This window comes from Gimesia sp., assembly GCF_040219335.1.
Classification (GTDB): Bacteria; Planctomycetota; Planctomycetia; order Planctomycetales; family Planctomycetaceae; genus Gimesia.
Genome location: NZ_JAVJSQ010000004.1, coordinates 115,344 through 173,014 on the forward strand (window position 1 = coordinate 115,344; position 57,671 = coordinate 173,014).

Below are 57,671 nucleotides of genomic sequence, written 5' to 3' on the forward strand. Positions count from 1 at the left end.
CGGTCGAAGTTCTGGCCCAATCCGCAGGGAACGGGGCCGTGCCGCTGCTGTTTGCGTCCGATGTGGGAGGAGCCCGGGTGATGGCGTTTGCCGGCGATACGACCTTTCAGTGGTTTCTCTCCGGACACCGTAAGGAACACGAGCGTTTCTGGCGACAGATGATCCTCTGGCTGGCTCACAAAGAGAATGACTCGGATCAGAGTGTCTGGACCCGGGTTGAACCTCGAAACGTCGCTCCCGGCAGCCAGGTTCCCATCCTGTTTGGTGCCCGGGGCCCGGAAGGGAAACCGTTAAGCGATGTGAAGTTTACGGTCCAGGTTGCAGGTCCCTCTGGTAAGACGTCGCAAGTCGAAGTCGTAGGAACGGGAGAAACATCCCGCACCACCTTTTCTCAGACAACAGAACCCGGCGATTACTGGGTGACCGTGCATGCAGAACAGAACGGCGTTTCTCTGGGTTTTGATGCCACCACACGTTTCATCGTCGATCCCCGGGATCTGGAACTGGATAATCCCGCAGCCGACTACTCGCTGCTCGAAACGATCGCCTCACTCTCGGGGGGAATAGCAGTCCCGCCTGAAGAGCTGGGCAGCTTCCTCAACCGGATGAACAAGGACAAATCCTGGAACAACGACCTGACCCGATACAGGCGAATATCACTCTGGGACAACTGGTATTTTCTGCTCCTGTTCGTACTGCTGCTCTCCCTGGAATGGTTCCTGCGGAAGAAAAAAGGCCTGGTATAAGGATTGTCCGGGCTTTTGTCTGAAAATCTTATGAAAAACCGCCGAAAACGGAAACTCCCTGAAAAAACAGGAACATTATTTCCATCGCAGGCGTCGATCATTCTATAATAAGAACGTAAGGACAGTTCTTTTTACGGATTTCAGACTGACGCAGGTTTTCCATGTCTACAGCTTCCAACTCAACGCCATCGACAGAAAATCGGAACGGACAGTACGCCAAATTTGATGAGTATGTGGACTATCAGGTCTCCCGCACCGGTTCACACATCAAGGCGAACGATCTGCTCACGACGGCAGTGGGTATCTCCACAATTTTCCTGGGCTACCTGTTGCTTTTCATTCTCTGTGATCACTGGCTCATCAAGGGGGGCTTCGGTCATCTCTCGCGGCTGACCATGCTCGCCGGGGTGATTCTGGCCAGTATTGGCTGGGCTGTCTGGAAACTGGTTTTACCCTACTTCAAGAAAGTGACACGGCTCTATTCCGCCCGTGCGTTGGAACAGACCTCCGAAGACATGCATGGCGCGCTGTTGAGCCTGGTAGACCTCCAGCGATCCGACCGCAAAGTCAATCCGGACATCATCAGTTCACTCGAAAAGCGAGCAGCACTGACGCTTTCCCAGACCGATACCGAACAGGCGGTGGATCGACGCCCTTTGATGCGGCTTTCTTACTGCCTGTTGTTTGTCGTCGCCATACTCTGTTTCTATGCACTTTTTTCGCCTAAACAGATCTGGCCCTCACTCTCGGCTGCGATCTCATTTTCCTCCGAGCGCGAGTTTGCCACCCAGACTCAGATCAGCTCCGTCACCCCCGGCAACACAGAAGTACTGGCAGGCAGCCAGTTGGAAGTGATTGTCGATCTCCGGGGCGAAGTGCCGGAAGACGTCACACTGTTCTACACATCCAGTGACCAGGGGCGCGTCGATGAGCCAATCAAACTCCGAGCCATGGATGAAACCCTCAAACGCTTCCAGGGTCTGATTGTTGGCGTCAATGGCCGCGGAATTCGCCAGAATCTGAGCTACCATATCGAAGCCGGTGATGCGGTTTCCGAGGAATATCAGGTCAGTGTGATTCAGCCCCCCTCAGCGACCGTGCATTCCGTCCGCTACGACTATCCTTCGTACATGGAACTGGCAGCAGTAGAACAGCCCGGTGGCGCAATTGATGCCTATGAAGGCACCAAAGTAACCGTAGATGCTACGACCAACATGCCCATCACATCGTTTGAAGTTCTCTTTTCTGACGAAGAAGACTCGGCCTCTTTGCTGGAAGAGTTCCAGGTCGAAAAATCGATCGACAAGAATAGCATCTCCGCCTCCTGGAAACTGAAGCTGAGATCTGATGGAACCTTTCCAAAGTTCTATCAGATCAAATGCAGGAACGAAGCAGGACAGGTGACACTCTCGCCGACCGTTTACCCACTGATGATCCGTCGTGATCTACCCCCGGAAATCAGTCTGCTCTCTCCCAAACAGGATCTGAAACTCCCGTCCAACGGCACGGTCCCGATTTCAGTGATCGCGGAAGATCCGGATTTCAAACTCCGCTATCTCAATCTGCGTGTTGAAAAACAGCAGATTCGCATTCTTGATAAAACCCTGTTCGAAGGGGATCGCAAAAGCGTAGGCATCAATTACGATCTCGCCCTGGAACCTCTCCGATTGAATCCAGGCGACACAATTTACTTCTGGGTCGAAGCACGCGACAACAAACACCCGTCCGGGAACCGCAAGAACACACCTAAGATCAAAATCGAAATCCAGGAACCGGTCTCACCCGAAGAAGCCAAAAAACAACTGCAAGAACAAAAGCAAAAGGCCGCGGAAGAGAAGCAGCAACAGAATCCTGATCAGCAGAAACAGCCCGGCCAGCAGAAAGGTCAGGAAAAACAACCCGGTCAGCAGCCAGGTGACGGCGAGCAGCCTATGCCAGGTCAGAAAGAGCAGGGGGATTCCAAATCCGATTCTGGTAAACAACCCGGCGACCAGAAGCAGCCGGGCAACGAAGATCAAAAACAGTCTGAGCAGCATGGACAGAAGAAATCAGATTCCCCTGAATCAGGAGCAGAGCCAAACCCGGAACAGGGTGAAGGTCAGCCCCAGTCCAAGCCGGAGAAAAAAGAAGGCCTGGACAGCGACGGCAGTGACGACCAGGCAGCACTCAAGAAAATTCTGGAGAAGCTGAAAAAAGAGGGCCAGGAACCAGACTCCGATCAAAAACAGCCAGAAAACGAAAAACAGGGTTCTGAGAAACAGGACTCCGAACGCCCGGGCTCTGATAAGCAGATGCAGGAACCGGAATCGAATGGAGCCGATTCCAAGTCCAGCGAATCCTCTTCCAGTCAGGATAAAAACTCTCAAGGCACACCCGGTCAGGGTCAGAACCAGGACAAAAACCAGAAACCCCAGCCCTCTTCTAAGGCAAATGAAAATAATCCTGATCAGAAATCAGCAGACCAGAAATCCCCGCCTCAAAAAGGCCGGGTAGAGGATGGAAAGAAAGAGCCTTCCGATGCGAAAGAAGCGGATCGCAAAATGAAATCTGAAGGAGATCCGCAGGGGAACGCCAGACCGGACAATGATCCCGACGCTGATCCCAAGCGGAGCAACAGCGACGTGAAGCGGGATCCGAATGAGAAACCCGCGATGCGACCGGGAGACAAAAAATCTCCGAATGCCAATCCGCAGGAGAAACCGCAGCAGTCTTCTTCCAAGCCGGGACAGCAGAATGATCAGCCCGATCAGAAACCGGGTTCTGAAATGCGAAAACCACAACAGTCGAACGACAATCCCTCCTCTCCCAAACAGCAACAGGCTGCCGATGGGAAGAAGTCGCAGCAGAAACAGGATCAGCCCGACGGTTCTAACCAACCACCGGGAGGCAAACCTGAAGCCAATGATCAAAAATCCAAACGCCCCCAGGACGGAGAGAACGGCAACAGTTCCCAAAATGACCAGGGACAGAAAGGGAGTCAGCAGCCCGGCAAAGGCGATTCCACCGGACAAAAAGGGAACCAGGAGCAAGGCAACAAAGGAAACCCCTCCGGCTCCAATAAATTAATGGAAAAGAACCAGTCTTCTGAAAAACAGGGACAGGATCAAAACCAGCAGAACAAAGGTCAGTCAGGCAACAACCAGAACAAAAATCAGAATCAGAAAGGCAACCAGTCTGGCGGACAAAAAGGAGATCAATCTGGTGGTCAGAAGGGAGGCCAGGGGTCGTCCGAGGGCAAAGGGCAATCCCAGAAGAGTAACAGCCAGGCAGCAGGCTCCAGTAAAGGCTCCAACTCCAGCAATCCTCAAGGTTCCAGTGCGACAACCGGGGGCACCGCTCCTGGTGACAGTGAATCAGGGGGCGCCGGTTCCAGTCCCGCGCTGCCCGACGCAGATGAAGCCAACCTCGAATATGGAAAAGAAGCCGCCAACCTCGTTCTGAAACGCATCAAAGACGAACTCAAACGCGAGGAAGTCGATCCGGAACTATTGAAGGAACTGGGCTGGACGAAAGAGGAAATGAAACAGTTTTCCGAACGCCTGCAGAAACAACTGCAAATGCAGGATAATAACCAGCAGTCTCCTGAATCTCTGGCCCGTAAGCGGCAGTTTGAGGAAATGCTCAAATCACTCAAACCCGCTCCCCGGGCGGCACGCCGAAACCGGAACAGCACCAGAGAGCAAACCAGCGACAGTCTGGGGCCACGCCGATTGCCAGTTCCAGAAGAATACCGCGAAGCCTACGAAGCTTTCACTCGCGGTCTGGCCAATCAGAAACCGGCTGACAAATAGATCACTCAGATTAACTGCTGGCAGACATTATTCGCACTGCTGACTCCCTTGTTAAGAGAGCAGCAGTTCGAGATCTTCGCCGGACAGGTTCTTGAGGACGCTCTGGTTTTCTTCCAGGATCGCATCGGCCAGTTCGCGTTTCTGCTGCTGTAACTCGGTGATCTTCTCTTCCACCGTATTGCGACAGATCAGCTTGTAGGCAAATACCCGTTTGGTCTGCCCAACACGGTGTGCCCGGTCGATCGCCTGTGTCTCCACAGCCGGGTTCCACCAGGGATCCAGAATGAAAACGTAATCTGCAGCGGTCAGGTTCAGCCCCAGGCCACCGGCCTTGAGACTGATCAGGAACACGCCACAGTCTTTATCGGTCTGGAATCGGTCGACGCGTTCTTTACGATCGCGCGTCTGTCCATCCAGGTATTCGTAGACGATCTCTTTTTGATCCAAGTGTTCCTGCACAATCGACAGCATGCTGGTAAACTGTGAAAAGACAAGCGCCTTGTGACCTTCTTCGATCAGTTCTTCCAGGTGTGGAATCAACACATCCATCTTGGCCGAAGCATCCAGTGCACGTCCCCGTTCCAGCAGAGCAGGGTGGCAGGCTGCCTGTCGCAGCCGGAGCAGTGCTTCCAGCACATGGATTTTGGTTTTCCCCAAGCCCTTGGATTCGACCATTCCCAGGATTGAGTCCCGGTAATGCTGCCGAAGTTCGTCGTAGAGTCTTGACTGATCTTTGCCCATATCGCAGTAGAGCGTCTGCTCGACTTTGTCGGGCAGTTCGTTTGCGACCTGTTCCTTGGTTCGCCGCAGGATAAATGGCCGCAACGCGTTCCCCAGGAGGAGCCGGGCATTCTTATCTTCGATGTCGTTGGTGTAAGCTTTGAATACCGAACTGCGGCCCAGCATGCCGGGATTGAGAAATTCGAAGATCGACCACAGATCTCCCAGATGGTTCTCCACCGGGGTACCACTCAACGCGATTCGATGTTTCGCCTGCAGCAGTCGCGATGCTTTCGCAACCTGCGACCCTGAGTTCTTAATCATCTGGGCTTCATCCAGAACAGCATAATCGAACTGGATATCTTTGATCTGAGTAATATCGCGACGCATCGTACCATAGGTCGTTAAAACCAGATCGTACTCTTCCAGCGAATCGATCAGTTTGCCTCGATCCCCGCCTGCGTACTCGACAACTTTCAACTCAGGCGTAAATTTGGCAGCTTCCTGCATCCAGTTGAACATCAGCGACTTGGGAACGACAGCCAGCGAAGGCAGATGTCCTTCCCGTTCCTTCTTACGACGTAACAACAGGGCCAGCAGCTGTACTGTTTTACCAAGCCCCATGTCATCAGCCAGACACCCACCAAAGTGGAAGTCCTGCAGGAACTGCAGCCAGCCCAGACCTTCGAGTTGATACTTGCGCAAGCCTCCTTCGAATCCGGCGGGTTCTTTATCCAGGGCAATCCCTGAAAAGTTCCGGATCTTATCCCGCATTTCATCGAATTTGGCGTCTGTCTCAACAAATTCCTGTGAACTCAGTAAAGCGTCCAGCAGTGCCACCTGGTTGGGAGCGAAACGGAGATGCTCTTCATCAGTAACCGCCAATCCGGCCAGAATGCCGTACTGTTCGATCCACTCCTCCGGCAGAATCCCCAATGAACCATCATCGAGTCGAATCGATGAATCACCGCGGGCCAGTGCTGATAACAGCTCAGGAAACTTAACCGTCTGACCTTCAAAATCAATATCTGCGTGCAGTTCAAACCAGTCAATTCCGGACTGGACCTTGAACATCATGTTGGATGGCTGATGGACTTGTTTGCCATCGGCGCGAACCACCCAGCCGGCATTGATCATTTCGCGAACTGCTCGCCCCAGATCACGGGCTGCAATTTCCACATCGCGTCCCTGAATCCGACGATCCAACAGGCGACGAAAACCACTATCCTGCAGCAGTGTCCAGGCTTGAGATTCTTTTTCGCGGTTTCGCAGAATGCAGCGTTTTTCCTGACGATCCACAATCGCCCACTGGGTGCTGCTCCCCGAGACCAGATGGTCCAGATAATTAAAATGAATCTCACCGTACAGGCGATCCTGCTGCCAGCGTTTCTTCTGCGGAGAATGAATCAATAACTCCGGGCTCGGGTCGCACGTGATCTCTTCCAGATGAAGCTCTGCAGGCAGTTCCAGTCGGGGCAGGACAGGCATATCCAGCAGGCGGTCAACCAGTTCCTGTTGCTCGCCTTCATCGACTTCAATTGTCTCGTTCATCTGGATCATTTTGATCCAGGGAAACGCATCGTAATCTTCCAGAGGTGTAATTTTATCGCGGGTCAGTACCAGTCCCCCCGCGACAATCAGACGGGCATCTGAGATCTCCAGCGTATCGTTTTCTCGCTTCAGATGACCATTCAGCTTCCACGTCGATTCTTTGCGGTCATGCTCAACTCCCATCCGGAATTCCCAGGCATGCTCTCCATCCCAGACCAGGGAATCGACGTCATCAGGCTGTCGATCCAGGTAACGTACGTGTCCTGTACCGCACATCAGCGGAAGTATCAGCTCACAAAGTTCATATGGCACCCGATAGCGGAACGCAGCTATTTGGGTTTCGGTCTGCTGGGCTCGCCAGTTAGTCCGCTCTGGTGTCCCTCCGGAGAGGTATGCCAGAATCCGACGATCGTCTTCATGTTCGACTTCCTGTAGCTGACCGACCTTGAGCTTGAGCGGCTTCAGCTTGCCCCACTGGCCGTTAGCTCTTCGTTGACGCTGTGAAGTCTGCACAACCAGTTGTCCAGATTCCTGACTCTCTTCTACATCAATCTCGTAGAAGATCTCACGTTCCTGTTGCGTGGTTTTGGACAGAACCGGCGTGAGGGCGAAATCATTTTTCAGTTCAACCAGTTTCGTTTCCCACTCGCGCAGTCGCGGACGCGAAGTCACTGCCGTCGACTGCTCACTACCTGACTTTGATTTGCGGGACCGACCACTGCCCAGCTCAAAATCGGAGGGCATTGAGAAATCGTAGTCGTCATCGTCTTCATCGAAGGCAATCGGCGTATTTTCGATGATGAAGGGAGGGATATAACCAGGTTTGACCGAACCGGTCAGGTAACCCGCTACATCCACCGCCAGAATGGAAGCCCAGAGATGTTTACAGACGTTGAACTTCTGAAACTGATCGCAGGTGCAATACGTCTTCAGGTTGCCGTCATCGCGGGACAGCTGAGTCTGATACTCCACACCGTCTCTTACTACCGCAAACACATGGTCTGCGGTCACGCGCGTCAGCTCAACTCGTTCGGCTTCAATGTAAGCCGCTCCACGGAAACGAATGTCCGCACGAAATTGATTTTCCAGTAATTCTGCTAACGTCATGGACGGCCTCCTGCCTGATCCCAAAACGCAACTCGCATTATTGAGACACTCCCAGTTATCTGCATAAGTCAGTCCTGAATGGCTCCTGGACCAACGCTAGTATCGGTCGGAACTTATAATGTTAGGTTCGCTCAGCCAGATCGTTTCACACTGAATCAGCCTGGCGGGGTTATTGAAGTATTTCCCTCAACTCCCGCGCAGATCGCATCTTACGAGGTTACTAGATCCACGCCGCTTTTGGCCAGTCTATCTGGAGGGTTTTCTTATGAATTTTTGACTTCCATTTAAAAATTGATTCTGAGCATTCCATTATATTCAAGAGTCTCTGAAGTTCAGCCCCCTCAGACTGGTCGAACGGGAAAAAGTGTGATATACGACTCCCACAAGTCTTTCGCTCGATTTCCTTTTTTCGAAAATGGATTATATAATAAGTTTTTGCTGTCAGCCCCTGCAGTAAATCGAAACAGAGACCAGTGGGCTCCCCTGAAAGCTATTGCGACTAATGGAACAACCTCATCAGACCCTCACAGAACAGGAAGTCATTCAATGGTTCGAAGAGAACCTTCCCGTTGAAGACTATCGCAATAAAAGTATTCTGCTCATTATCCCGGATGCGACCCGCACCGCACCTCTGCCTCTCTTGTTTTCAACATTCCATCGCCTGTTAAGACCTGTTGCCGGACAAATCGATGTGCTGGTTGCCCTGGGCACGCATCCTCCCATGCCCGAGAAAGACATCTGTCGCCTGCTGGGAATCTCAGAATCGGCCCGCCAGACAGAATACAAAGACGTGGGACTGTATAACCACGAGTGGGACAACCCCGAACGTCTGACCGAGATTGGTACGCTCACCAAAGAAGATACCAAAGCCATCTCCGAAGGCCTGCTGGAAATGGAAGTCCCTGTGACGATCAATTCCCGCATCCGGGATTACGATCTGCTCCAGATTATGGGGCCCGTCTTCCCACATGAAGTCGTCGGTTTCTCCGGTGGCAGTAAATATTTCTTCCCGGGAATCTCCGGTCCGGACCTGTTGAACTTCTTCCACTGGCTGGGCGCCCTGATTACCAACGTGGGAATTATTGGCGTTAAACATACACCGGTACGCGAAGTCGTTAACCGTTCTGCAGCAATGATCCCTAACGAGAAACGCTGTATCACCTTCGTCGTCGCTCCGGACAGTTCGCTTTACGGCTTGTTTTATGGAACCCCGGAATCAGCCTGGGAATCGGCAGCCAACCTCTCCGGTCAGATTCACATCAAACGGAAGCCGAAACCATTCAAACAGGTACTCTCCTGTGCTCCCCTGATGTACGATGAACTCTGGGTTGCCGGCAAATGTATGTACAAGCTGGAACCAGTAGTCGCTGATGGGGGTGAACTGATCATTTACGCCCCGCACATGAAGGAAATTTCGGTCACTCATGGCAAGCTGATTTCCGAAGTTGGCTACCATGTCCGCGACTACTTCACCAAACAGTGGGACCAGTTTAAGGACTACCCCTGGGGCATCCTCGCCCATTCCACTCATGTGCGTGGTACAGGTACATTCAAAGATGGTATCGAACGACCCCGGGTCCAGGTAACTCTGGCTTCCCAGATTCCTCCGGAACTCTGTGAGAAAATCAATCTCGGATATCGTGATCCCGATACGATCGATGTCGAATCGTTCGCAGACCGGGAAGACGAAGGCATCCTCCTGGTAAGGAAAGCAGGGGAGCACCTTTATCGTCTGGAAAATGAATAATTCAACCAAAGTGTCAGCGACTCGCTGATCATTCAATATTGCTGATAACTTCTGACCAACCTCAGGAAACCATTTTCTTATCATGACTATTCACTCAGAACAATTTGAACTGAAAGCCCGCCTGGAACTTGCTTTGACCGCCTCTGAAAAGGCCAGCGAGCTCATTCTCAAACACTATCAGTCCCCCGAACTGAAGGTAGATCGCAAGTCAGACAACTCACCGGTCACTATCGCCGACCGCGGGGCAGAGGAATTGTTGCGGGAAGAAATCACTTTGGCGTTCCCTGACGACAGCATCATGGGTGAGGAATTACCGCCGGTCGAAGGTTCAAACGCATTCAAGTGGATTCTGGATCCGATTGACGGCACCAAACCGTTCACACAGGGCGTGCCCCTCTTCGGAACTCTGTTGGGCCTGGAAGAAAACGGTAAGCTCGTCATGGGTGTCTGCCGTTTCCCCGCCCTGGACGAAGTCGTCTATGCGATCAAAGGGGATGGGGCCTGGTGGAAAATCCGTGATCAGGAACCACGTCGTGCCCGGGTTTCAGATAAGGCCCAACTCTCTGATGCCGTATTCTGTACTACCACCATGACCCGTTGGGAAACCATCGGTAAGCAGAAGGCGTATGAGAACCTCTGTCGCAATTCCTACCTCGCTCGAGGCTGGGGCGACTGCTATGGCCACATGCTGGTGGCCACTGGTCGTGCGGAAGTGATGGTGGATCCCGTCTTAAGCCCCTGGGATGCTGCTGCATTGCTGCCCATCCTGGAAGAAGCCGGCGGTCACTGGATTGACTTTGACGGCAAGCCTTCAATTTATACAGGCAACGGAATGGCCGTCAACGACGGACTCAAAGACGAGGTCCTGCAGATTATTGCCCAGAATTAGCCGATTTCCAGCTATAAAACAGGGTTTTGAAGTCGCATTGATTCCCGCTGCAGTTCTTTGCTAGGATCTCCTCAGGAAGGACTGATTCGATCCATTCAGGAACAGAAGGCAACTTCAGGGAAGAATTGCATGGCCGGTTATACTGAGCACATCAGCGTCAGCGGGTTATTGGGAGTCGTTTACGGCTCCGTAGGTACCCTCTTATTGGGATTCACCCCGACTCAGGGTATTCTGGCAGGAGTACTGACCTGGGTGGGAGGTATGCTGCCAGACCTCGATTCTGAAACGGGACGGCCCATCAAGGAACTGTTCAGCCTGACTGCCGCCGTCGCTTCCTTTATGGCCATGCGCTGCATGATTCGCAAAGGGGCAGATCCCGATGATGCGATCCTGATGGCGGTCGTGACCTATGCGGGAGTTCGCTACGGCGGTTCCGCGATCCTCTCGAAATTCGCGGTACATCGGGGGATGTTTCACAGCATCCCCGCTCTGATCATCACCGGAGAAGCCGTCTTCCTCTCCTATATCAGTGATTCCTTCGCCGTAAAATTTCTGATGGCCGGTGGTATCTCACTGGGCTTCCTCTCCCACCTCGTTCTGGATGAGGTTTACAGTGTGGAACGCAAAGGGGTCACCATCCGCCTGAAAAAATCTGCAGGCAGTGCACTGAAATGGTTTGGTAATGGACTGTTTGGAAATGCGGTCGCCTATGCAATCCTGCTCACCATGACTTATATCACTCTGGTCGATTCAGGCGTGCTGATTCCCCCACCACAACATGCGAATCCGATCGAAAAATCAGAACCGCCAGTTCAGCAGGCATTGCCTTTTAAAACCACCGAGCGTCTTTAAATCCCTGTATCCTGACCGCTGGGATGGTATCCCCTTCTCGGGTCCTTTATAATCGCATGGGTAAAAAACTCAGCGAGACCAGGACTAGCTCAATCTAGAGCAGGGGAGCAGCAAAATGATTATAGCCGGCGTCCAGATGGATATCGCCCTGATGGAGAAAACGGATAATCTCCATCGAATTATCGCAAAGATGCACGAAACGGCTTCCGAGGGAGCGGAACTGGCTGTATTCCCCGAATGTGCACTGACTGGTTACTGCTTTGACAGCCTGCAGGAAGCAGTGCCACTGGCTGAAACGATTCCAGGGCCCACAACAAAAACAATACAGCAGGTCTGCCGTGAGTTGAAACTAACTGTTGTGATCGGAATGCTGGAACAGGCATCACATGGGGTCTATAACTCGGCAGTTATAATTACGCGAGAAGGCGTGCTGGGCAAATATCGAAAAATCCATTTGCCTTATCTCGGTGTCGACCGCTTCGCGACGCCTGGCGACCGGGGATTCGAGGTCTTCGAACACCCATCCGCACGCATTGGTGTGAATATCTGCTACGATAGTGCGTTTCCGGAGTCATCACGTGTCATGACACTCCAGCAGGCTGATCTGATCATCCTGCCGACAAACTGGCCCACCGGAGCAGACTGCGTGGCCGAGCATGCCATCAACACACGGGCCATGGAAAACGGGATCTTCTATTGCGCCATCAACCGGGTCGGTGAAGAGCGGGGCTTTCAGTTCATCGGCAAGAGCCGCATCTGCGGCCCCGCCGGAGAAACATTGGCCACTTCAAACGGTAGAGATGAAGAAATTCTATATGCCACTTTCGATCCGCAGCATGCCCGTAACAAACGCGTTGACCGGGTCCCGGATAAACACGTGATTGATCGCCTGGCGGATCGTCGTCCTGAAATGTACGGTCTGATCGTCGAGCCCCACGGATTAAAACCTCCCCATCGTGGTTGATCTGCCGACATAATGAGCCCATAGGCATACCAGACGACCGGTCAGTTTGGCATGCACAATGCTATATGTTCTCCAACTGGCAGCATTCCCGCTTCCTTTCCCTGGATACGTATCGGGAATAGCACAGGCTGACATTCACGCAACAGCATTTGTTCATATACACTTACAGAAACAAATGGAGCGTTTCAGTCTCTTTACAAACCAGCTCGTCATGTAAATGCGAGTCAACGAATCAGTGATGCTGAAAAGAAACACATGAAGTCCAGACTGTTTCAAAATGTGATCGCGGCGCTGATTCTGTTAATCGTTTCAGGAGTCTGTTTTCAGGTACTCGTGAGTCACCCGGCAGATGTTCTGGTTGGTATCCAGAACCAGGGATATAACGACACGACCAACGCGTTCATCGGCTTCAAGGACTATCAGCGCGAGTGCCTGGAGCAATACAATCAGTTTCCTTTCTGGAATCCTTGGTCGCTGCTGGGGATGCCCTGGCTGGGAAACCCACAGGCATCCCTGTTCTACCCGGTCAACTGGATTTTCTTTTTTTTCAATGCAGCTACGACCATCAGTTGGGTACTGGTTCTACATCACTGGTGGGCCGGTTGGGGTGCATATCTGCTCGGCAGAAAATACCGTCTGAATTTCTTCAGTGCGCTGCTTTCAGGAATTATTTTCCTGGCAGCTCCTTACTATGTTGCCAAAACGGGTGAAGGGCACTTCACGTCTGTCACACAAATCACCTGGTTCCCCTGGATCTTATACGCGTACGAACTCCTGCGCACAGGAAGTAAAAAAGCGGTTCCCTTCCTGGTCATTGTAATCTCACTCGCTTTTTTCTGCGGCCATGTCCAGGAGCTCTACTATCTGCTGCTGTTCCTCACAGCTGCGATTGTCTTTGAATCTATCCTCGAACTCTTTATCAAAAAGCGGCCAATTGAAAACGAGCAGGGGGCCGTAACCGAACTTGCAGAAACAGGGAGACCAGGTCTCTGGATTAAAGGCTGGCTGACAGCAGGTCTGTTAACAGCAGGGCTTGTCGCCATTGATCTGATTCCGGTGTTCATTTATACGAAACAGGCAGTCCGCTCCAGCGGAATTGACCTGGCCAGCCTCAGCGCAGGTAGCCTGAATGCAGCCAGCCTGCTGCAAATGATTGACCCGTTCGTCTGGGGAAAACCGGACCAGTATAGCGGCCCCGGAACATTTTATTGGGAAGCGATCTGCTCGTTTGGGTGCCTGCCTCTGCTGCTGGCTATTGCGGGAGTTTTTAGTTCCTTTCAACAACGAATTGTGATCCGGCTGACACTGATTGGACTGATCGCCTTTCTGCTGGCGTTCGGTCCCGAACTTCCATTTTATAAGTTGTTTTATCAACTGATTCCCGGGGCATCGATGTTTCGAATCCCTGGTCGTCAGCTATGGATCTGCACTCTGGTCGTCGCAATGCTGGCCGGGTTTGGATGTCAGTCGATTTCGCTGTTGTACCAGAATTCAAAACGTCGAGTGATGCGACTGCTCGCGGGAACTGTTGTAGTTGTAGTACTTCCCGCCCTGAGCTATCTGGTATATCAGTCCGCAGGGAGCCTCAAAGTCAGTCTGGCTCCAGACAAGATGTTCAACATCCAGGCAGGCTACCTGCTGACAGCCCTGCTAGGCATCTCTATTGCGGTTTTTCTCACCAGCCTCTCACGAAAAGCCGCTATCGGAGGACTCGTGATCCTCTGTCTGATCTGTACCGGAGAACTCTCAGTCTATTCAAACCAAATCCTGTGCACCATCCCCCAATCATCCATCCGGGGAGAGACAGAAATCGTCCAATTCCTGAAGAACAACCTGGGTGAACACCGTGTCCTGGCTGACCAGCACCTGCTGAGTGATCGTGAAGCCTGGAAAAATCAACTCTTAAAAGTTCAAGGTTACGAACCAGTGCCCCTCGTACGACTCGGGCTCCTGGCTGCCGCCACGTTCAATCAACCCAATGCAGCAACAGTGATGGCAGGATTCGACTCGCCGCAACTTGAAAAAGCGGAACCACAGCTACTTGACCTGATGAGTATCAAATATGCCGTATTGAGAACCAGCGATCCCATAAAGCTGGAAGGTTGGAAGACGGTTTTACAGGGTCAGGTGCCTGCGGAATACACACTCAGGGGATCAAAGCCTCGCCAGATTCCATTCCAGATTATCGAAAACCAAAACCCGCTTCCCCGCGCTTACCTGGTGGGACAAACCCGTGCTCTTCAGGACGAGGAGTCCAGTAAGAAAATTGTAGCAGCCATTTCGAAAGTAAAACCACGTGATGAAGTTTTACTGAGACAGGATGTCCTCCCCAAGGGAGAGAGACAGGCATTTCAACCGGCTACCATCCTGGAAAACAGCCCCAATTTTCTGAGTCTTCAAGCGGATCTTGACGCGCCAGGCTACCTGGTCCTGGCCGACATATATTACCCCGGTTGGACTGCCAGTCTGAGTCAGCAGGAACTACCAGTCCTGCCCGCAGATTTCTCTTTGAGAGCGATTCCCTTGCCACCTGGTCAGCATCAGGTTCAACTGAGCTTCGTTCCGCCCGGCTTTCAGATTGGGCGTGTTATTTCTCTAACCGCCCTGGCAATATTATGCATTCTGCTGGTGAAAGCATTCCGTTCAGACTCTAAACCACAAGCCGAATAATATTTGAGACAGACAAGTATCAATCAATCATTCTTTCGAGCATTGTTTTCTGAAGTATTCTCTTTTTGTCGCTGCAGGAATTTTTGTACGTCCGTTTCGGTCGGTACAAAACCCCCGCCGATGAATTTCCCCAGCGGACGTTCTACCCGATGTACCAGATAGCGTCCCGAACGAAATACGACCGGCTGAGACCAGGGATAGGCTCCCTTAAGACTGACGGGGTACTGAGGCGGCACGTTCTTTCCTGGACTTTCTGCAGGTGCGAGTGCTGTTTCTCTGTTAAACCCGCTCTCGATCAGATCAGTCACGATGAATTTCTGTGGGCTGTCTTGAATCGCCTGGTGAAGATCACCGCGGTGCTTGCGACAGAAGACCAGTACCGAATCGAAAAAGCCAAAGCGGGTCGCTGGCTGCAACTCTAATTCCGGATAGAGATAAATTAAAGTGCTGTTGTAACAATGCAGCTCGCGGTCTTTGAGCTGCTGCTCCGCCAGAAACTCACGGACGGCAGCGAGATCTTCCCAGTCGACCTGGACCAGTAATGCCAGCTTAGCCTTTAATTCTGCATCGCTGGATTGCAGCAGACAGGTCTTCCACAAGCGGGCGCGATCAGGCTTAAACGCAGGAAAAGTGAGTACCACCAGCAGCAGAAACAGGGCCATTCCTGATTTCCAGCCCCAACCTAAAGCATGTCGACTGTAACGACTGCCCAGATAGCCGCCGATCACTGTGATCGCCAGCAGATGAGCAGGGGGATGGACATAATCAAACAGATGCTGAAATGCCATCGACTGAAACAACCAACCCAGGTACATCAGGGCCAGTAGACTTTCATCTCTTGAAGCAGGACTGGAGACGTCTTCTGATTCAGACTTGCGACGTGCTTTCCAGCCGTCTTTCAACATGATCAGCGCCAGAGGAATTGCTATCAGGTTCAGCAGAAACCAGGGATAGAATCGATACAGAAACTGGGCAAACCGCATAAATATCCAGCCAGATTTTCGTGCGGCTACGTATTCCGGGTTCCACTCCAGAAACGTCTCCAGAAACCAGGGCCATGCCCCCGTCTGCCATAACCAGGCAATGCCGGCTGCTCCCATAAACAGTCCCCCTGACAATAATCCTGTCAGGTCAAGTAGAGAACGCCGCCACTGTCCCAGCAGCCAGACGGACCCCAGCCAGACGCATAACGCGGGAACTGCGACAAAAGGTTTGATCCAGAATGCAGTTGCCCAGAGCAAGCCTTCCAGAAATGCCCAGCCCCAGATCGAAGCAACCCTGATTTGCTTATCTGCGAACAGGCGATCGAGCTGTTTTCGCCTCATCCAGAGTGCTCCCAGTGATGGAAGCAGAATGATGGTATCTCGCTGGAAGTGACACCACTCTGAGAGAGAAAAATAAAAGGCATAGAGTGCGATGGCGATCCATAGCATACCAGTAATCGAGAGTTGACTTCTTCGACTCCAGAAGGCCAACAGGGCCACCGATCCGGTAAAAAACAGCAGATCGACACACCGCAGAGCATCAGAACTCATGCCGATGATCGGTCGAATCAGCATGTGCAACCAGACAATGCCCGGCAGATTGGTCTCGAACATGTCCTGATACAGAGTCCCCCCGTTCAGCACCGTCTCAGCCTGCACATCGTAAAGCACAACATCAGTTGCCAGCGGCATTCTGATAAACAGGGGCACACACAGAATGACCAGAAATAACAAAATTATACTGGCAAACCAGGCCCCCAGGGAAAACTGTCTGTCTGGCAGGTCAATCACCCAAAAACTCCACATATTTACAGTATTTTTATGCAATCACACTTCACCAACCAACACTATAGACATCATAAGCACTATAGTTAAAATATATATTTTGTATCCAATACAAAAAACAGACATTTCATATGGTAACTGTCTAGTTCTACTGATTACCCTGACTTGGCTCAGAGTCATCTGAACTCATGACATCAACGTAATTTCTTATTGAGGTCTGATCACGTGGACCCGGCACATCTGACTGAATTAATTGAACTTGAGGACAATTACTGGTGGCATGTTTCCAAACGGAAACTGGTTACCGAGATCCTGACCAGAGAGTTCCCCGCCCCCGGACTGCTGATAGAGGGGGGGATCGGTTCAGCACGAAATCTCCTTGAATTCAGTCGCATGGGATATGATGTCACAGGTTTCGACCTCATGGAAGCAGCAGTGGAATATGGTCGATCCCGTGGACTGGATCAGTTGCACGTCCATGAACTGAGCCAACCCTGGCCCGTTGATCCAGGATCAGCGAAAGCCGTTCTCTTACTGGATGTCATGGAGCATGTAGAAGACCCGGTGCAACTCCTCAACAATGCAGCCGAGACACTGGAACCAGGCGGAGGCATCATCATTACCGTTCCTGCATACCCCTGGCTCTACTCCGACTGGGATCGCAAATTAGGGCACTTCTGTCGCTATACAAAATCCCGGTTCCGCGAGAATGCAAAGCAGGCTGGATTAAAAGTGAAATGGGTGACTCACTGGAACTCCTTTACACTCGCTCCCGCGATTTTGGCTCGTGGCAAAGACCGACTGTTGAATAAAAGAGATGACTCGCCCCCCCGATTTAACCGTGTTTCCCGCTTTACGAATTCCTGTCTCATGTCCTGTGCGAGGCTTGAACGCACCCTGATTCATTCGACAGGTGTTCCCTTTGGGTTGTCCCTGGTAGGAGTTCTGATCAAATGAACGCAGCCAGTGAGATCCAGACCACGAAAGATACTGCCCGCAAGCCGGTCACTGACGTACTGATTTCAGTCGTACTTCCTGTGTTCAATGAAGAAAGCGTCCTTACGGAACTCCAGCAGGCAGTTGAGGATGCTCTGCAAACTGTAGGCAGCCAGTATGAAATCATCTTCGTCAATGATGGTTCCTCTGACAAAAGCGGGCAGATACTCGATGAGTTAGCTGAGCTCAATCCCCGGGTAAGGGTATTGCACTTTGCTAAAAATTTCGGTCATCAGGCCGCCGTGCAGGCGGGGCTGTTGCACGCGTCCGGCGATGCCATCGTGATCATGGACTCCGATCTGCAGGACAGCCCGACCGCGATCGTGGAATTCGTGGAAACCTGGCAGGCTGGTTATGACGTCGTTTACGCCATTCGAACCAAACGCAAAGAAAACCGTCTCAAACGCTGGGCATTCCAGACTTTTCATAAACTACTAAATAAAATCTCCCATACGCCTATCCCCCGTGATGCCGGTAATTTTGGTTTGATTGATCGCAAAGTTGCGATTCAAATCGCACAACTCAATGACCGTGACCGGTATTTTCCTGGTCTGCGCTCGTGGGTTGGATACCGACAGACCGGAATCCAGGTTGAGCGTATGGCACGGTATGATGACAACCCCCGTGTTTCTTTCGTACAACTCTGTCGACTGGCCAAGACGGCAATTTTCTCATTCTCATTCCTGCCTCTGACCATCTTCTACCTGATTGCTGCCCTTTCCACTCTGGTCTGTCTCGCTCTGATCTCATTTGTGCTCTACCACAAACTCTTTACCGGGCTGGCGATTCCAGGCTGGGCATCGACCACCATTACCGCCTCGTTCTTTGGTGCCCTGAATGCCCTGGGAATCGGTATTTTGGGCGAATATGTGACTCGTATCTATGACCAGGTCCGGGCGCGGCCCATGTATATCGTCGGTACCAAGACGAATTTTGCCAACCCGGAAATTGAGGCACCTTTATTGACCAGTCAGAATCAGCCGCAGCCAGAGACAGCACCTGTTTCCCGGCACTTGGATCCTGAATATTCCGGACAGCGCTGAGAGCGGATTACTGCGAAGTATGCTTCGCAATGCTGACTGAGTCCTGGAAGCGTGAGCTCGGCTTTTCGCCGGATTGCTGATTGCGATCTACCTCATAATTCTGGGTCGTATGCAGCAGACGCGGTCGGAAAACGACCATCAGCAGCATCGGCAGATACCAGAGCAGATAGACACTTCCTTGCTGCGGATACCAGAGCAGGGTGGCAATGATGATCGCCGTCGTGTGTGACATCAAATGTCCCAGGTTTTTACGGCGGGGCCAGATTGTCAGACAGGTGATCAAAAGCACAAAAATCACAAATACAGGGATGCGATATGCAGAATCATACGTGCTCCAGAAGCCCGGCATATGCTGGCCTCCTTCAAACTTCAGCACGGACCAGTTGATCGAACCAATCGTCTGCTGCGTGAAAGAGAAACGATCAACTGATGTCAGAATCAGGCTGCCCAGCAGGACCACAGCTACCAGAGTTCCGGAAAGTACAAATCGCTTGAGCCCGTTTTTCCAGTAGAAACTGGCCCAGAGAGGCAGCAGGAAGACAGGGAAGAACATCGCCCCACAGGCCAGACCCATGAAAATTCCAGACAAAATCGGCTTCTGATACGTCACAAATGCCCAGACCAGCAGCGCCGCTGGCAACACATGGTTGGCTTTACTGACGTCATAAGCGGTACAGGGTAGCAGTAGATAAAGCAGGGCCATCGCGAGCCCCACCTGTGTGTCTGCAAAATGGACCTTCCCCATGATAATCAGTCCCACAACCACAAATGCGTGTGCCAGAATCGCCATGATTCGGGCAGCCAGAGTCGCGTGATCCAGGGTCCCGGTAACGACTGCATTGGAGAAGGGAACCACTGGAGCAGCCAGCAGTCGCGCGGTAGGACCAGCTTCAGCAGGTTGCGTTTCCGCTGTATTACCGGCATCCTGCATACTCAACAGACTGTCAGCCTGTTTAACTGTCTGGATCGTATCTGGCGCCGGATTTTCCGTGAACACACGCACGACAAAAAACGCAAAGATTGAGACACAGAGAAATGCCATTCCAAAGCTGTTCAGGTTCTGTTCGCCGCGAGGACGCCTCTGAAAGAAACAGTCGATACTCATCCGGATTACGAACAGTCCCGTACCGACAAACAGCCAGAAATTACCCACTACCGGGTAGTCACCCAGGAATAAGAGACCAGGCGAAATCAAGAGCAACAGAATCAGGTCCAGATTGCGCAGCGAAAAAATCCGGTCAAATCGGAAAAAGACCGCCAGCGTCAGCAACAGGGAAAGATAAAACCATGTTGCTTCACTCACATAATAATCAGGTAAGATGTGATTCATACAAGAATACCGCCAGTGACCTGAAATAAAATCACCAGTCGTCAGGGCTTAAGTTTTGAACAGGTCCCCTTGTTCAGCTTAAACCAATGCACTCCGACTCAGCCAGATCACGATTGACCCAGACCTGACTGGGGAGCAGATTTGGCTTTATTGTTCACAGAATTTATATTTTAACCAGCCGATAATTCCATTTTTCTCAAGATCGCACCGATTTTACCCGGAAGCATATCCGCATGTTCACACAAACAGGGGATAGATCAGACGGAATTGAACTGAAAACACTGCTTTTCAATCGATTCAGTCTCCAAATCGAATGGAAGAACTCAGATAAAAACATCAGATTATTCAGGATTCTCTTTGAATATCTGTTTTTTACAGACATGATAAAGCCTTCAGACAGCCTCCCCGAAACTGATCTGAGACGACAACTTGTTTCCCCGGAAATCCATTCCTGATCAATGGAGATTTCAGATGAAGAAATACTGGACTTCAAGTTTCCTGTTCCTCTTTCTGACGTTGATCGGAGTACCGTCTCCCACCTTTTCGAATGAACCCGCAGTCAGCGGGCAGGGTAGTTCATCATTCCTGGAAACCTTTCTCCCCAGATTGAACACGAAACAGGGTATCTGCGTTGTACTGGGACCGCTCCCGAATCAACAGGAATCGGAGCTCAATCGACTGATTGAGCAAACTCAATTTCAGATCTATTTCCAGTCTTCTGATGCAGCGCAACTGGCTGAAGTCCGCAAGCTGGCAGATCAACGGGGTTGTCTGGGAAGTCGCCTGTTTGCAGATGCAGGAACAAATAATGCAATTGCCCTTGCCAGTAATCTGGCCGATGTCGTCCTGGTACCAGTCCCCCTTAAGAATGATCAGACTCGTGCAGAAATTCTCCGGGTCCTGCGTCCACAGGGAACCGCTTATCATTCTGAGGGAGAACTCACCAAACCGATTCCAACCGGCAACGATGACTGGACTCATCCCTATCATCGTCCCGACAACAATCCTCAATCAGAAGATCAGAATGCGCGGGCTCCCTACCGTACTCAGTTTCTGGCCGATCCTAAATTTTCCCCCATGCCCGAAGTTTCGGTCGCAGCAGGGGGGAAAGTATTCAAAGCGTTCGGACATATCGCACACAAACAGAATCAGAATGCCATTCTGAATACTTTAATGTGTATCAATGCCTTTAACGGCACGATCCTCTGGAAACGTCCACTCCCTGAGGGCTTTATGATTCACCGTAACACGATGATTGGCACCCCCGATGCACTTTACATAGCCGATGATAAGTCCTGCAAAATCATTGACAGTGAAACCGGCAAGATCAGAGACGAAATCGTGATCGATCAGAAGTTCTCTGATGGACCGGTCTGGAAATGGATGGGCATGCAGGATGGCGTGCTGTATGCACTGGTCGGAAATAAAGAAGTCAAAGTCGATACCCAGAAATCTGCACGGCGTGGACTGGGGCACTGGCCCTGGGACATGTGGAAGGGCCATGATTATTCCGATCCGAAAAATGCATTCGGCTTCGGCAGAACCTTCGTGGCGATCGATCTCAGCAACAAACAGATCCTCTGGCACTTCAAAGACCAGGACTATATCGACAGCCGGGGAGTCTGTATGAAAAACGGACGCATTTTCTACTACTGCCCAGATAAATTCCTGGCATGCCTGGAAACCAAAAAGGGCAAACAAATGTGGAAAAACAACGATCCCAAGCTTCTGGCTTCTATCGGATCCAACCAGCGCGCTCAACACTATGTAACTGGATACGCTACCACCACCTATCTGAAATGCAGCGATGATTACTTGTTTTTTGCTGGTCCACAACGGCTGCATCTGGTATCCGCCTCTGCAGCCGATGGTTACCTGATGTGGGAAAAAGAACATGGAAATCTGCAACTGGTGCTCAGAAAGGATGGTATCTATGCAGCCGGCCCTAAAGAGACAGGAATGAAGCTGGACTACGCAACGGGTGACGTCCTCGCGGCACTCCCCACCCGCCGGGCCTGTACCCGGGCGACCGGTAGCGTCGACAGTATCTTTTTCCGCACCAGAGGCGGCACTGTCCGACTGGAAACGGCGACCGATTCAGCGCAACATATCGCTCCAATGCGGCCTCCCTGTCAGGATGGCGTGATCGTCTCGAACGGACTACTCTACTGGGGCCCCTGGATGTGTGGTTGCGAACTTTCGCTGTATGGTCACATCTGTCTGGGCCCGGAACAGAATTCATCTACTCCCGCCGCAGATACTCCCCCGCGCCTTACCCGATACACGGATCAGTTGGAAACAGTTGAACCACTTTCAGCGAGTGAACAGGACTGGACCGCTTTTCGTGGTGATGCCCGGCAATCTTCCAGCACCGAGGTCGATATCCCACCTAAAACAAAACAGGCATGGACCACGAAAGTTGTCAGTAACGCTCTCCCTACAGCCCCGGTTGTAGCAGGGGACATGATTTTTGTTGGAGACCGCAATGGAGCGATCTCTGCTTTCGACCTGGAGGGGAAACCGGTCTGGAAACGCTATACCGGCGGAGCGATCTACTATCCTCCCACAATCGCGCAGGACCGCCTGTTTGTGGGCTCAGCTGACGGACGCGTCTATGCGTATGCGGCCAGAACAGGCGAACCACTCTGGTCATTTCGTGTGGCTCCTACTGTCCGCTGGATCCCGGTATACGGTAAGCTGATCTCGACGTGGCCCGTTTCCGGTGGAGTCGTCGTCCACGATAACACCGTGTACGCAGCAGCGGGTATCGCTCACTTTGACGGCACACACCTGGTTGCCCTGGATCCTGTCTCTGGAGAACTCAAGCGTGAAAACAATACCTCGGGAGTTCTGTCCCCCACGGTCAACAGTGGCATCAGCCTGCAGGGAAGTCTATATATAGCTGACGATGAACTCCGTTTCCTGGCCGGAGGCGTTTATGAGCTTGCACGTTATGACCTCAAAACCCTTAAGTGCCTCAACACGCCGCGTTCCGAGGTCACCTCTCAATACCGTACCGCCTTTTATCCCTACTATCCTGAATACGGCAAATATCTGTCGATTGAACATACCCTCGCCGACCGCAGGGAACTCGTGCATGATGCCAGTTACGAAGGCAGCGTGTTTACCAACCTGACGCTCAAGGAAGCGTTGCCTCCCGGAGCCCCGAAAGAGAAAAAAGAGGTCGCCCGCTGGTTGAGTATGCGGGCACGCAGAACGGGACAGGCAATCAAACGCAAAAACCTCTGGGAAGATCAGCAGCAGCGGCGTTTCACCAGTTTCATTGTGTCTCCCCAGACACTGCTGACAGCCGGACATCCCGATCAACAACCAGAGAAGCCGTTTCTCACCGCCATTGACATCGGAGAGGGAACCGATCTCTGGTCTCATCCGCTGCCAGCACTGGCTGTGAAAGGGGGGACCGCCATCGATTCCCAGGGCCGCATTTTCGTCACACTGGAGGACGGCCAGCTCTGTTGTTTCACTCCGGAATAAGCCTGCTCATAAAGTCTTCTACTGACTTTCGGTGCAGGAGAAAATCCGTTAGGGTAAGGTTGTCGAACGATCTGAATTAACCCGTAAAAGTGTATTCCCATGACAGCCACGTTCCAGCTTTTTCTACCGCAGCAATACTCAGAAACAATTCCAGTGCCCCCGGAAGGATCCGCACTGAAAGTTGGAGCCTTACCTCAGAATCAGACTTGTGATCTGTCAGCGGCAGACATCACCGGACTCTGTGAGCAGTCAGCAGCTGATTTTGTGGGATTTCTGGATTTTCCTATTTCAGACTCCGGCTTGCCGGATCCACTGGTATCGGGTCAACTGGAAACTCCGCAACACAGTCTGATCGTGTGCCCTTTGAACAGAGCGACGCTCTTTAGTCAGGCGTGGGACACACTGACACCCACTGCTGCAGCCCTGGCCTTGAATCCTCTGGAACATGCATTGGTCCTGTTCAGAAAAGCGGACTTACAGAACCTGCAGAATCTGACCGCCAACAGCCATCTGCTCTGGCAGGCATTCATTCAACTGATTCAGGCTGAAGCAGACTGCCAGATACTTGATGCCGTGATCGACGTCGACGACTATCATGGATTCCCCCGACATTTACCGGAGCTGGCTCCTCACGAACCCGGCTCGGAATGTGAGTGGCTTTATTCACTACTGCAGGCATATCAGCCAGAGAAGGATCTTCCCAAGATCAGCTCCCGCCCGGATGCTAAAGCCGTGAAAGCTGGCCTGCTTTGCATTCATGATTACCTCGAGGAAAGCCATCAATATTCGCAGTCGGTGCAGCATGATGGCAGACATCGTGCAGGTGACTACTGGCATCACATCATGCACCGCCGTGAGCCCGACTATTCAAACGCCAAATACTGGAGCAGGGCAGTCGGCCATCACCCGCTGCTCAATGCACTCCCGGACGTCATCGCCCCTTTATTTGCACAGTTTGAGGACGACCAGGTTTTAGACTGGCAAACCCCACTGGTGTCCAGTGGCAGATGGTCGCTGAACGCGTTCGTCGACTGCTGTGCAGAGTCAGCAGCCTCAGGGAATGCCTCCCTCGACACCTTTGCCAGGCAAAGTCAGTGGATCGAAATGCAGCTTTTACTCCAACGGACATCCCTTGATGCGACAACAGGTTAAGAACAGGGGATAATTTCCGCTACACGGAGGATCTCCGGAGTCGGTTACGACCCGCAGGATTCTCATTTTGAATACGGAATAGAAATTCAGCAGAAATGAGCCCTTAAATTCTGTTGACAGCCGCGTTTGGGCGGTTATGATTTAATTACTTACCGCTCAATCCTCCTGCGACTCTCCTGCGGGCAAACCGAGTGGATATCCATCACTGGGATTTCCTTCGAGATATCGTTTCGCAGGGCCATCATGCAGGAATTAGATTTCCTCCTGATCTCTCCCTGCTGTCAGCAGAGCATACCCGATTGGAACATCCCGACTATGCTGGTGTTCATTTTCGGTGAAGCTTCCATCTGTTACCATTTCACTGAAAGAACCGGATTACAGAGATTCACGGAATCGTCTACCTCGACCGATTCATAGAAGTTAACGGGACCGTTAGTATGTTTGGCTTTCCTGGCTGGATTGAAGTCGTCATTATTCTGGGAATTGTTCTCCTGCTGTTTGGCAAACGTCTGCCCGGCGTGATGAATTCCCTCGGTAGAAGCATTGTCGAATTCAAAAAAGGAGCGAAGGAAGGGGAGGAATCCGATGACGATTCCTCAAAGATCTCTTCGCAGGATTCCTCCAAAGACAGCTAATCAGGCTGACGAACCGCGACTGCGCGAATCAGAGGTTGAATTCAGTTTCCAATCGCCACAAGGTGCACAGTGCTTTCCAATTTGCGGAACACCTTCTTCACCTTCATGATAATTGAGAGGTTAAAACATGTTCCAGACCATCACACACATCAATGCCGTCCCCGCCTTTCTGGGTATGCCTGGCGGTTATGAAATGATTATTGTCGGCATTATTGCCCTGCTGCTGTTTGGTAAACGATTGCCAGAAGTCGCACGCAGCCTGGGCAAGGGGATTGTCGAATTTAAAAAGGGAGTGAGTGGTATCGAGGACGAAGTCAATCAGGCTTCTTACTCACATTCTCAGCCTGAAACGCCACGCCCCAAACCGGAAGAACGTTCGGAAGAATTCACTGCTCCGAAATTCGAAGTTCCCAGTTCCGAACCCAAAGAAGAAAAATCAGAGCAGGCTTAGTAAGAAGGCTTTCTGCTCAGAACTTCCACATCCACGATCCGACCTGACGGCTTCGTCAGGTCGACTACGATCGGCTGAGGTGTCACTTGTTGAGAGATGTTGCCGGCAGCATCTCTCGCAACAACCTGCAGATAAAATTTGGAAGGATTCCCGGGGCGAACCGACCAGGTAAACCGCCCCTGGTCTTCCTGCCACTCTACAATCGGCTCCCACGGACCACTTGGCTGGGTCGAGTAATTGATGGCGATTGGCTTTTCTGCAGGGTTAGGCTCGCTGATATTCCAGGAAATCGTGACTTTATTCGCTTCCCCTCCCACTCCCTGAACCACTGGGTCCAGTTGAATCACCGGAGCCTGACGATCTACCACAACAACCACATCAGGCTTTTCGCCTGACTTGGGCAGAGCATCGGCCAACCCGGCACCACTGCGAACCCGCAGGGTAAATCCGTAAATTCCATCGTTGGGAACTTCAACCTGGAAGGGACTCTTTTTATCGGGGTCTTCACCGTATTTATACCATTTCTGGCCATTGTCTTCTGTAATATAAAGCTCGACAGCTCCCACTCCCGAAGGTCCAACCTCATCGACCTGAAAACCGATCTGGAACTGAGTCCCGTTCAATACCTGTTTCCGATCAGCCGACCAGTTTTGAGCAGGCATCGGATACCGGTTTTTCGCATAGGCAGGCCGTTTTTCGGGATCGTCGGCAACATACTGTCCTTTGACCGAATCCTGGATGGGAGCTCCCGCTGGAGGAGCGGGATCAAATTGTCCCTCTCGGGGAAAGACCCCGGGCATCTGACGATTCGCCAGCGGAGTAGATGGTTCTAATGCACCAGGCTGTTCCGGCTGACCGGGTTGCTTCAGACTGGAATAGGGGGCCGGTGAACCCGGATCGTTCTGTGTTAAACTCTGTTCGGGACGAGCCCCCTGTGCGATCGGCTGATTGAAATCTGGCAGATCCTGCTTCGGCTTGGGTAATGTGCGGCTGGCTGCAGCCACGACGCGAATTTGTTTCTGGCTGCTCCCCACATTATTCGCCCGGTCTTTGATCATGCCTCGTACCGAGACAACGCCCCCCTGGGAAATTGACCAGGTCGTCTGACCTCGGCTGTTAGGGGCAACAATCACACGCTGCCAATCCTGGCTCCCATTCTGAGCATATTCCAGAACCAGTTTAGTGGGGTCCAGATATTTGTCCTCAGCGTTCCAGATCAGCTGAACTTTTCCCGGAGAAACCTGTTTCAGATCCAGATCGAGCTGGGGTGGGGTGGTATCGATGACCACACGCAGACCAGGTTCGAAAACGCGCCCCGAGGGGTGCAGTTGATTATTGGCATCAAGCGTCCGGACCGAGAACCAGTATTCCCCATCCTGGGTCGCCGTGAAAGGAAATTTCCGCGTCGAAGGAGATACCGATTGCTGATGATTCCAGCTGACTCCGCGATCGGTCGAGACATAGAGGCGAATCTCCCGGGCCCCCAGACGATCAATTTCTGCCTGATCGTAGTGGTAAGGAATCCGGAACTGTGTTTTACTGGTAAAGACAGGTGATGCCGTCGCTGCAGAAACAGAAGTTGCAGCGCCACTCCAGATACAGCAACTGATTACCAGTAGTGAAAATAGTCTCATGCCAATGCACCTCCATGGCTGGATGACAATAGAATCAGGCCATCCTGCCCTGGAGCCCCTCCTGCGATTATGGTAACTGACCCAACAGCCAAGACGTACGGGGATACTAGTGATGGATCAGATCCTGACATGACAAGCAGCCTGAAATGGGCCATACGCTCGCCTGGCGTCGCTTGAACCGTCAATTCAGGATTGACGGACCACTAGTAGACCGAATGCCGACTATCGGAAAATATCGTCCATTCGGATCTTACGACTTGAGACGATCTTTCGGGTTGAAACAGTCGTACCAGTACTGCTTCAACCCGTCAGACTTATATGACCAGACTGGCCAGTTATTTATAAAGCCTTGTTGAATCAGGCTTTGCGAAGCTCAGCAATTTTGGCCATGTATTCAGCGGTCAACTTCTGGATTCCCTCCAGATCGCCATCAGCGACCATCTGCTTCGTCACCAGCGAACTGCCCAGACCGACGGCACAGGCACCTGCTTTCATATAGGCAGGCAGCGTTTCCAGATCGACTCCGCCTGTTGGCATGAGCGGGATCTGGGGCAGGGGACCGTGCAGGGCTTTGAGATATTCGGGCCCCCCCACAAAAGCGGGGAAGACCTTAATGATGTCCGCCCCAGATTCCCAGGCAGTGAGCACCTCGGTGGGTGTAAACGCGCCCGTCATGATCAGTTTATCATAACGGTTACAGAGCTCGATCACGTCTGGATTCACAGTCGGAGTCACAATAAATTCCGCCCCGGCCAGAATCGCAGCCCGCGCTGATTCCGGGTCGAGAACAGTCCCGGCCCCCAACAGGATCTTGTCGCCGATCTCACGTTTCACCTGAGCCAGAATATCCAGAACATTAGGGACGGTAAATGTGACTTCAATCACATCCAGGCCCCCAGCATAGATGGCTTTGGAAACATCAACCAGTAATTCACTGGAGGGAGCGCGAATAATCGCCACCGCACCACGATCCATAACCTGTGAGAAATCCGCGTGACGACTCATCTGCTGTTACCCCTGTTTCTCTGATATTTTGATCAAGCTGATAAGAATAGAATTCAGTTATTACGACTGAAAAGAGAACTGTTCGGCAAATTCCAGGATCCACAAGTCCATGAGATCCTGAAAAGACTGAATGTCAGCCTCTGCAATAAACTGATAATGTGAGCGGTTAAAGGTCTCTTTATTGCGAATGGTTGCTTTAGCAACCAGTTCAATAATATGTGTTTCTGTAAACGGTCTGACAATCATTTCCAGCCGACTGTACAGTGTCTGTGCCTTGCCACGTGACAGATTGACATCATCGCGGGTAATGCGGGATCCCCAGCCCTCTTCTCCCATGACTGTATTGAACTGAAAACCGGGGAAGTGATCGGCCAGTTTCTTCAGACAGTTATCAATGTGGTCAGTCAGTTCGAGTCGGTACTTCAGATGAAGATTACGAAACTCCTCCTCGGACATCTTCTTACCGACTTCCTGCCGGGTTTCTTCATCTTTGGCCGCACGCCCCTTATTGATTGCGTGCTTAAGACGCTTTTCAAAGTCCATTCATAATCCCTGAAATTCAAAACCGGTCGTTATAAGTCATAAATCAACATTCGCTGCCGAGCAGGTTGACTTCTATTATACGTAGTTACTGGCAGAAGAGATCATAAAAGTGATGAGTCTGGTATGCAATGCAAGGCACACCAGTGAGCCGGAGATCTTTGACGATTCGTTACTTCCCAAATAATTATTCTCGTTCAACTTAAGGTAATTTCGACAATGTAAGTCTTACCAGAACCTCTGAAGCTCTGAGCGTCCTCTCTTTTCTATTGTACCCAGTCCTAAACGTGGCCCGTTTCCCTTTCAGGCGTCTAGAAAACCCGATCACCCCTGTATTTAAAGCGGTTTACTCCAAAACGCCACAATTATGCGATTCACCACAGAACACCTGTTTTGATTTACCACCGTATTTTGCTCGACTTTGGCGCATGATATGCAAGTTCATTTAAACTACAGCCAAGGCACTCAGACTCAACAGGGCTTGCCTGAATTATGGTTCTTTCCAATAATGAAGAAAAGCTCAGCAGCGTTCAGATGGACTTCACGTTAAAAAGAACGCGATTGAGGTGACTGTCGCAGGTTTAAACTAGGAAAGGCAGAACGAGATTTCCTTCTGCTGATTTTAAAGTGACTCAGAATTATTTATTACAGGGAAATCAGGCGGCTAAGCAGAAGCTGTTTAAGGAACTCTTTGACGGACACGCCGTTGAGTGGGGCCTGGCAGTTTTACTAATCATTTTTTTGATTTGGGTAATAGTATGGATCGTAGGACGTTTTAGGGAAAATGAAGATCGTCATGTCGATGCGCGTGAATTACTGCTCCAGTTCGCAGAAATGCAACGAGAAGGTGACCTTACCGACGACGAATTCCGATCCATCAAAAAACGGCTTGTTGATTCATCCGATAACAATCCGGAACAAGAGAAGAAAGACGAGTTGTCCGATTCTCCAGATGTGAGTGACCAGCAACTACCCGGTTGAAGGTCAACTGTGCTTCATCGAGTTCCTGTTTGGAAACGACTGTATCACCCGATTGATTGCCTCTAATAATAATTATTTCTGATTCTAGATGAGGAACTCATTTCACAAGTTATACCTATCGAGTGATTTGCAGGGAGGCAGAATCAAAACTCACTGGACGTTGAACGCCATAATTTAGTTGACACCGTTGAAGGGAAGCTATGCCCACCGGACGAGATATCACCTCTGGAAAACGTAATTCTTCTGGTAAGAAAAATGCGAACTGCTCTTTCTGTAGAAAAAGTTATCGCGAAGTCGGCCCTCTGGTAGAGGGGCCCGACAATGCCTATATCTGTGGAGAATGTATAGAAGTCTGCCAGTCGATTCTGGAACAGGAACATCGTCGTCGTGGAACGACCAAGAAACTGTTCAAGAATGTTCCTACTCCCCGGGAAATTGTCACACACCTGAATGACTACGTCATCGGTCAGGAACGTGCCAAGAAAGTTATGGCGGTTGCTGTCCACAATCACTACAAGCGACTGATGCACGCCGAGGAAGCCAGTTCAGATGTTGAACTTGATAAATCGAACATCCTGCTGATCGGACCCACCGGTTCCGGTAAGACGCTGCTCGCTAAGAGTCTGGCTCGCTACCTGCAGGTACCTTTCGCCATCGGTGATGCGACAACCCTCACTGAAGCCGGCTACGTCGGCGAAGACGTCGAAAACCTGCTCCTCAAACTGCTACATGCCGCTGATTTCGATGTAGAAGCTGCCCAGCGCGGGATTCTGTTCATCGACGAGATCGATAAAATTGGCAAGACCAGCCAGAACGTTTCGATCACACGCGACGTTTCCGGAGAAGGGGTTCAGCAGGCACTGCTCAAGATGCTGGAAGGTACCGTTGCCAATGTGCCTCCGCAGGGAGGCCGTAAGCATCCTGAGCAACAGTACATCCAGCTTGATACCAGTAATATTCTGTTTATCTGCGGTGGTACTTTTGTGGGACTCGAAGACATTGTCGGCAAGCGACTCGGTCGCAAGACGATCGGCTTCGGGCAGTCACATCAGAAGAAAGATCAGGAGAAATCCAAGAACGACCTGCTGGCCCAGGCCTCAGTCGACGATGTACTTGAATTTGGCCTGATCCCCGAGCTGCTCGGACGACTCCCCGTTCTCTCCACGCTCAGTCAGCTGGAAGAAAAAGATCTGGTCCGCGTCCTGCAGGAACCAAAGAATTCACTGGTTCGCCAGTTTCAGAAGTTCTTCGAAATGGAGAACGCCGAACTGGAATTCACAGATGCAGCCCTGCACGAAATTGCCTGTATCGCCCAGAAAAAGAATACTGGAGCACGTGGTTTACGTAGCGTGATCGAACAGGCCATGTTCGACATCATGTACGAACTGCCCGAGCAGGAAGCCGGCAAGAAGTACGTCGTTACTCCGGAAATCATCCGGGGCACTGAACATCTTTTCCCCAAAGATGACTCAGCAGCCGCATAGACTTGCCCCTGGGCAGAATCTATAATGAACTTGAAATGAACAATTTCCCGCCGGAGCAGCTCTCCGGCGGGTTTTCTTATGTGTGGTCAACCGTTATGAAAATTCGTCTGAGCCTTCAAAATGGGTCGAAGAAACTGAAGTCGATGACACTCACGAAAACGACTTTGGTGGGCCGATCAGCCGATTGTGACTTAAAGCTCAAGTCCGATCTGGTGAGCCGTCATCACTGCAGGATCGTCCTGACTGAGTCCGTGGCACTGGTACATGACCTGGGTAGCTCCAACGGCACCTTTATCGATGGAAACAGAGTAACCCCTAAACGGGATACCAAGCTATTGCCGGGTTGCGTACTTTCCATTGCAGACGTCAGCTTTCGTATTGACTACGACCCGCAGGCCTTCGTGGACGTTGGCTCCACAATCAATCTCAAAAGCGTGGGGGAACTACTGCCGGAGCTTCCTTTTACCTCCGCTTCAGACGATGTGATCCCCGTCGAAGTGAATCTGCCGGAAAACCAGGCTAAATCATCCAGGAAAAAATCCAGCGAAACGGTGACCATCGACGAATACAATCCAGATGCGGAAACTTCGGAAAATAAAAAGACGATTCAATTTCCTGAAATAGAATTAACAGATAAGATGAGGCAGAGTTAAATTTTCATTGTCACCAGAGCAGGATCCGCAGATGTCAGACAACGATGTACAAGACCTCTTGAAATTAAGCAAACAGCTTCTGGACGCCATTGATCACAAAGACTGGAACACGTATACCAGCCTCTGCGATGAAGAGCTGACCTGTTTCGAACCGGAAGCCCGAGGGCATCTCGTAACCGGAATGGACTTTCATCGCTTCTACTTCGACATGAACCCGACAGGTCGACCGCGGCAGTCCACCATCAGTTCCCCCATGGTTTCCATCATGGGAGAAGTCGCTCTGGTCACCTACATCCGCGTGGTACAGTCGATTGACGAACATGGCCACGATCACAGTGCTGCCTGCGAAGAATCCCGCATCTGGCAGAAACAGGACGGAGAATGGCAGCACGTCCATTTTCATCGTTCCACTATCTGAAATACCAACCGCGCCAGGCCTGCCAGTCGAATCATGTTCGCTCAGGCCTGAACAACCATGATTGAGTTAGTATGACCAGCGAAACAGAACCCCGATCCCAAATCGTGATTCTCTGCGCCGACCTGATGTTTCAAAGTCAGATCACCGGTGCCGCCCGTCTAAACGGCTTCTCTTTTACCTGCGTCTTGAGTCTGGCTCAGGCAATGGGAGAGCTGACAAACGAGCTTCCGCAACTGCTGATCATTGATTTAAATCAGCCGAAAATTGACTGGGAACTACTGACCCGGACGATGCAGCAATATCCGCAATTAACCAGCATCGCATATGGACCACACGTCGATACAGAAACACTTCAGCAGGCCAGAGATGCAGGCTGCGACCAGGTGCTGCCGCGGAGCCAGTTCTCTGCGAACCTCCCGCGATTACTGCAGACAGCACTCTCGACAGACGATTAGCTCAGACCAAACTTTTTCAGCAGGCCCTGGTAGGCTTTTTCGCCATCTTCCAGCGCAACAACGGCACTGATCCGGGTTTCACTGGTGTTAATCATCTGAATGTTGATCTCCGCTTCCGCCAGGGCGCTGAACATTGACTGCCCGACTCCCGTATGGCTGCGAAGTCCAATCCCAACCACTGACAATTTAGCAATCTCAGCCTCATGGCTCAGTTCGGCTTCCCCCCACTCCGAGAGCAGCGGCTCGACCAGTTTCAGGCTTTTCTCCAGCGAAGTGCGCGGCACGGTGAACGAAAGATGTGCCTGTTCTTCTTCGCCCATGTTTTGCACAATCATGTCCACGGAAACACCGCCTTCTGCGACGACGGAAAACAGACGTGAGCAAATGCCCGGATTGTCCGGCAGATTTCTGACAGTGACTCGGGACTGGGTCTGATCCAACAGAACTTCGCTGACCACGATGTCTTCCATATGGGAGAGTTGATCGACGATCTCCTGCTCCAGTTCTGCTGTTTTCTGCTGAGACTCGTCAGGCTGTCCCTCTCCGGCCTGAATCTGATTTGATGCAAAATCGTAGCTGGTCAAACGGTCCAACTCAAAACCATTGTGGATCACGCGGACTGCTTCATCGCATTGATCCCGGTCGACGAGTACCGTCACCTTGATTTCGCTGGTAGTAATCATACCCACATTGATATCAGCGTCTGCCAGGATCGAGAACATCCGACTGGCAACACCGTAATTGTTCCGCATGCCACTGCCGACGATGGAAACCTTGGACAGATTGGTTCCATGCTGAATCTTGCCGGCACCGATATCTTCAATTGCCTCGCCAGCTGCGGTCAACGTCTCGGCAAGATCAGACTGAGGTACGGTAAAGGATACCCGTGCCAGGCCCCCCGTTCCCACATCCTGAACGATCATATCCAGGGTAATTTTACGCTCTGCCATCCGGGCAAAAATACTGCTCATGATACCCGGCTCGTCCGGAATATCGGTCAGGCTCACCCGAACCTCATCCCTCACAAAGGCCACTCCGGTCACGACCGGAGCCGCATCCAACGCCTGTGCCGCGATCAGGGTGCCTTCACCATCCGAAAAAGAGGGACGTACCTTCAGGGGAACTCTGTATTTTTTGGCAAATTCAATAGAACGCGAATGCATCACACCCGCTCCCAGGCTGGCCAATTCCAGCATTTCATCGTAAGAGATGCTGGCCATCTGATGGGCCTCGGGAACCACACGGGGATCGGTGGTGAAGACCCCTTCCACGTCGGTATAAATCTCGCACATGTCGGCTTCGAGAACAGCTGCCAGCGCGGTCGCCGTTGTATCACTTCCCCCACGTCCCAGGGTGGTAATATTCCAGTCTTTGTCCCGCCCCTGAAAGCCGGCAGCAATGACGATCTTGCCTTCATTCAAAGCCGCTTTCATCCGCTCAGTCGAGATTGAGATGATACGAGCTTTCGTATGCGAGGAATCAGTCACTACACCGATCTGAGAACCAGTCAGACTGATCGCCTCGACGCCCAGTTTATGAATCGCCATCGCCATCAATGCCACTGATTCCTGCTCACCGGTAGAGAGCAACATGTCCATTTCGCGGGGAGTCGGATGATCGGTGATTTCAGCAGCCAGGCCGACCAGTTCATCCGTTTTTTTGCCGCGGGCGCTGACAACCATCACGACCTGGTGCCCCGCCTGATGCATGGCAGTCGCGCGACGGGCTGCAGCCTGAATCTTACTGGTATCAGCGACACTCGTTCCACCGAACTTCTGGACTATGAGCGACACGTCTCGTCTCCAATTTCTAAACTTCTGATGCAAAAGAACTTGAGTAGTGTAATCTCGACTGGCAGAACAATATGGCTCCATTCCTGCTGCCCAAGTGCTAGAAAGGTAACAAATCCCCTCTGATTCGTGAATCAACAGGCTGGGGGGATTCCGTAAAACCTGGAAAAGCCCTGAAAACTGACAGGTTCTGCCAGCACAGGTACCTCTGTAACCGGATATCAGTACCTGAACCCCCTGAAAATGGTATATTGTACACCACCTCAATGAGAAATCAGAGCCATGATTTCAACTGCCACCTTCCGGGAAGCCTCGGGTAGAGCCAGCTTCTTCATGGCCTCAGACAATGAATTCCGTTTCGTAGAATCATGCAATAGTTCGACTACTGCGGTCTGTAGGTTGCGCGCGGTCTCTTCGGCATGAGTCATCTGCTCTACCAGCACCGCAGCTCCTTCTGCTTCATAGAATTGAGCATTAATCAGTTGATGATCGCCGATCGAATTTGGATAGGGAATCAATACCGTCGGACACCCCGTGCAGGCCAGCTCTGCCAGAGTCGTGGCTCCCGCCCGCGAAATCACGAGATCGGCCTTTGAATACCATTCCGCCAGATCATCAATAAAGGGTTCAACGGTTACGCGCAATTCGGAATCGTGTTCCTGCAGCTTCTGATATTCCTGCACCGCGTGCTTCCAGTCCGTCTCTCCTGTCTGATGCACGACATGCAGTCTGTGAGGCAGGGCATCTCGCCCCTGTTCTAACAAAGCGAGTACCGCCTGATTCACCGCTCGTGCCCCCTGGCTGCCACCCAGAACCAGCAACAACATCTCTGATGGTTCGCTCTCTTGGGTGGTCTCAAGATGCATCATCTGCTCACGCACTGGATTACCAGTAAAGGCAATCATGGGTCTTCCTGAGCGGGGCTCAGGAAGACGGGTTTCAGCAAAAGAAGTACAGATTACGTTGGCGCGAGAGAATAGAAACCTGTTGGATCGACCGGGAATGATGTTCTGCTCTAACAATACAATCGGAATATTAAGCCAGCTGGCTGCCAGAATCACAGGCACACTGGCAAACCCGCCCAGTCCAATCACCGCAGCCGGTCGTTCCGCCCGCAAAATCCGCCGCGCCTGCAGACAGGCACGTCCGTTATTCCAGAAGAATCTCCAGGGAGCGCTTTTCAACTCGTTACTGGGAGAAGAAGCCAGTCCGAGATGCTGATATCCCGAACGTTCAATAATCTGTTGCTCGACTGGTCGATTGGAACCAATAAAAGTAATCGAAAAGTCGTCCATTGAGGCGAGTTGTTCTGCTACCGCAATTCCGGGAAGCAGATGACCGCCAGTGCCACCGCCGGCAAAAATAAGAGATCGTTTCTTAAGACGGGATTCGGTCATCATCGTGGACGCTACCGGACAAGGATTTCAAACTGAGATCAGACAGCTCAGCATAGAATATGTCATAGGAAAATCCCAGTCACTCTTTTTCCAGCTCTTCATCCTCACACTCTTCATCCTCGCACTCTTCATCTTCGCACTCTTCATCCTCGCACTCTTCATCTGCAAGGTCCTCATCGACCGGAAGAGAGCCTGCAGACTGATCAATGGTAGCCTCAGGATCATCTGACTGATCCAGGGCAGGGTCGATCTGCAGATCTTCGTCTGTTCCCGCGCGTGTTAAGCTGACAATAATCCCCAACGAGAGCAGACTGACCATCAGATTCGTCCCGCCATAACTAATCAGAGGGTGCGAAATCCCCTTGGGAGGAACCATAGCTGTCACGACGGCCACATTGATAATTGCCTGCAACACCAGCTGCAGCAAAAGTGTAAAACCAGCAACGTAGGCGAAGGACTTCTGATTCTGGGAACGCAGAATATTGAATCCGGCCAGGAACAACCCGATCCACAGGCCTGCAATTCCCAGTGTACCAATCAATCCCAGCTCTTCACCGGCAACAGAAAAGACAAAGTCAGTATTCGCCTCAGGAAGAAAGCTTAGCTTTTGCGCACCTTTCCCCAGACCGGAACCACTGATACCGCCCGCCCCCAAAGCCATGAGCGACTGTTTCAGCTGGTAAGGCGCCGATTGCCAGTTGGTCCAGGTATCTACAAAACCGGTGATACGCTTCAACTGATAAGGCCGCAATGCCACCAGCATTCCGACTGCAGGAATCGCGCATAACAGACCTATTATAAAATTACGAAGAGGCCAGCCACCGAGGAACAGAGCCAGCGACACACCTCCCACAAGAAACAGCGAGGTTCCCAGGTCAGGCTGCTTCAGCACTAGTGGTATCACCAGGAGCAGGGGAACAAGCAGTGGAATTGTCCCTTTCCACCAGTGGTTTAAAAACCTCCGACGCTGGACCATCAACCGTACAGTCAACAATGGCAAAGCGATCTTTGCCAGCTCGGAGGGCTGCAATGAAATAGGGCCTAATCTCAGCCAGCGCTGGGCACCATTGACCCGCGTCCCGATTCCCGGAATGAGTACCAGCACCAGCAATGCCACGGTTCCCCAGAAGAGCAGGGGGGCACGCTGGTACCAGAATCGGGCTGGCAGCATGGAGGCAATTGAGGAAACCACAACTGCCAGAGCCAGAAAGGTCAGGTGCCGGGACAGGTAAACCTGCTCAAACTCGGTTGGCCAGGACGTGATACTGGCACTATGTACCATCAACACCCCGATTCCCAACAGCGCGCAAGCCATCGAGATGAACAGACTGCGATCATGATCAGGCTGAGTTTGCGGCAGGAGTGAGGTAGGTTTCATATTCCGATCTCGAAAATGACACAGAGTGACATCTCTGAAATCGTCTCTTTTTAGGGCACCTCACCAAAGGTAACCCCATAACCAGACCATGATTTAGAAACATTGCCGCCCGACATGAATCAGCTGACAAAACCGTGATAACAGGCCAGGGAATCGCTGTCCCCACTTCGCGAACCGCTAAAATCGATAGATCAATCAGTGCTTTTCAGGTTTATCCGAATTGAACCAACTCGATAGTAGATCAGGTTGCAATTTTCAGACTGGCAACAGCAATAATCGCCAGCAGGGCGGAACAGATCCAGAAGCGAACCACAATCTTCATTTCATGTTCGCCCTTGAAAAGGAAATGATTATGCAGAGGACTACAGGCCAGAATGCGGTTCCCGGTTCGCTTATACCAGAACACCTGCAGCATCACACTCAGTGTCTCGACAACAAAAACGCCGCCGGCAATCACTAGTAAAGCTTCCTGTCGAATGACCAGCGCTGCAAATCCGAGCAACGCTCCCAGAGGCAGGGAACCAGTATCTCCCATGAAAACCTGGGCTGGATAACAGTTGAACCAGAGAAATCCTAGCACCGCCCCTACGGCTGCCCCCAGCAGAATACTTAATTCACCCGCCCCGGGAATGTAGGGAATCTGCAGATACTCTGCCATCACTTTGTGTCCCGCCAGGTACGTCAGGCCGGCGAAAGCAGATCCGGCAAACACCATACACCCACTGGCCAGTCCATCCAGCCCATCAGTCAGGTTGACAGCATTGGAACTGCCCGTCATGACCAGCATCGCCCAGGGAACGAACAGAATTCCAAGCGGAAACACCAGACGAGTGACCGGCATGATCAGATCCAGGCCCGCTGGAACCGTCGAATGACTATGATACAAGGCAGCCCCAATCAATGCAGAAAAGATTAATTGCACAATCAGTTTCTGCCGTGGCTTCAGACCATTCTGCTTGGTACTCAGCTTCACCCAGTCATCGTAAGCTCCCAGCAGCGCAAATCCCGACGCCGTCAACAGGCCAAGTTGCACATAGCCGCTGGAAAGATCCGCCCAGAGCAGACCGGAGATCAAAATTGCCCCCACGATAAAAATGCCCCCCATGGTCGGGGTTGCATTCTTGGAAGCATGAATTTCATTGAGTTTTTCCGAGGCGCTGTCGATTCGTTCCCGAAAACGTTTTTCCAGCCAGCGAATCGCAAACGGGCCGAGTAGAATCGCGATCAGAAATGAAGACAGGCTGGCCAGCGCAATGCGTGCAGTCAGAAACACACGCGAATCGCCCGTGGAGAGCACTTCCAGTTTTTCCAGCAGGGGAGAAAAATGATTCAACAACCAAATGATCATGCAGTGTTTTTCTCGCCCGGATTCAGGGTCTCATTCATTTTTTTACCAGGTCCTGTAAAGAGACCGGGCGCCGAGACCCCAATCTCGACGCCCGGAAATGATTTCACCATGATACAGCATTGGAGTGATCGACCCAATTAATCACAATTTCCGGTGCTGATTTGTCCGCCGAAGCGAACGCGCTCTGGATTCCCGCAAACCCTAAGCACATGGCAAAATCATTGAGTTAGACACATGAAATATTTTTTTCTCCCTGAGTGGACTGCACTGAAACCTGCTGCTTGAGATATTCCAACAGCCGCTCCATCCGCATACCACGGGAACCTTTGACTAATACAACATCTCCCGGCTCTAGACCGGAAAATACATCCGCTTGAATCTCTTCGACATCTGCCCCTTGCACGATACATCCAGCAGGGAACTGTTCTTCGAGTGCTCCTGCCGCAACGGATGCCGCCTGGGCACCACATACATACAATCGATCGATTGTGGAACAGGCGACCTTTTTTCCAATTTCGCGATGATAACCGGGCGAGTCTGGCCCCAACTCCAGCATATCGCCCATTACCAGAATCCGCTTTCCGGGAGTTGGCCACTCGCTCAACAGCTCACATGCCGCTCGCATCGAAACCGGACTGGAATTGTATGCGTCATCCACCACGGTCCAGTCTCCAACCAGTTCGACATGACAGCGACCGCGAACTGGTTCATACTCCCGCAGGCTGTCTGATAATTCCTGATTTGACAGTCCCAGCACTTTACCAACGGCAATCGCGATCAGAGCAGGGTAGACAAAATGACTGCCCATGACCGGGATAACAAAACTTGTTCCATCGACCTGGAAGGTCAGGCCATTTTCTTCCTGACGAACCGCCACGGCTCGCAAATCATTGCCTTCTCCCAAACCAATCCGGAATGAGGGAGCAGGGCTGCGAGAGACCAGAAAGTCCGCATAGGCATCGTCACCATTGACAATTGCCAGTCCCGAAACAGGAAGTTGCTCAAACAGTTCTGCCTTCGCTTCAGCCGTTCGCTGGAGTGTTCCAAAATGTTCCAGATGCGAAGGCCCAATTCCAGTTATGACACCGATCTCAGGACTCACCACTTCTGCCAGACTACGAATCTCACCCGCCTGTGAAGCCCCCAGTTCCAGTACCGCGAACTGATGCACAGACTCAAGCTGAGCAATACTCAGGGGGACACCAAACTCGTTGTTATAGTTAGCAGGACTCTGCACCCCCTTCAGATAAGGAGCCAGGGCTGTGTAAATCATATTGCGGGTGGTTGTCTTGCCAACACTTCCCGTAACTCCGATGACAGTTGCAGACTGCTGCCGGCGATACCAGTAAGCAAACCGTGTGAGTGCCTGATTCACATCATCCACGAACAAGAGTTGTGCCGAGTCGTTTTCAGAGACGAGCTGCTGTTTCACAACACAGGCACTTGCCCCTCGTTCTAATGCCTGCTTTACAAACTCGTGACCATCAAGGCGCTGCCCCTGAATTGCAAAGAACAGATCCCCCGGTTGGACCGTGCGTGAATCAATTGAAATCCCGCTGACACCAGTTGTACCGGCAGCGGAATCGAAGTTATTCGATCTGCTGAGAAGCACCTTGCTAAGTGTTGCGAGAGATAGATGATTCATAACTGTCTGGCCCGTGGTTCCTTTGAATTGTGAATAATAGAATCTGTTAAGCGGAAACTTTCTGAGAGTCCGAAATTTTCTGCTCCGCGAAATACTGCTCTACAACCAGTCGATCGCGGAAGGGAACTTTCCTGTCACGTAAGATCTGTTCGCATTCATGACCTTTACCGGCAATCAGCACCAGATCTCCTGCCCCGGCTTCTGACAAAGCATATTCGATCGCTGCTTTCCGATCTTCGATCAATTCCGGCGTCACTCCCTGAGACTGACAGCCGGCAGCAATCGCTTTCATGATCTGAAAGGGATCCTCGCTCCGCGGATTATCGCTGGTGATGATCACCCGGTCTGCTTCACTGCCCGCTATCCCCAGCAGGCCGCGTTTCGAACTGTCGCGATCCCCGCCAGCCCCAAATACACAGAATAAACGTCGATTACAGACCTGTCGGGCAGAGAGAATCGCATGTCGCAATGCATCATCAGTATGGGCATAATCAATCAGCACGGTACAGGACTGACCACAATTCACCTGTTCCATTCGACCGGGAACATTTTCCAGGGCCTGAATTCCGGTCACGATTTCCTGGAGGCTCAGACCAAGCCCCAGGCAGACAGCTGTTGCCGCCAGGCAATTCGAAACATTATGTCTGCCAATGAGTGTTGTACTGACTGACACCGTATCTGACCCGAATACAATTTCAAATTCTGTACCAGCCGCTGATTCCTGTATCTCAGTCACCTGCAGATCTGCTTCCGACTCAAGCCCGTAAGTCAGCAGCTTTTGAGCCGACTGCTTTCCGTCTGCCATCGAACGACAAACGGGATCATCGAAATTCAGCACCAGCGTCCCTTCAGGCTTGAGATGCTGAATGATTCGTGCTTTACAAGCTGCATAATTTTTCAAATTCTGATGATAGTCAAAATGATCCTGTGTGACATTCGTCACCGCTGCGACTGCCAGTTGTGTCCCCGCAAGCCGGCTCTGGTCCAGAGCGTGGCTGGAGACTTCCATTACTGAATGCGTGACTTCATTCTTGACCATTGCAGATAATAACTGCGACAACTCTAATGCATCGGGCGTCGTCAGCGAAGAAGGGCGAGACTCATTTCCGTCATGGTACTCGACCGTACCAGTGAGACCGGCCTTGTATCCGGCACTCTGTAAAATCGACCGAACCAGCCAACTGACCGTTGTCTTTCCATTGGTCCCGGTAATCCCTACCGCATCCAACTGCCTTGAAGGACGGTCTGCCAGTTCCGAACATAGAATCGCATATGCCTTGCGAACGTCAGCCACAATACACTGAGGTACTTCCAGTCCCGTCAACGGACGACCGGTCAGTACCGCCTTAGCACCGTTTTTGATCGCCTCAGGGATATACTTTTCGGCAGACTCTCTGGTCCCGGCAATCACCACAAACAGGTCTCCCGGCTGACAGCGTCGACTGTCGGACTGCAGGGACGTCACGCAAATGTCAGCACAATCCACAAAGCTCGCGGAAGGAAATTGCGATCTTAAACTGATGGCAATCGTTCCCGGTGACAAGCTTAACGATGAAGATGACATGGATGTGAGGTATGAACCATGCATTTCAATGAAACCAATGTCTGAAAGGGGGGTGGCTAGGGAATGCTTTGATCTAAAAGGCTGGTGGCAAACAATAACAGCCGGAACTGGCTGGGAGATGTGATTGGAAGTGATCAATTTCTGGTTGCGTCTTTGAAGTGGGAGCATTCTCCCGATTCTTCAAATCTGGTCAAGGCGGGTTATGCAAAAAAATGCCGTAGCTTAGACCGCTTGTAATTTTTACACAAGCAACTGCCACCTACCCCAAACGGCATCCCCTTCACACAATAAAGAGAAAGCGGACCGGGCTACTTTTAGCAGAATTTCCAGCCCCAAAATCAACCTTACCTGCAGGTTACACAGTCAAGCTCTTAACCTTCGCTACCCCAAAAATTAAAATTAGTATTTTTACCTATTTCATAGATAATGATATGGATTGTCGAGAAACGGGAAGGTATGCTGAGAAATTATCAGGCCCTATCCAATACATGTCCTAAATGCCTGATATCAAAAAACCTGAAGTTATAGGTCATTTTCAAACTGCAAATTCTTGCCAGCAATCCGAACCACACCCTGGTGCGTGATTTGCTGAATATAAAACAGAAGAAAGCTCTCTTTATGGAGAATGTATTCTTACTCTGATTTTCCCTGGATCCCATAATTCATTTCGCTGTGCCTAAGGAGAAAGAGGATGAAACTGAACTCGCGCCTCAAAAAAGGTTTTACTCTGATTGAGCTACTTGTCGTCATTGCGATTATTGCCATCTTAATAGCCCTGTTACTGCCGGCAGTCCAGCAGGCAAGAGAGGCAGCCCGTCGATCGACGTGCAAAAACAACCTCAAACAGATAGGCCTGGCGTTCCACAATTACCATGACGCACACAGCTGTTTCCCCTTTTCCTGGTTTGTAGATGCCGCCAACCCTGCAAATCCGAAAGCCAGTGTTTACAACATCATGCTTCTCCCCTACATGGATCAGGCACCACTCTACAACCAGTGGAATTCATCGTATCCTGCTTTCGATCAACTGGCCGCCATTCCTGCTGTGCAACAAAACCTGCAGGTCATCAAGAACCCACTTCCAGTCTTCATGTGTCCTTCCACACCAGAGGCCACAACCCACACCTACGACTTAACACCTGCCGGATTTCCACTTACTTACACCGCTGCCCGAACCGACTATTGCCCGGCTTTAGGAGTTCGCGGCACTTATTCCTCAATCGCCTACACCGGTCACCCGGCAGCTAACAGTCGATCCGGAATGCTGACCAATGTAGGAGTCGACCCCAGCAATCCTTCAGGGGGAAGCAACACAATCACCAGAATTCGTGATGTAATCGACGGAACATCCAATACAATCCTGCTCGGCGAACGGGTGGGAGGCACAAATATCTATACTGGCACAACCATTCATTCGGCGTTCACATCCGCCTATGGCTCAACTAATGGTGGCGGATGGGGAGACCTCCTGAATGGTGAGCACTGGTACACAGGCTCTCTCAGAGATGGTACACCCGATGGCCCCTGCGCCATCAACTGCACTAATATTAGAAGTGCAGGCTTTCTGAGCTTCCACGTTGGAGGGGCTCACTTTCTGCTGGGCGATGGCGCCGTCCGTTTCATCAGCCAGAATGTTGATGCCTACACTCTGGCATCTCTCACCACTCGTGCGGGGGGAGAAGTCCTCGGCGAATTCTAAACCTATCTTGCCAAGCAACAGCAGGCTCAGCGCCAGACGCTACGTCTGGCGCTGACAGGTTTAGCCATTCTACATCAGCCACAACCGAGAAAGCTCCATGAAACGAATCAATGCCATTCCCCTGGTTTTATTGTCGCTTGTATTCACAGGCTGCAACCATGTAGAGGAACCTTACACTAAAAAAACGTATCCCGTAAAAGGGAAAATCACCGTTGATGGCAAAGCCCCCGGATCCCCGATTCAAATCAACTGCGTCAATAAGGGTGAAGTTGATATGGAACACCCTACGCTATCAAGAGGCTCAAGCGATAACGATGGTATCTTTGAACTTTCAACTTATACAACCGGTGATGGCCTTCCTCCCGGCGAATATGCTCTGACTTTTGTCTGGAAGAAATTCGATTTAGTGAACCGTGGCTACAGCGGACCGGACAAGCTGAAAAAACGCTATGATTCACCACAGAAGTCAAAAATAGAATTTTCTGTTAAAGAAGGCGATGAAGTTGATCTGGGTGTCATCGAACTGACCACCAAATAAATCTTCCCGCAATCATCGACTTAACAGTCGCACCAGAATGACTCAACCAGGCGGCCCTAAATAGTTGCCCGCCACTCCTGCTCATAGACCGGACGTAAAACATGTTGTATAGAACCTGCATTCTCCTGTTAATTCTCAGCTTCAATTTGGTACTCCCTGCAGCGGAAAATGTAAACCTCCGCACCAGACCGGTAGAAGCGAAAGAGGTTCCCGAGGCTTTCTTTAACTATATCCAGAAAGAAGAGCCAGAATACAAATGGGAAATCCATGACTCACTGTCCCACGACGGCGTGACAGCCTACCCTGTAGAGCTGACTTCACAAACCTGGCAGGGACACACCTGGAAGCACTGGCTTTACATCTTTGAGCCCGATCAGGTTCGGATTAACAACAAGGTTCTGCTGTTCGTCACAGGGGGCAGCAATGGCTCGCGCCCCAACGAAAAACGACTCAAACCCGCCTTCCTGCTTGCCAAAACTACCGGAGCCCGCATCGCCTTACTGACACAGGTCCCCAACCAGCCCTTGTTTGATGGCAAAAAAGAGGATGACCTGATCACCGAAACCTGGCTGCAATACCTGAAAACGGGAGACGAAAACTGGCCGCTGCTGTTTCCCATGGCCAAAAGTGCCGTCAAGGCTATGGACGCCATTCAGGAAATTGCGCGCGAGCATCGAAATATTGAGATCGACGGCTTCGTCATTACCGGGGCATCCAAGCGCGGCTGGACCAGTTGGCTCACCCCCGTTGTAGACAAACGGATCATCGCCACAGCACCAATCGTGATCGATACCCTGAATTTCCGCAAACAGATGAAACATCAGATTGCCACCTGGGGAAAATACAGCGTTCAGATTATTGACTACACCAGCAAAGGCCTGATCGTTGAAGGGGTCGAATCCCCTCGGGAAAAACACCTGCGACTCATGATGGACCCTTATACCTACCGCCATCAGCTCACACTTCCCAAACTCCTCGTTAATGGCACCAATGACCCTTACTGGGTCGTCGACGCCATGAAGTTTTACTGGTCGGATCTGGTCGGTCCCAAGTACATTCTACAGGTCCCCAACGCAGGACATGACCTGGGGAATGGGGTCGAATACGCCCTGCAAACCATTGCAGCATTCTTCATCCATGCAGCAACGGGTCAGGAACTGCCGAACATAAGCTGGGACAACAGCAATGATTACGAACTAACGCTGACTTGTGACAGCAAACCGACTCGGGTCCGCATCTGGAGCGCTTACTCTGACGATAAGGATTTCCGTGACGCCCAATGGTCATCACAAGACGTTGCCCCGGAAGACAATGGCTATCTGGCTGAAATAAACAAACCAGATAAGGGGCATGTTGCCTACTACATGGAAGCCATCTACCACATCAATAATATCCCTTATTCACTCTGTACTATCACTACCGCGAAGTAATCCAGGCTGGATTCGAGAGGGGGAGGTCCTTTTTCAAAATCTTAAAAAGAAGGTTTACTTTTCATCTATCAGTTTCTTCAGTGAATGGTAAGATTAGGTCAAAGGATAGACCCAAATCCAGTATGCTGATGGAACGATTTTAACTGGTGGTGAAAGGAACAACCACATGAAAAGTAAACCCCTCCCCCGCACAGACCAACCGCATCCTGCAAACACAGCTTCCCGCATTGCTCCCCGTAACTTCGAAGCGCCACACGCACTCGAATGCGAGATCAAGCACGCGCTGGCCATCGATTCCGATGTCTGCCTGAACTCTCTGGTCGTACGACGCACCAAAAATGGTGTCTGCCTGGAAGGTGTGCTCGAGTTCGATGACGAATGCCCGGATCTCAGTAAGCGAATTCAGGCACTGACCGGGGTAGAAGAAGTCATCAACCACATGGTGATGAAACGCCGCATGCCTATCCCCCCCAAAGGCTGATAAACCCCTGCTGCACAGAGGCTTCAGAACGTCAGGTCAGAGAGCTGCCTGCGCACACGTTTCCTGCACGTCTCCGATTTCACGAAAAAATGCTGAAATTCCTCTGTGCGCCGTTTTCAAGTTCTGATAAGTTTCGCGAATCAACCTCGCTGTTTTCGGCGTCGTCAGCTTTGATTCACGTCTTCAATCATGACCATGATTATCGGCGCCCGGACAAGCCTTTTACCGTCATCATTTTCGATCCAGCTGCTGCCTGATTCAGGATGAAGCAGGGCACCAGTTGCAGGAACTTATTGAAGCACTTATCAGTAGCAGGAAGGCCACTATGAGTCTCAATCAACCCCCCAATCAGGACTTAATGGTTCAAATTCGCTGGCTTATCCGCAGAGATATGCCAGAGGTTCTCCGTATCGAAGAAGAAAGCTTTGAGTACACCTGGTCTGAAGAGTACTTTCTCAGCTGCCTCCGCCAGCGGAACTGCATCGGAATGGTAGCCGAACACAACCATCAGATCGTTGGATTCATGATTTACGAACTGCATAAATCTATGATCCAGGTACTGAATTTCGCTGTTGCCCCGGAATTTCGGCAGCAGGGAATCGGTCGCCAGATGGTACAACGGGTGATCGACAAGCTCTCGCAGCAACGACGCCGGGAAATTGTTCTGGAAGTCCGTGAAACCAATCTTTCGGCCCAGCTGTTCTTCCGAAAAATGGATTTCCGCGCCGTTTCAGTGCTGCGGAATTATTTCGAAGACGCCGGGGAGGATGCTTATGTCCTCCAGTATCGCCTGCAGCGGACCGAACAGGAGTTTGCTCCTGGCCTATCTCCCAAGAACCGGATCACGAACTACCTGGACGCCTCCGACGCTGCCTGAAACTGACAGCACATGATTGAACTCTCGCACGGCGAAGCAACACAGAGTCCTGAGACGCCTGCGATTCAGCTGCGCGGAGTTCGTGTTCATAATCTGAAAAACATCGACCTGGACCTGCCTCTGCAGCAACTGGTGACAGTTTGTGGCGTCAGTGGTTCAGGCAAAACCAGCCTCGCCTTTGACACCCTCTATGCGGAAGGGCAAAGACGCTACCTCGAAACCCTCTCCCCAGCAGCACGTCAGTTCATTCACCAGTTGCCCAAGCCGGACGCAGACCGGATTACCCGAATCCCACCCACGGTCGCTCTCAAACAGAATGCCGGACGACGCGCTGCTACAGGTAAAACACTGGAACCGAACGTCGGCATTGAATCCGGTATTCAGAATTACTTCCGCCTGCTGTTCAGCACCCTGGGAGAGGTCATCTGCTCAAACTGCCAGATCCCCGTCAAACCACAATCCCCGGAATCGGTCCTCGCTTTCATTTACAGCCTGCCTGAACAGACACGATTCCAGATCTGCTTTCCTTTGGGATCCATTTCTGATCGACCGACCGACAAACTGCTGGCCGAACTGATTCAGCAGGGCCTGACGCGCGCGATCATTAATCACCAGTCCTGTAAGCTCGACGCAATGGGAAACAACAGCTCGATCACGAATGACTGCCTGATCGTACTCGATCGCCTCAGCACACGTAAAGCAGATGATCAGCGTATCCTGGAAAGCCTGGAGCTGGCATTTGCCGAATCTGCAGGTACAGCAACATTACTGGCAGAGCAGCTACCAGCAAGCCAACCGAAGGACACACCATTCATTGTTGATGAGCAGGAATGGTACCGTTGTGATTTCTTCTCCAGCCTCACCTGCACGCGATGCCAGGAGACTTACCTGAAGCCTGAGCCACAGCTCTTTAATTTCTTCAGCCAGATGGGTGCCTGCCCAGTCTGCCGGGGTACAGGCACAGATCCTCAGTCAGGCGAACTCTCCTGTGGTTCATGCCAGGGAAGTCGCCTTAACTCCGCGGCCCGTGCCGTCCGGATAGCAGATTTGAACATTGACGAATTGGGGGCACAAACGATACCCCAGATCAATTCCTGGTTGAGTCACCTTGATTCAAGTTCCACGGCAACTTCGCTAGTCAGGGAGATCACAAATCGACTGCAGACACTGGAAGACCTGGGCATCGGCTACCTGTCCCTCAATCGCCGTCGCTCCACGCTTTCCAGCGGAGAGCAGCAACGAATCGCACTCACTGCCGTTCTCAGCTCGAACCTCGTCAACACACTTTATATTCTGGACGAACCCTCTTCGGGCCTGCATCCAGCTGACAGCCAGCGCGTGATTTCGATACTGCAGCAATTACGAGACCTCAACAACAGCCTGGTCATCGTAGAGCATGATCCGGAATTCATTCGTGCCTCAGACCACATCGTCGAACTCGGCCCCGGAGCCGGCAGAGCAGGGGGAGAACTCGTTTTCCAGGGTTCAATTGCCGAAATGCAACACGCGACTGACTCGCCGACCAGCCGTTTTCTCAACTCAACTCATTCCAATGACTTTGGATCCCAGCCCGGAAAACAACCGAGCGGATCGATCACCATTATGGGATGCACAAGAAACAATCTCCAGAAAATCTCAGTTACTTTTCCGCTGGGGCAACTCTGCATCGTTACCGGTATCAGCGGAAGCGGCAAAAGCAGTCTGGTCGAGCAGACCCTGTTCCCCAGCCTCACCAGCGCACTAACTGAAGAGCCCCTATCAGCCCCGGAAGCAGGTTATGAATCAACCTCTGGAACAGATCAGATCGACGAGGTTATCCTGCTGGATCAATCTCTGATCGGCCAGACTCCCCGCAGCATCCCCGCGACCTACCTGAATCTGTTTGATGAAATCCGCAGCATCTTTGCCCAGACCGCTGACGCGAGACTGCGAAACCTGACAGCCAAAGACTTCAGCTTCAACAGTAAAAGCGGGGGCCGTTGCCCTGAATGCAAAGGTACCGGCTTCATCGAAATCGACCTGCAGTTCCTGGCAGATCTGACTATGGAGTGCCAGTCCTGCCACGGACAACGCTATCAACGCGAACTTCTGGAGATAAAATATCGCAAACTGAGCATCGCAGATGTTCTGAAAATGACCGTCGATGAGGCATTCCCCTTTTTCCGGGGACAGGCGTCTTTGCAGAAAAAACTAAAGCAACTCAAAGATGTGGGACTGGGTTATATACCCCTGGGTCAGCCACTCCCATCCCTTTCCGGTGGAGAATGTCAGCGACTCAAACTGGCAGCTTACCTCACGACCAGCAGTCGTAAACGCACACTGTTCCTGATGAATGAGCCAAGTCGAGGCCTACATCCCCTTGATATACAATACCTGCTCAATTGCTTTGAATACCTGCTGACAGCGGGACACTCCCTGATTCTGATTGAACACAACCTGCAACTCATTCGAGTTGCCGATCATATCATTGACCTGGGACCAGCCGCCGGAGAGCAGGGGGGCCAGATCGTAGTCACCGGCACACCTGCCGAAGTGGCACAGCACCCCGACTCCCTCACGGGTGCAGCACTCCAGAAGCTGAACTCTGGTTTTTAGCAATCACACTGAATCAACGTCTGCGGCGTTGACCCTTCCCTTTTTTGCCGCCCCTGCTGGATGATTTTCCTGACGCTGACTTGGTTGCTTTGCCTCCCGACTTTTTCAGATCGTCAATTCGGTCTCGCAAGAGTGCCGCCCGCTCGAACTCCAGTTTCTCCGCTGCTTCAAGCATTTCGCTTTCCAGTTCATTGAGAAACTCCTGGGTAATGTATTCCGACTCGTCCGAAAAGCCGACTGACTCCCGCACAAACTGGCGTGCCTCAATTTCGTCTTCAATTCCCCGCTTAATTGCTTTGCGAATCGTTTCCGGAGTGATGTTGTGCTCGCGGTTGTACTCTTCCTGAATCGCACGGCGACGGTCCGTTTCCTGAATCGCACTCTGCATACTGGGAGTCACTCGATCTGCATAGAGAATCACCTCAGCATTCACGTGTCGTGCCGAACGTCCGATTGTCTGAATCAGACTCGTTTCACTTCGTAGAAAGCCTTCCTTATCAGCATCCAGAATGGCGACCAGTGACACTTCCGGAATATCCAGTCCTTCGCGCAACAGGTTGATCCCCACAACCACATCATACTTCTGCTCGCGGAGCCCCCGCAGAATTTCAACCCGCTCAAAGGCATCAAGTTCAGAATGCAGCCATGCGCAGCGAATGCCTTCTTCCTGAAAATAAGACGACAGATCCTCCGCCAGCCGCTTGGTCAGGGTCGTTACCAGCACACGCTCATTTACCTCCACCCGCTTGAGAATTTCTTCCTTCAGATGAGGCACCTGACCGCGAGCCGGGACAATGCGTATCGCTGGATCAATCAGCCCCGTGGGTCGAATGACCTGTTCAACGACTTCCCCTTCAACGCGCTGCAGTTCCCAGTCGCCTGGTGTCGCGGAAACGAAAACAGTCTGCTTACGGCGTTCGTTCCACTCTTCGAAGGTGAGAGGCCGGTTATCGAGAGCCATTGGCAACCGGAATCCATGGTCGACCAGGTTTGTCTTACGCGAACGATCCCCGGCAAACATGGCTCGAATCTGAGAGACTGTTACGTGCGATTCATCTACGAATAACAGGAAATCATCAGGAAAGAAGTCCAGTAGCGTATCCGGTGGGGAACCTGGTTTTCTGCCCGCCAGAGCACGACTGTAATTCTCGATACCCGGGCAAAAGCCAACCTCTTCCAGCAGTTCCATGTCGTAGCGGGTCCGGGCACTGAGCCGCTGAGATTCCAGCAGCTTCCCTTCGCTCTGTAATACCTGCAGCCGCTCATCCAATTCTGTCTGAATCTCTGTAATCGCTGATTCAATCCGTTCCTGCGGGAGAACAAAGTGCTTGGCAGGGTAAATGTAGGCTTCCTTGACCGTTCGTAATACCTCGCCCGTCAAAGGATCAATGACCGCCAGGTTTTCGATTTCGTCTCCCCAGAACTCGATCCGGTAGGCAAACTCTTCATATGCGGGCCAGCATTCAACTACGTCTCCACGTACGCGAAACCGGGCTCGCGCCAGTTCAACGTTGTTGCGATCATACTGGATATCTACCAGTCTGCGGAGCATATCATCACGGTCAATCTCCTCTCCCACACGCAGAGGAATCATCATCTCCAGGTAGTCTTTAGGTGAACCTAAACCATAGATACAACTCACGCTGGCCACCACGATCACGTCCCGCCGACTGACGAGGGCACTGGTCGCCAGAAGCCGGAGTCGATCAATTTCATCATTGATCGAAGCGTCTTTTTCAATATAAATATCGCGCTGGGGAATATAGGCTTCCGGCTGATAGTAGTCGTAATAACTTACGAAATAGGTGACTGCATTATTCGGAAAGAACTCTTTGAATTCAGAATACAATTGCGCTGCCAGAGTTTTATTGTGTGACAGTATCAGAGCAGGGCGTCCCAGTTCTGCGATCACATTGGCCATCGTGAACGTTTTACCGGATCCGGTCACCCCCAGCAGAACCTGGTCAGACTTGCCTTCTTTGATGCCTTTCACCAGTCCATCGATGGCACGGGGCTGATCCCCCGAAGGTTGAAAGTCACTCTGTAACTGAAACACGGACATGGTTGCTCTACTCTCTGCGTCTGGTCAGCGCACCGGTTCACCTCTGACCGGAACGGGGAAATGAATATCTTCTATGTCAGATATTGTAGAGCATCCTGGTGTCGCGAATAAAGGGAGCCACTGATTCCCGGCAGAGAACTAATAATCCCAGCCCGGACACCTGAAAAATGACTATGCTTCCGGATGGAGTGATTCCGGATCGGTGTCGTCACTTAGCCCCACCTCTGGTTGATCGCTCACAGCAGATTCGTCCTCAGGAGCAGCATCCAAAGCAACTTGATCAGGCTCAGTCTCGCCCGACTCGGGAAGTGCCTCTACTTCTACCTGAGCTGTTTGCACCATCTCGGGAGCATTTGTTTCGACACTGGCAACTTCCTCTTCCGCATGCTCAGTTACCGACGCGTCAGTAGTCTCCGCTATCGGAGCGCTGTCTGAGTCTTGCGTTTCAGGCAAGGGAGCCATAATCCAGATTTCGCCGTAATCTTCCGGCTGATCTGCCCGGAAATGATGATGACGAAGCAGTTCCAATATCGCCAGAAAGATCCCGGTGATCCGACTGCGCAGTTTTTCGCCTTCAAAGAATGCACTGAAGGCGAGTTTCCCTTCCTGACGCACGCGGGCTCCGATTCGCTCTACATATGTGGAGATTGGCGTGTCGTCATAAGTGATGCTCGACTCCTCTTCGACCTCTTTGCGTTTCACTACGCGGGCCAGCGCACTGACCAGGTCCCAGAGTTCGACTTCCTTGATGAGATCCTCTGCAGGATCCTTGCCTGATTTGGGCCGTTCATCTGACAAACGGGGATAGCGTTCCTGCCATTCGGCAGCATGTTCTTCCAGAGCGTTCGCTGCATCTTTGAACTTCTTGTATTCCAGCAACTGCTGAATCAGATCGCTGCGGGGATCGTCAATCACTTCCGCAATTTCTTCTTCTTCCGCCCGGGGAAGTACCATCCGGCTTTTGATTTCCGCCAGGGTACTCGCCATCACCAGAAAGTCACCCACCAGATCCAGATCAATCAGTTCCAGCACGTCTAGAAACTCATTGAAGGATGACGTAATCGTAGCCACAGGCAGGTCCAGAATGTCGAGCTCATTCCGCCGGATCAGGTACAACAGCAGGTCCAATGGACCACTGTATATCTGCAACTCGACCTTATATTGGGCACTCGTCATAAGTTTGGTTCGGGCTCTGTCACGTAATATCGTCAGGGCAACATTACGATAACCTGTTCTCTGTCAGCGGGTTAGAATACTTATTTCAATTCAGGCGATGGGCGATTTTTCGTCAGACTTCGCGCACACCAGCCTGCTATGATCGTTATCGTCAGATTAACCGTCACAAATTGAAACTTTCCCCAGCTTCGGAGGGGAAAAGAAAAATCGGCAAGTCCTGATGACTTGCCGATTTTGATTCATCGTTTTCCGATGACACAAAGCTGAAGCACCTTAAGTTCCTCTCAGCGATTTCATCCTGAACAATCGCTGGAGAAGTGCCTCCGTGATCCATTTCGGAATCACGCTGCTTTGCGGACAGGCATTTGCAGAATTTGTGGTTCTGGCTCTTCGCAGGCAGCCAGGAAGTTTTCGAAGACCTGCATATCCAGAGCGGAAGCAGAATGATTCTGCGGGTGCCACTGCACGCCGACACAGAACCAATCTTCATCAGGTACTTCGATCGCTTCAACAACACCATCCGGTGCTGTTGCAGAAACCACAAACATTTTGGAAACATATTTCACAGCCATGTGATGCTGGCTGTTCACCCGAATTTCTCCGGGACCATACATTTTATCAACGCGGGTACCAGGTACGATATCAATGATATGTCGCAGGTTAGCTTCAACACCATCACGGTGATACATGGCACCGGGAACATCTTCAGTGACATGCTGATGCAGTGTTCCACCACTGATGACATTCATCAGTTGCATACCAGCTCCGATGGCCAATAACGGCATTTTCATTTCCATGGCCATGGTGCAGACACGACGATCAAAGTCTTCACGACGCAGGGGCATGGCGCGGGAAGCAGGGTGTTTTTCGAATCCCAGGCGAATCGGATCCAGGTCCAGAGCACAACCCGAAAGTACCAGACCGTCCAGTTGTTCGAGCATTTGTTTCAAGTCATCGTCATCAGCCAGCGGGGGAACCATGACGGGAATTCCGCCGGCATCGGTCACTGAGTCATAGTAGCCAGTGTAGAACCAGCTCAGTGCCTGTGTCTGTTTTTGCTCGGGGCGAAAGTCTCCGGTAATTCCGATCAGAGGTTTTTTTGACATCGAATCCATCCTTCACTTCAAGTGCACTTCCTGTGCGGTCAAAACGGGTTGGGGAGGTAACGGGATATCCCCAAAAACCGGGGACCGGAGAAAGCAGAGCGATACGCTAACGAAGTGCGTTCGAGCGGATGAAATATCCCCCCTGTCGAACGAATAGAAAATAGAATCCATTCTCTTCTAGCGGTCCGTTCCTTCGGTCCGTGTCGGACTGATGTGAATCAGTCCGTTTGAATGTCGTCTGTGAGTCAGTTCGAATCATTCAAGTGGGGGGATCTTAGTACCCTGTCTGGAGGCTGTCCAGCGAATCGATCATTTTGAGCGATTATTTTTTCAAGTTGCAGATCAGACACCATATCTTGTGCCTTGGCTGTTTCGCACACCTGAATTTGCATCACAAATCGATCTTTTTCCCAGAATTCTTTTAAAACTGGGGTTTTGCCTGCTAAAGGCCGGCAGGGTTAAGCCGACTCTAGCGCATCATTCTGTTGATTTGACTCTGTCGACAACGCCGGCAGAGCAGACGCACCAATGGCTGCCAGCAACAGGCAGGGAATTATCGCATAAAAGGCTAGATGGGGAGCCCCCAATGAAACAAAATGACTGGTAATTTTAGCCTGAATCATTCCGCCATCTCCCCAGGCCATACCCATCGTAATTGCTGAAGCAACACCACCACCTTTGGGAAACAGTTGATGAGAATAGGAAACCATCGCTGGACTCGTCCCCCACAACACCAGCCCACTGGGGACCAGCAGAAGCGTCATCAACCATGTGGGACAGCCTTCCCAGCCCAACACCAGCATCAGCGGAATTCCCAACAGCGGACAGGCAATCATAAACGCTTTTTCGTGACCGGATTTGAACCGGAACGCCATCAGTAACATGCCGACACTGGCAGAAAACAGAAAAACGGATTGCACTAACCCAATTTGAAAAGCAGAAACATTCTGATCTTTTAGAATGAAAGAAATCAGTTTGTCCATCGCCATGTTTGGAACCAGCCTCAATGAACAGACCATAAACAGGAACAGGGCCAGAGAGATTTTTCCTTCCAGCATATGATAGAGCGATTGAGGTTTCTGAGTTTTATCGCGTTGGAACAGTTTCGCTGGTGGTTTTCCAACGAAGTGTAGAATCAGGATTAAGCCGGCATACAGCGGAGCCAGGATCCAGACACTTTTCAAGCCCCAGGTTGAAACAATGGCACCACAGGCAATCGGTCCCAGGGCCAGTCCCATCGCGCCACCAAACATGAATAGCGACAAACTCCGTGTCCGGCGTTCGGGGATCAGAGCTCCCGCGACCACAGCAGCCTCGGGATGAAAAGAACCGATGCCCACTCCACCCAGCAATAAAGCCACACACAATACCGCGACATCGGGAGCAGGTCCGACCAGAGGCATCATGATCGCCCCCAGCACAGGACCAATCCATAAAATTGAGGGGATTGGATATCGATCGCGAATATAGCCGAAAACGGGTTGCGCCAGCGAAGAAGCCAGTGCATGAATTGTCAAAACCAGAAACAATGCGTTTTCCGAAAGCGAGTGTACCCGTTCCAGTTCCCCCCAGAGGGGACCGACCACAATGGCGGAGGCATCAACGATGATGTGCGTGAGCGTGAGACAGATCAGACAGCGATAAGCGTAGGGCATTTTGAGACAGAATTTCGAGGCAGGGGATCTAACACGAGGACAGCTGATATTCTACTGATGTGCCCCGTGAAATGGAAATCGGCTGCCCTGGACCAGTCTGAGTTTTGATATGTTTTCGGCACGTGATATACAGGGATGATGCATTGTGATTTTAAGAAAAACAGGCTATACCAGCAGAAGTTCAGTGACTCAACCTTCGATTCAGGAAAGATGGATACTTGGAAACAGCGGCAGAATGGTCCTTTGACTCAACCAGTGAAGCAGATACCCGGCGTTTAGGGGCACTGTTGGCCGTTCAACTGGTTCCAGGCACGGTCATTGCCCTGAATGGGAATCTAGGTGCCGGCAAAACTCGCCTCGTCCAGGCGATTTCCGCGGCACTGGGAGTCGATCCTGCTGAAGTAAACAGCCCCACCTTTGTACTTGTGCAAGAGTACGAAGGTCAACTTCCTCTCTACCACTTCGATACCTATCGTCTTAAAGATACAGACGAATTCCTCGAACTGGGAGCGGACGAACTATTGTATGCAGAGGGAGTTTGCCTGATTGAATGGGCGGAAAAAGTTTCAGAAGTGCTGCCCCGTGATGTCTTGCAGATCACGATCACACACGTCTCAGAAACCGCACGCCGCTTCGAATTCAGTGGACAGGGGCCCCGTTCAACCAGGATCATCTCCGCTCTGAAAACGCCAGGCTGAAACCATAACACAATATTGCCGCAGGGGCAGGGAGGCCAGACATGACAAATCCAGCTGAGGACAAACTTCTTGTTACAGGTGCGACCGGACTGGTAGGCAGCCAGGTGATCCAGCGGGCGATAGCACTCGGTAAACCAGTCACCGCTCTGGTCCGCTCTGTGGAGCAGGCGACATTCCTGCAAGAGCAGGGGGCAGAACTGATTGAAGGCGACCTGACCCGTCCCGAAACCCTTCAAGGAAAGCTCTCGGACATTACCCAGGTCGTACATACTGCCGCCAAAGTGGGAGACTGGGGTAGGGTCGATGAATACCGTCAGACCAACGTTACCGGCTTAATGAACCTGATCGCAGCTCTCCAGGAACAATGTACATTAAAGCGATTGATCCATATCAGCTCCCTGGGCGTTTATGCAGCCCGTGATCATCATGGCACCGATGAAACCGAGCCCCCTCATGCATCCGGGATTGATGGTTACACTTTGAGCAAAATCGAAGCGGAGCAGATGCTCCAGCAACAGTCGATTCCTTATACCATTTTGCGTCCCGGATTCATTTATGGCCCCCGCGACCGGACCGTTCTGCCCCGAATTCTGGAGCGACTCCAGTCTGGTCAGTTTGCATACCTCGGTTCTCCTGAGAAACTGATGAATAACACTTATGTGAAACACCTGGTGGATGCTATCTTTCTCGCATTGAATCAGGAACAGGCCGTCGGTCAGATATACAATATCACCGACGTTACCTTGGTCAGCAAACGGGAGTTCATCTCAACGATAGCCGATCTGGCCGGATACAAGTCACCAGAAAAAGTAGTCCCTTTGCCGGTAGCCCGGCACCTGGCTAAACTGCTTGAGGGACTGTGGCGTCTGCTGGGAAAGAAACAGGCCCCCATCCTCTCTCAGGCTCGTATTAAGTTTCTGGGATTGAATCTGGACTATAGCACGCTCAAAGCTCAGCATGAGCTGGGCTATGCACCACAGACGACCTATCAAGAAGCCATGTCAGAGACTATTGACTGGTTTCGAGAACATCAGAAATTGCCAGTGTAACTCTTACTTATGAATTCCCTGTGAAAATACCTGTTTTTATAGATCACCAGAGAATGGGTATTTGACCCGACTCTCTCTTCAAGCGTAGAATAACCACATGGAAAG

General features: G+C 51.5%; 44 protein-coding genes (2 of these 44 cut by a window edge). 28 read left to right on the forward strand and 16 right to left on the reverse strand.

Annotated elements, in window-relative coordinates; translation table 11 throughout:
* A protein-coding gene (locus RID21_RS01585; protein ID WP_350186873.1) for a hypothetical protein crosses the window boundary here: on the forward strand, positions 1-746 show its end. Its footprint begins 1,534 nt before the window's first position; the window shows 746 of its 2,280 coding nt (coding positions 1,535-2,280); its start codon lies off the left edge, out of view; its stop codon occupies positions 744-746.
* A gap of 161 nt (positions 747-907) precedes the next feature.
* Complete coding sequence (locus tag RID21_RS01590) at positions 908-4,537, forward strand: hypothetical protein (RefSeq protein WP_350186874.1); 3,630 nt, start codon at positions 908-910, stop codon at positions 4,535-4,537.
* A gap of 51 nt (positions 4,538-4,588) precedes the next feature.
* Here RID21_RS01590 and RID21_RS01595 read toward each other — a convergent pair whose 3' ends face one another.
* Positions 4,589-7,915, reverse strand: a complete 3,327-nt coding sequence (locus RID21_RS01595; RefSeq protein ID WP_350186875.1) for a DEAD/DEAH box helicase — start codon at positions 7,913-7,915, stop codon at positions 4,589-4,591.
* 502 nt (positions 7,916-8,417) lie between these two features.
* Here RID21_RS01595 and RID21_RS01600 point away from each other — a divergent pair.
* From RID21_RS01600 to RID21_RS01620, 5 genes are all read left to right on the forward strand, one after another.
* Entirely contained in the window at positions 8,418-9,662 is a 1,245-nt protein-coding gene (locus RID21_RS01600) for a lactate racemase domain-containing protein (RefSeq protein ID WP_350186876.1), read from the forward strand.
* 82 nt (positions 9,663-9,744) lie between these two features.
* Entirely contained in the window at positions 9,745-10,551 is an 807-nt protein-coding gene (locus tag RID21_RS01605; protein ID WP_350186877.1) for an inositol monophosphatase family protein, read from the forward strand.
* Positions 10,552-10,680: 129 nt separating this feature from the next.
* The gene (locus tag RID21_RS01610; protein WP_350186878.1) at positions 10,681-11,403 is read left to right on the forward strand and encodes a metal-dependent hydrolase; all 723 of its coding nucleotides are present in this window, start codon (positions 10,681-10,683) and stop codon (positions 11,401-11,403) included.
* Positions 11,404-11,518: 115 nt separating this feature from the next.
* Positions 11,519-12,367, forward strand: a complete 849-nt coding sequence (locus RID21_RS01615) for a carbon-nitrogen hydrolase family protein (RefSeq protein ID WP_350186879.1) — start codon at positions 11,519-11,521, stop codon at positions 12,365-12,367.
* 255 nt (positions 12,368-12,622) lie between these two features.
* On the forward strand, positions 12,623-15,037 hold the full coding sequence (locus RID21_RS01620; RefSeq protein WP_350186880.1) for a YfhO family protein: 2,415 nt from the start codon (positions 12,623-12,625) through the stop codon (positions 15,035-15,037).
* Positions 15,038-15,060: 23 nt separating this feature from the next.
* Here the strand turns inward: RID21_RS01620 and RID21_RS01625 are convergent, their stop codons facing one another.
* A complete protein-coding gene (locus tag RID21_RS01625) occupies positions 15,061-16,812 on the reverse strand; it encodes a glycosyltransferase family protein (protein ID WP_350186881.1) in 1,752 nt (583 codons plus the stop codon).
* Between the two features lie 219 nt (positions 16,813-17,031).
* Between RID21_RS01625 and RID21_RS01630 the strand changes: the two genes are divergently transcribed.
* Entirely contained in the window at positions 17,032-17,763 is a 732-nt protein-coding gene (locus RID21_RS01630; RefSeq protein WP_350186882.1) for a class I SAM-dependent methyltransferase, read from the forward strand.
* A complete protein-coding gene (locus RID21_RS01635) occupies positions 17,760-18,845 on the forward strand; it encodes a glycosyltransferase family 2 protein (protein ID WP_350186883.1) in 1,086 nt (361 codons plus the stop codon). Before RID21_RS01630 ends, RID21_RS01635 begins: the two co-directional genes overlap by 4 nt.
* Positions 18,846-18,852: 7 nt before the next feature.
* On the opposite strand, the gene RID21_RS01640 is transcribed toward RID21_RS01635, so the two are convergent.
* Positions 18,853-20,175: a glycosyltransferase family protein gene (locus RID21_RS01640; protein WP_350186884.1), complete on the reverse strand. Its 1,323-nt coding sequence runs from the start codon at positions 20,173-20,175 to the stop codon at positions 18,853-18,855.
* 471 nt (positions 20,176-20,646) lie between these two features.
* Between RID21_RS01640 and RID21_RS01645 the strand changes: the two genes are divergently transcribed.
* The 4 genes from RID21_RS01645 (at position 20,647) to RID21_RS01660 (ending at position 25,908) form a co-directional block, all read left to right on the forward strand.
* Positions 20,647-23,670 carry an outer membrane protein assembly factor BamB family protein gene (locus tag RID21_RS01645; RefSeq protein WP_350186885.1) on the forward strand — a complete coding sequence of 1,008 codons (3,024 nt, stop codon included), beginning with the start codon at positions 20,647-20,649 and terminating at the stop codon, positions 23,668-23,670.
* Between the two features lie 99 nt (positions 23,671-23,769).
* Positions 23,770-24,822: a hypothetical protein gene (locus tag RID21_RS01650; RefSeq protein WP_350186886.1), complete on the forward strand. Its 1,053-nt coding sequence runs from the start codon at positions 23,770-23,772 to the stop codon at positions 24,820-24,822.
* Between the two features lie 437 nt (positions 24,823-25,259).
* Positions 25,260-25,457, forward strand: coding sequence for a Sec-independent protein translocase subunit TatA/TatB (locus tag RID21_RS01655; protein ID WP_145040179.1), 198 nt, complete (start codon positions 25,260-25,262; stop codon positions 25,455-25,457).
* Between the two features lie 127 nt (positions 25,458-25,584).
* Positions 25,585-25,908: a Sec-independent protein translocase subunit TatA/TatB gene (locus RID21_RS01660; RefSeq protein WP_187782269.1), complete on the forward strand. Its 324-nt coding sequence runs from the start codon at positions 25,585-25,587 to the stop codon at positions 25,906-25,908.
* Here the strand turns inward: RID21_RS01660 and RID21_RS01665 are convergent.
* The 3 genes from RID21_RS01665 to RID21_RS01675 all read right to left on the reverse strand — a co-directional run bounded on the left by RID21_RS01665 (position 25,905) and on the right by RID21_RS01675 (position 29,090).
* On the reverse strand, positions 25,905-27,542 hold the full coding sequence (locus tag RID21_RS01665; protein ID WP_350186887.1) for a fibronectin type III domain-containing protein: 1,638 nt from the start codon (positions 27,540-27,542) through the stop codon (positions 25,905-25,907). The two genes, RID21_RS01660 and RID21_RS01665, sit on opposite strands and share 4 nt — an antisense overlap.
* A 357-nt stretch (positions 27,543-27,899) precedes the next feature.
* Entirely contained in the window at positions 27,900-28,547 is a 648-nt protein-coding gene (locus RID21_RS01670; protein ID WP_145183959.1) for a bifunctional 4-hydroxy-2-oxoglutarate aldolase/2-dehydro-3-deoxy-phosphogluconate aldolase, read from the reverse strand.
* A gap of 60 nt (positions 28,548-28,607) precedes the next feature.
* Complete coding sequence (locus tag RID21_RS01675; protein WP_145040173.1) at positions 28,608-29,090, reverse strand: hypothetical protein; 483 nt, start codon at positions 29,088-29,090, stop codon at positions 28,608-28,610.
* Between the two features lie 624 nt (positions 29,091-29,714).
* Here RID21_RS01675 and RID21_RS01680 point away from each other — a divergent pair.
* From RID21_RS01680 to RID21_RS01700, 5 genes are all read left to right on the forward strand, one after another.
* On the forward strand, positions 29,715-30,068 hold the full coding sequence (locus RID21_RS01680; RefSeq protein WP_350186888.1) for a hypothetical protein: 354 nt from the start codon (positions 29,715-29,717) through the stop codon (positions 30,066-30,068).
* Positions 30,069-30,268: 200 nt separating this feature from the next.
* Positions 30,269-31,552, forward strand: coding sequence for an ATP-dependent Clp protease ATP-binding subunit ClpX (gene clpX, locus RID21_RS01685; RefSeq protein ID WP_350186889.1), 1,284 nt, complete (start codon positions 30,269-30,271; stop codon positions 31,550-31,552).
* A gap of 35 nt (positions 31,553-31,587) precedes the next feature.
* Positions 31,588-32,205, forward strand: a complete 618-nt coding sequence (locus RID21_RS01690; protein ID WP_350186890.1) for an FHA domain-containing protein — start codon at positions 31,588-31,590, stop codon at positions 32,203-32,205.
* Positions 32,206-32,236: 31 nt separating this feature from the next.
* On the forward strand, positions 32,237-32,623 hold the full coding sequence (locus RID21_RS01695; RefSeq protein ID WP_350186891.1) for a DUF4440 domain-containing protein: 387 nt from the start codon (positions 32,237-32,239) through the stop codon (positions 32,621-32,623).
* A 71-nt stretch (positions 32,624-32,694) separates the two neighbouring features.
* Positions 32,695-33,078 (forward strand): response regulator, encoded by a 384-nt coding sequence (locus tag RID21_RS01700; protein WP_350186892.1) that lies wholly within the window; start codon positions 32,695-32,697, stop codon positions 33,076-33,078.
* Here RID21_RS01700 and RID21_RS01705 read toward each other — a convergent pair.
* The 6 genes from RID21_RS01705 to RID21_RS01730 form a co-directional block, all read right to left on the reverse strand.
* Positions 33,075-34,871: an aspartate kinase gene (locus RID21_RS01705; protein ID WP_350186893.1), complete on the reverse strand. Its 1,797-nt coding sequence runs from the start codon at positions 34,869-34,871 to the stop codon at positions 33,075-33,077. The genes RID21_RS01700 and RID21_RS01705 overlap by 4 nt on opposite strands.
* A 260-nt stretch (positions 34,872-35,131) precedes the next feature.
* Entirely contained in the window at positions 35,132-36,268 is a 1,137-nt protein-coding gene (murG, locus tag RID21_RS01710; protein WP_350186894.1) for an undecaprenyldiphospho-muramoylpentapeptide beta-N-acetylglucosaminyltransferase, read from the reverse strand.
* A 76-nt stretch (positions 36,269-36,344) separates the two neighbouring features.
* Positions 36,345-37,643 carry a putative lipid II flippase FtsW gene (gene ftsW, locus RID21_RS01715; RefSeq protein WP_350186895.1) on the reverse strand — a complete coding sequence of 433 codons (1,299 nt, stop codon included), beginning with the start codon at positions 37,641-37,643 and terminating at the stop codon, positions 36,345-36,347.
* A gap of 241 nt (positions 37,644-37,884) precedes the next feature.
* Positions 37,885-38,991 (reverse strand): phospho-N-acetylmuramoyl-pentapeptide-transferase, encoded by a 1,107-nt coding sequence (gene mraY / locus RID21_RS01720; protein ID WP_145183929.1) that lies wholly within the window; start codon positions 38,989-38,991, stop codon positions 37,885-37,887.
* A gap of 226 nt (positions 38,992-39,217) precedes the next feature.
* On the reverse strand, positions 39,218-40,636 hold the full coding sequence (locus RID21_RS01725) for a UDP-N-acetylmuramoyl-tripeptide--D-alanyl-D-alanine ligase (protein ID WP_350186896.1): 1,419 nt from the start codon (positions 40,634-40,636) through the stop codon (positions 39,218-39,220).
* A gap of 46 nt (positions 40,637-40,682) precedes the next feature.
* Complete coding sequence (locus tag RID21_RS01730; protein ID WP_350186897.1) at positions 40,683-42,101, reverse strand: UDP-N-acetylmuramoyl-L-alanyl-D-glutamate--2,6-diaminopimelate ligase; 1,419 nt, start codon at positions 42,099-42,101, stop codon at positions 40,683-40,685.
* A gap of 4 nt (positions 42,102-42,105) precedes the next feature.
* Here RID21_RS01730 and RID21_RS01735 point away from each other — a divergent pair, with 4 nt between their 5' ends.
* The 7 genes from RID21_RS01735 to RID21_RS01765 all read left to right on the forward strand — a co-directional run bounded on the left by RID21_RS01735 (position 42,106) and on the right by RID21_RS01765 (position 49,820).
* A complete protein-coding gene (locus RID21_RS01735; protein ID WP_350186898.1) occupies positions 42,106-42,324 on the forward strand; it encodes a hypothetical protein in 219 nt (72 codons plus the stop codon).
* Positions 42,325-42,891: 567 nt separating this feature from the next.
* The gene (locus RID21_RS01740) at positions 42,892-43,899 is read left to right on the forward strand and encodes a DUF1559 domain-containing protein (RefSeq protein ID WP_145183920.1); all 1,008 of its coding nucleotides are present in this window, start codon (positions 42,892-42,894) and stop codon (positions 43,897-43,899) included.
* Positions 43,900-43,996: 97 nt separating this feature from the next.
* Positions 43,997-44,437 (forward strand): hypothetical protein, encoded by a 441-nt coding sequence (locus tag RID21_RS01745; RefSeq protein WP_350186899.1) that lies wholly within the window; start codon positions 43,997-43,999, stop codon positions 44,435-44,437.
* A gap of 101 nt (positions 44,438-44,538) precedes the next feature.
* Complete coding sequence (locus RID21_RS01750) at positions 44,539-45,867, forward strand: PhoPQ-activated pathogenicity-related family protein (RefSeq protein WP_350186900.1); 1,329 nt, start codon at positions 44,539-44,541, stop codon at positions 45,865-45,867.
* Positions 45,868-46,033: 166 nt separating this feature from the next.
* On the forward strand, positions 46,034-46,348 hold the full coding sequence (locus RID21_RS01755; RefSeq protein WP_350186901.1) for a hypothetical protein: 315 nt from the start codon (positions 46,034-46,036) through the stop codon (positions 46,346-46,348).
* A 325-nt stretch (positions 46,349-46,673) separates the two neighbouring features.
* Positions 46,674-47,225, forward strand: coding sequence for a ribosomal protein S18-alanine N-acetyltransferase (rimI, locus tag RID21_RS01760; RefSeq protein ID WP_145040142.1), 552 nt, complete (start codon positions 46,674-46,676; stop codon positions 47,223-47,225).
* A gap of 12 nt (positions 47,226-47,237) precedes the next feature.
* The gene (locus RID21_RS01765) at positions 47,238-49,820 is read left to right on the forward strand and encodes an excinuclease ABC subunit UvrA (protein WP_350186902.1); all 2,583 of its coding nucleotides are present in this window, start codon (positions 47,238-47,240) and stop codon (positions 49,818-49,820) included.
* A gap of 13 nt (positions 49,821-49,833) precedes the next feature.
* On the opposite strand, the gene uvrB is transcribed toward RID21_RS01765, so the two are convergent.
* The 4 genes from uvrB to RID21_RS01785 all read right to left on the reverse strand — a co-directional run bounded on the left by uvrB (position 49,834) and on the right by RID21_RS01785 (position 55,819).
* Positions 49,834-51,882, reverse strand: a complete 2,049-nt coding sequence (gene uvrB, locus RID21_RS01770; protein ID WP_350186903.1) for an excinuclease ABC subunit UvrB — start codon at positions 51,880-51,882, stop codon at positions 49,834-49,836.
* A gap of 171 nt (positions 51,883-52,053) precedes the next feature.
* Positions 52,054-53,058, reverse strand: coding sequence for a segregation and condensation protein A (locus RID21_RS01775; RefSeq protein ID WP_350186904.1), 1,005 nt, complete (start codon positions 53,056-53,058; stop codon positions 52,054-52,056).
* A gap of 341 nt (positions 53,059-53,399) precedes the next feature.
* The gene (locus RID21_RS01780; RefSeq protein WP_350186905.1) at positions 53,400-54,164 is read right to left on the reverse strand and encodes a gamma-glutamyl-gamma-aminobutyrate hydrolase family protein; all 765 of its coding nucleotides are present in this window, start codon (positions 54,162-54,164) and stop codon (positions 53,400-53,402) included.
* Positions 54,165-54,622: 458 nt separating this feature from the next.
* Positions 54,623-55,819 (reverse strand): MFS transporter, encoded by a 1,197-nt coding sequence (locus tag RID21_RS01785; RefSeq protein WP_350186906.1) that lies wholly within the window; start codon positions 55,817-55,819, stop codon positions 54,623-54,625.
* 218 nt (positions 55,820-56,037) lie between these two features.
* Between RID21_RS01785 and tsaE the strand changes: the two genes are divergently transcribed.
* The 3 genes from tsaE to RID21_RS01800 all read left to right on the forward strand — a co-directional run.
* Entirely contained in the window at positions 56,038-56,517 is a 480-nt protein-coding gene (tsaE, locus tag RID21_RS01790; RefSeq protein WP_350186907.1) for a tRNA (adenosine(37)-N6)-threonylcarbamoyltransferase complex ATPase subunit type 1 TsaE, read from the forward strand.
* Positions 56,518-56,558: 41 nt separating this feature from the next.
* Complete coding sequence (locus RID21_RS01795) at positions 56,559-57,566, forward strand: NAD-dependent epimerase/dehydratase family protein (RefSeq protein WP_350186908.1); 1,008 nt, start codon at positions 56,559-56,561, stop codon at positions 57,564-57,566.
* Positions 57,567-57,663: 97 nt separating this feature from the next.
* On the forward strand, positions 57,664-57,671 hold the start of the coding sequence (locus tag RID21_RS01800) for a hypothetical protein (RefSeq protein ID WP_149345758.1). 274 nt of this gene lie beyond the right edge of the window; only the first 8 of its 282 coding nucleotides appear in the window; its start codon is at positions 57,664-57,666; its stop codon lies off the right edge, out of view.

What these genes read in the sequence shown, in the direction of transcription:
- RID21_RS01725 (WP_350186896.1), bottom strand. Translation starts at nt 40,636, where the DNA reads ATGAATCATCTATCTCTCGCAACACTTAGCAAGGTGCTTCTCAGCAGA.
- ftsW (WP_350186895.1), bottom strand. Translation starts at nt 37,643, where the DNA reads ATGAAACCTACCTCACTCCTGCCGCAAACTCAGCCTGATCATGATCGC.
- RID21_RS01670 (WP_145183959.1), bottom strand. Translation starts at nt 28,547, where the DNA reads ATGAGTCGTCACGCGGATTTCTCACAGGTTATGGATCGTGGTGCGGTG.
- RID21_RS01650 (WP_350186886.1), top strand. Translation starts at nt 23,770, where the DNA reads ATGACAGCCACGTTCCAGCTTTTTCTACCGCAGCAATACTCAGAAACA.
- RID21_RS01740 (WP_145183920.1), top strand. Translation starts at nt 42,892, where the DNA reads ATGAAACTGAACTCGCGCCTCAAAAAAGGTTTTACTCTGATTGAGCTA.
- RID21_RS01615 (WP_350186879.1), top strand. Translation starts at nt 11,519, where the DNA reads ATGATTATAGCCGGCGTCCAGATGGATATCGCCCTGATGGAGAAAACG.
- RID21_RS01700 (WP_350186892.1), top strand. Translation starts at nt 32,695, where the DNA reads ATGACCAGCGAAACAGAACCCCGATCCCAAATCGTGATTCTCTGCGCC.
- RID21_RS01765 (WP_350186902.1), top strand. Translation starts at nt 47,238, where the DNA reads ATGATTGAACTCTCGCACGGCGAAGCAACACAGAGTCCTGAGACGCCT.
- RID21_RS01745 (WP_350186899.1), top strand. Translation starts at nt 43,997, where the DNA reads ATGAAACGAATCAATGCCATTCCCCTGGTTTTATTGTCGCTTGTATTC.
- RID21_RS01600 (WP_350186876.1), top strand. Translation starts at nt 8,418, where the DNA reads ATGGAACAACCTCATCAGACCCTCACAGAACAGGAAGTCATTCAATGG.
- RID21_RS01645 (WP_350186885.1), top strand. Translation starts at nt 20,647, where the DNA reads ATGAAGAAATACTGGACTTCAAGTTTCCTGTTCCTCTTTCTGACGTTG.
- clpX (WP_350186889.1), top strand. Translation starts at nt 30,269, where the DNA reads ATGCCCACCGGACGAGATATCACCTCTGGAAAACGTAATTCTTCTGGT.
- RID21_RS01655 (WP_145040179.1), top strand. Translation starts at nt 25,260, where the DNA reads ATGTTTGGCTTTCCTGGCTGGATTGAAGTCGTCATTATTCTGGGAATT.
- RID21_RS01620 (WP_350186880.1), top strand. Translation starts at nt 12,623, where the DNA reads ATGAAGTCCAGACTGTTTCAAAATGTGATCGCGGCGCTGATTCTGTTA.
- RID21_RS01595 (WP_350186875.1), bottom strand. Translation starts at nt 7,915, where the DNA reads ATGACGTTAGCAGAATTACTGGAAAATCAATTTCGTGCGGACATTCGT.
- RID21_RS01755 (WP_350186901.1), top strand. Translation starts at nt 46,034, where the DNA reads ATGAAAAGTAAACCCCTCCCCCGCACAGACCAACCGCATCCTGCAAAC.
- RID21_RS01775 (WP_350186904.1), bottom strand. Translation starts at nt 53,058, where the DNA reads ATGACGAGTGCCCAATATAAGGTCGAGTTGCAGATATACAGTGGTCCA.
- rimI (WP_145040142.1), top strand. Translation starts at nt 46,674, where the DNA reads ATGAGTCTCAATCAACCCCCCAATCAGGACTTAATGGTTCAAATTCGC.
- RID21_RS01610 (WP_350186878.1), top strand. Translation starts at nt 10,681, where the DNA reads ATGGCCGGTTATACTGAGCACATCAGCGTCAGCGGGTTATTGGGAGTC.
- murG (WP_350186894.1), bottom strand. Translation starts at nt 36,268, where the DNA reads ATGATGACCGAATCCCGTCTTAAGAAACGATCTCTTATTTTTGCCGGC.
- RID21_RS01605 (WP_350186877.1), top strand. Translation starts at nt 9,745, where the DNA reads ATGACTATTCACTCAGAACAATTTGAACTGAAAGCCCGCCTGGAACTT.
- uvrB (WP_350186903.1), bottom strand. Translation starts at nt 51,882, where the DNA reads ATGTCCGTGTTTCAGTTACAGAGTGACTTTCAACCTTCGGGGGATCAG.
- RID21_RS01690 (WP_350186890.1), top strand. Translation starts at nt 31,588, where the DNA reads ATGAACAATTTCCCGCCGGAGCAGCTCTCCGGCGGGTTTTCTTATGTG.
- RID21_RS01640 (WP_350186884.1), bottom strand. Translation starts at nt 20,175, where the DNA reads ATGAATCACATCTTACCTGATTATTATGTGAGTGAAGCAACATGGTTT.
- RID21_RS01780 (WP_350186905.1), bottom strand. Translation starts at nt 54,164, where the DNA reads ATGTCAAAAAAACCTCTGATCGGAATTACCGGAGACTTTCGCCCCGAG.
- RID21_RS01695 (WP_350186891.1), top strand. Translation starts at nt 32,237, where the DNA reads ATGTCAGACAACGATGTACAAGACCTCTTGAAATTAAGCAAACAGCTT.
- RID21_RS01675 (WP_145040173.1), bottom strand. Translation starts at nt 29,090, where the DNA reads ATGGACTTTGAAAAGCGTCTTAAGCACGCAATCAATAAGGGGCGTGCG.
- RID21_RS01635 (WP_350186883.1), top strand. Translation starts at nt 17,760, where the DNA reads ATGAACGCAGCCAGTGAGATCCAGACCACGAAAGATACTGCCCGCAAG.
- RID21_RS01590 (WP_350186874.1), top strand. Translation starts at nt 908, where the DNA reads ATGTCTACAGCTTCCAACTCAACGCCATCGACAGAAAATCGGAACGGA.
- RID21_RS01795 (WP_350186908.1), top strand. Translation starts at nt 56,559, where the DNA reads ATGACAAATCCAGCTGAGGACAAACTTCTTGTTACAGGTGCGACCGGA.
- RID21_RS01660 (WP_187782269.1), top strand. Translation starts at nt 25,585, where the DNA reads ATGTTCCAGACCATCACACACATCAATGCCGTCCCCGCCTTTCTGGGT.
- mraY (WP_145183929.1), bottom strand. Translation starts at nt 38,991, where the DNA reads ATGATCATTTGGTTGTTGAATCATTTTTCTCCCCTGCTGGAAAAACTG.
- RID21_RS01785 (WP_350186906.1), bottom strand. Translation starts at nt 55,819, where the DNA reads ATGCCCTACGCTTATCGCTGTCTGATCTGTCTCACGCTCACGCACATC.
- RID21_RS01735 (WP_350186898.1), top strand. Translation starts at nt 42,106, where the DNA reads ATGTCAGCACAATCCACAAAGCTCGCGGAAGGAAATTGCGATCTTAAA.
- RID21_RS01750 (WP_350186900.1), top strand. Translation starts at nt 44,539, where the DNA reads ATGTTGTATAGAACCTGCATTCTCCTGTTAATTCTCAGCTTCAATTTG.
- RID21_RS01665 (WP_350186887.1), bottom strand. Translation starts at nt 27,542, where the DNA reads ATGAGACTATTTTCACTACTGGTAATCAGTTGCTGTATCTGGAGTGGC.